Raw genomic sequence first — 46,431 nt, 5'->3', positions numbered from 1 at the left:
GGGCTCTGCCCCCTGCGGCGTCCCCGCGGGGACGCCTTCCCCCGGAGTTTTCCGGCAAGGATGAAGAGGGAAGGGGCGCGCCGTCCATGGGGCGGTCCGCCCGCTCAGGCGTGGCTGTTGAAATGGGCGAGGATCGTCTTCAGCGAAAGGTGGCGGCGTTCGGGGCTTTCCATAAGGACCTCGTGGCGCCCGCCCTCGATCTCGATCAGACGGCCATCGGGCCAGTCGGCCATGCGGGCGCGGATCGCGGGCACCTCCACGATGTCCTCGGCGCTGCCGAAGAGCGTGACGGCCGGCACTCGCGGCGCGGGCATCGCGAGGAGGCGGCGGCTTTCCTCGAGCGCGGCCTTCACCCAGAGGATCGAGGGGCCGCCGAGGGCAAGCTCGGGGTGGCGCGCGACCTGCCGCGACATGTAGTCGAACTGGTCGCGGTCGGTCGTGAGGGGGTTGTTCTCGAAGTCCATCGGCTGCCAGGGGCCGGTCGTGGGCGCGAAGGTCGTGCCGAACCCCAGGGGCCCCGCCAGGCCCATGACGATCCCGGCGATGGACTTCAGGACCGGCGTCATCCTGATGCCCCACATCGGGCCCGTGAAGGCCGCGGCGCGGACCGGCAGCCCGTCATGCAGCGCGCGCAGGCCGATCGCACCCCCCATGGAATGGCCGATAAGCCAGCACGGCCCCGTCCGGCCGAGCGCGGCCAGCGCGGCGCGGAAGGCCGCGACGTCCTCGCGGTATTCGTCGAAGCTGACGACGTGGCCCATGTCGCGGCGGTGCCGCGGGCGATCGGCCATGCCCTGGCCGCGCCAGTCGAAGGCCGCCATGCCGTAGCCGGCCGCGGCGAGGTCGGTGGCGAGGCGGCCGTATTTCTCGACGTATTCGGTGCGGCCGGGGAACAGAAGGACGGTGCCCTTCTCGCCTTCGGGCCATAGCGCGAGGCGCAGGCGGGTGCCGTCCGCGCTGTCGACCCACCACGCCCGCGCCTCGGGCGGGCCTTCCGCCACGTCGTGCAGGAAGGGTGCGGGCTGAGGCCCGGACGTTGCCCTTCCGTCGGCCATCAGGACAGCGCCGAGCCCAGTTTCATGGCCGTGCCCATGTCGCCGTCGAGCTGCAGCTTGCCCGACATGAAGGCGGCCGTGGGGTTCAGGTCGCCCGACAGGATCTCCTGGAAGGTGTCGGCATCGGCGGTCATGGTGACGTCGGCCTCGTCGTCATCGGTCGCCGCGCGGACGCCCGCGCCATCCACGATCACCGCGCCCTCGCCCTGGATGACGAACTTGGCGGAGCCGTCGAACCCGCCTCCGAGTTTCGCGGAGATCGCGTCGACGGCGGCATCGATGGTGCTGCTCATGGTTGTTCCCCCTTGCAAGGTTGGCTCACGGCGCTTTGATATGGATTGAGCGCGCATAAAGGCTACAGTCCCGTTATGGTGGTTCGATCCCTGCTCCTCAATCTTGTCGTCGCGGCAGCGCTCTGCGGGTTTCCCGCCGTTGCGGTCGCGCAACCCACCGCCGACGAGTTGCTCGATCGGCTGGCGCAGCCGGATCTGCGCAACTGGGAGGTCGTGGAGAACCAGGTTTACCAGGCCTGGTCGCGCTCGGGCTCGCCCTCGGCCGATTATCTCCTGCGCCGCGGACGCGACGCGATGGAGCGTGACGACCTGCAGGCGGCCTACGATCACCTGACCGCGCTGACGGACCATGCGCCGGACTTCGCCGAGGGCTGGAACGCGCGCGCGACGCTGCTCTACCAGATGGGCGACTACGGGCCGTCGATCGCGGACATCCAGCGCGTTCTCGCGCTGGAGCCGCGGCATTTCGCGGCGCTGACCGGCCTTGGCATCATGCTCGAGGAGATGGGCGAGCACGAGACCGCGCTGCAGGCCTTCCGTCAGGCGCATGCTATACATCCCCATCGCCCCGACATAGAACAGGCCATCGGCAGGATCGAGCAGGAGCTGGAGGGCCGCACGCTCTGACGAAGGGCGCGGCCCCCTGAAGGAGAAGCCATGAGGGACCTCAGTCCCGGCGCGCGCGGCCGCGTGGCCGCCATCCTCGGGCCGACGAACACCGGCAAGACGCATTACGCAATCGAACGGATGCTGGCGCATCGCACCGGCGTCATCGGCCTGCCCCTGCGGCTTCTGGCGCGCGAGGTCTACGACCGGATCGTCAGCCTGCGCGGCCCCTCGGTGGTGGCGCTCGTCACCGGCGAGGAGCGGATCGTGCCGGAGCGGACGCAGTACTGGGTCTGCACGGTCGAGGCGATGCCGGTGGGCAATGGCGCCGATTTCCTCGCGATCGACGAGATCCAGCTGTGCGCCGACCCCGAGCGGGGGCATGTCTTCACCGACCGGCTGCTTCATGCGCGGGGTCTGCACGAGACCCTGTTCCTGGGCTCGGACACGATGCGGGGGGCCATCGCGGCCCTCGTGCCGGGCTGCCAGTTCATGCGCCGCGACCGGCTGTCCGAGCTGACCTATACCGGCTCGAAGAAGGCGAGCCGGATGCCGCCGCGCAGCGCCATCGTCGGCTTCTCGGTCGAGAACCTCTATGCGATGGCCGAGCTTCTGCGGCGGCAGAAGGGGGGCGCGGCCGTCGTGATGGGCGCGCTGAGCCCGCGCACGCGCAACGCGCAGGTGGAGCTTTACCAGAACGGCGACGTGGACGTGCTGGTCGCGACCGACGCCATCGGGATGGGCCTGAACCTCGACATCCGGCACGTCGCCTTCTCGGGGCTGCGCAAGTTCGACGGGCGGCGGATGCGCGACCTCGCGCCGAACGAGCTGGCGCAGATCGCAGGGCGCGCGGGCCGGCACACCAATTCGGGCAGCTTCGGCGTCACCGGCGAGGCGCCGCCACTGGACGAGGGCGTGGCCGACGCGATCATGAACCATCGCTTCATGCCGGTGCGCAAGCTGCAGTGGCGCAACTCGGCGCTGGAGTTCGGCTCGGTCGCGCGCCTGATCGCCTCGCTCGAGGAGCGGACCGAGGACGAGTGGCTGTCGCGCGCGCGCGAGGCCGACGACCTCATGGCGCTAAAGGCGCTGGCCGACCGCGGCGAGATCGCGGCGCGCATGGCTTCGGCGCGGGATGTCCGGCTTCTGTGGGACGTCTGCCGCATCCCCGATTTCCGTGGGATCAGCCACGCGGAACACGCCGACCTCCTGGGCCGCATCTTCGAGTTCCTGCATGGAACCGGACGCGTTCCGGACGATTGGCTGGCCAGGCAGGTGAAGCGCATCGATCGAACCGAAGGAGACATCGATACGTTGTCGAAGCGTCTGGCCTACATCCGGACCTGGACCTACGTCGCGCAGCGCACGGGGTGGGTGGACGACGAAAGCCATTGGCGCGAAGCGACCCGTGCCGTAGAAGACCGCCTGTCGGACGCGCTTCACGGCGCGCTGACGCAAAGATTTGTCGACCGCCGCACAAGCGTGCTCTTGCGGCGGTTGAAGCAGAAGGAGAGCCTTGTGGCCGAGGTGAACGATAGCGGCGAAGTGACCGTCGAGGGCCAGGTCCTGGGCCGGATCGAGGGCTTCCGGTTCCGCCAGGACGAGACGGCGGGCCCGGACGAGGCCAAGACGTTGCGCCAAGCGGCGATGGCGGCATTGCGCCCCGAATTCCATCTGCGCGCCGACCGGATGTACAACGCCCCCGACACCGCCTTCGAGATGACCGAGCAGGGCGGCCTCATGTGGGGTGAGCAGGCGGTCGGGCGGCTGGTTCAGGGGCCTGAGGCGCTGAAGCCCACTGCCGAGGCCTTCGTCGAGGAAGAAGCCGGCGCCGAGGTGATCCAGAAGGTGCAACGGCGTCTGCAGCACTTCGTCGACCGCAAGATCGCGGCGCTGTTCGAGCCGCTTCTGAACATGGCGCGCGACGAGGCCATCACCGGTCTCGCCCGCGGCGTCGCGTTCCGCCTCGTGGAGGGCTACGGCATCGTGCCGCGGGCCGAGATCGCCGACGACATCAAGTCGCTCGACCAGGAGGCGCGCGGCCTTCTGCGCAAGCACGGGGTGCGATTCGGACAGTTCACGATCTTCATGCCGCTTCTGCTGAAGCCCGCGCCGACGCGCCTGCGCCTCGTGCTGTGGTCGCTGGAGAAGGGGCTTGGCGCCATTCCCGAAAGCCCGCCGCCGGGCCTCGTGACGATCCCGCACGAGGCGGACCGGCGCGAGGGCTACTACACGATGTCGGGCTACAGGCCCGCCGCCTCGCGCGCGATCCGCATCGACATGCTGGAGCGTCTTGCCGACATGCTGCGCGGGCAGGACACGCGCGGCGGCTTCGAGGCCAAGGCCGACATGCTTTCGATCACGGGGCTGACGCTGGAGCAGTTCGCGGACCTCATGGGCGGACTGGGCTATCGCGCGGACCGGGGCGAGCGGCCCAAGGTCAAGGCCACCGCCGACCCAGCGCCCGCCGCGCCGAAGACCGCGGCCGAGCCCGCCGCGGCGGACGGCGCGCCCGAAACCATCGACGAGACGCTCGTGGGTGTCTTGCCCGCCTCGGCGCCCACGGGGCTGGAGGGCGCCGATACGCCCGACCCGACGCCGCAGGAGATGCCCGACGAAAAGCCTTCCGAGACGCCGCCCGAACCGCCGGCCGAGACCCCGGCGGAGCGCCCGTACGAAGGGCCGTCCGAAGCACCGTCGGAGGTGCCCGTGGAGACGCCCGGCGAAGAGGTGCCCGGCCCCTCCGGCGAGCCCGAGATGGAGACGTTCTACACCTTCACTTGGGCACCGAAGCGCCGGGGCGGCGACCGCCCGCAGCGCCGCGACGCCGGGGGCGAGGCCGCCGAGGACGGGGGCCGGCCGCGCGGCCGCAAGCCGCAGGGGAACAGGCCGCAGGGAAATCGCCCGCAGGGCGGCAAGCCCCGTGGCAAGCCCAAGGGCGGCAAGCCCGGCGCGGACAAGGGCGAGCGGTCGGGCGACAAGCCGCGGACCTATTCCTCGAAGCCCGAGAAGGCCGCCAAGGTCGATCCCGACAATCCCTTCGCCGTTCTCGCGGCCCTCAAGGGCCGGACGTGAGCGCATCCTGACCGCCCCCGGCCTTCCGACCGACGGACGGCGGACGGACCGTCTCGACCGCTGGCTGTGGCAGGCGCGCTTCTTCAAGACGCGCAGCCTCTCCGCGCGGATCGTGAGCGATGGCGGGGTGCGCGTGAACGGCACCCGCGTCGTCAAGCCCGCGACGTCGGTCGGTCCCGGCGACGTGCTGACCTTCGCGCAGGGCAGCGCGATCCGCCTCGTGCGGATCGAGGGGCTCGCCACGCGCCGCGGTCCGGCCAGCGAGGCGCAAGCGCTTTACGAGGATCTCGAGCCGCCGGGATCGGGGAAGGGCGGCAGGGCCGACCGCGTCGGCCCCCGTCCCACGAAGAAGGCGCGCCGCGCGCTGGACGGATTTCTTGATCCTGACACCTGAGGCTGCGGCGATAGACCCCGGACTTTCGGCGCCGCCCCCCTTGCGCCATGTCAACTCGGGTTTACAGTCAGGCCGCTACCTGGCGCGATCCCACCGCGTCTTGCATCCGCTTGGGGCGTCGCGTAGCAGACGGCCAAGAACGACCAGCCGAGGGTTTCCATGACGTATGTCGTGACCGAGAACTGCATCGCCTGCAAATACACCGATTGTGTCGAGGTCTGCCCCGTGGATTGCTTCTACGAGGGCGAGAACATGCTCGTGATCCATCCCGACGAATGCATCGATTGCGGCGTATGCGAGCCCGAGTGCCCCGCCGACGCGATCCGCCCGGACACCGAGCCCGACATGGAAAAGTGGGTCGAGTTCAACCGGAAGTATTCCGAGATGTGGCCGGTCATCGTCACCCGCAAGGATCCGCTGCCCGACGCCGAGGAAAACGACGGCAAGCCCGGAAAGATGGACGTCTTCTCGGAGGCGGCGGGCGAGGGCGGCTGAGGCCGGAACCGAATCGCCGCTGCATTCGTTTGTAGTTGGTCACGCCGCGCGAACCCGGCGACATGCCTGCAGGCTTCGGTTTTGCAGCATGTCGGCGCCGTGACGCGGGAAGCTTTAAATATGCCCCCTCATGTGCTATATGAGTGTTGCATAGTTGACTGTCCGAAGCACCGTGCGGGTCTGCCAGCCCGCCCTCCGTTCAGAGCAGAAACCGGATGCTCGTGGAAACCGTCGGTTTCCGCTTGCATCCTTTTCGCCTGAGCCAAGCGGTCCGGACCGGAAAAGGGATCTACATATGTCGAAGTCGCGGAAGTCGCAGGAGTTCAGCCCCAACGAGTACGTCGTCTATCCGGCGCACGGCGTGGGGCAGATCGTCTCGATCGAGGAACAGGAGATCGCCGGCCTCAAGCTGGAGCTCTTCGTGATCTCGTTCGAGAAGGACAAGATGACCCTGCGTGTTCCGACCGCCAAGGCGGCCGAGGTGGGCATGCGCTCGTTGTCGTCGCCGGATATCGTGTCCAAGGCCATGGACACGCTGAAGGGCAAGGCCAAGGTGAAGCGGGCCATGTGGTCCCGCCGCGCGCAGGAATACGAGCAGAAGATCAACTCGGGCGACCTGATCTCGATCGCCGAGGTGGTGCGCGACCTGCACCGCGCGGACGACCAGCGCGAACAATCCTACTCCGAGCGGCAGCTTTACGAGGCGGCGCTGGAGCGGCTGACGCGCGAGCTGGCGGCGGTGAAGGGCATGGACGAGGCCGGCGCGCAGAAGCAGGTCGACGAGGTGCTGACGGCCCGCGCGGCCTGACAGCCCGCGCCCGGACGGGCGCATCGGCTCATCCCGCGCCCGGACGGGCGCATCGGCTCATCCTGCGCCCGGACGGGCGCACCGGATCATCCCGCGCCCGGACGGGCGGACCGGCACCATCATCATGAAAACCCCGCCTGCGTTCGCATGGCGGGGTTTTTCATGCCGCGCGGACCGCAACGGCGCCGGCGCGCAGGTTGCGGCCGCCGGGCCGTGCGGATTCAAGCGGTTATCCGCCGGCACGGCGGCCCGCCGGGCCCTTCCCTTTGAATCATGGAACATATCCCCACCTTGTCCGGTTGGATCATCGCAAGTGAATGAGAGGACCAATCGACATGAAATTCAGAGCCATCTCCATCGTTTTCGCTGGCGCCCTCGCGACGGCAGGCTGCCAGAACCTCACCGCGCAGGACCAGGCCAACCTCGGCCTCGCCGCAGGGGCTGCCGGTGGCCTGCTTCTCGCCGACGCGTTCGATGCGAACCCGGCATGGACTGTCGTGACCGCCCTCGGCGGCGCCGTGGTGGGTCAGCAGGTTGCGCGCAACCGCAACACGAACCAGTGCGCCTATTACGCCGGCACCAACTCGGCGGGTCAGCCCGTCTACCGCACCGGCCCCTGCTAAGGGAGCAGCGCCACGCAGGTGAGGAGAATCGCAAGCTCGCTTACCTGCTGCGTGGCGCCGAGGACGTCGCCCGTCTGCCCGCCGATCTTGGCGCGGGCGACGGCGGCGCACCCCAGGGCGGCCGCCAACGCCGCCAGCGCCGCGACGAGGGCCGAGACACCCCCCGACGCGGCCGCCACCCCCGCCAACGACAGGACGGCCCCAAGCGCGACCGTGCCAGCCGCCGGCCGGCCGGACAGCACGGCAAGGCCATCTGGCCGGGCGAAGGGCAGGGCGGCCATCACGCCCGCCATTGCGGCGCGTGAAAGGACCGCCGCCGCCAGCATCCCGGCCAGCGCCGCGCCGCCCTCGAACAGGGTCGCGATCGCGGTCCACCGCATTCCCAAAACCATGACGAGGGCGACGACCCCGTAGCTTCCGACGCGGCTGTCGCGGAGGATCTCCAGCCGCCGCTCGCGCCGCGACGCGCCCCAGAAGCCATCGGCGCAATCGGCCAGACCGTCCTCGTGAAGCGCGCCCGTCAGGATCAGCGCGACCGCGATCGCCGCGCCGGCCGCGATCGCGGGCGGCAGGCCGAGGGCGACCGACGCCGCCCCCGCGCCCCAGGACACGAGCGCCACGAGCGCGCCCACCAGCGGCCACGCCCAGGCCGAGCGCGCGCCGCGGTCCGCGGCCAGCCATGCGGGGCAGGGAATACGGGTCAGCAGCATCAACGCCGCCCCGAAATCGCCCTGATGCAGAAACGGGGCGTCCTGCCCGTGATCCTCTGACGTCTTGGGGTTCATCGGTGGGCCTTTCTGCCGCACGGGCATTCCGGGATCGCCCGGCTAGACAGCATGAAACGACCCGTCCCGCAATGGAGCCACGCCCGCCATGAGCCCCGCCATCAGCAAAGACACCCAAAGCGCCCCCGAAACGCCGGACGCGCTGCGCGCCGCGCTGAACGCCGCCCCGGGTCCCGAGATCGGTGCGGCAGACGCCGCGCGCGAGCGCAACGCGCAACTGACCAAGCCTCCGGGCGCGCTGGGGCGGCTCGAGGCGCTTTCGATCTGGTATTGTGGCTGGCGCGGCGACGGGCGCACTGCGATCCGCGCGCCGCAGGTCGTGGTCTTCGCGGGCAACCACGGCGTCACGGCGCAGGGCGTCAGCGCCTTTCCCGCCGACGTCACGGCGCAGATGGTCGCGAATTTCGCCGCCGGGGGCGCCGCGATCAACAGGCTGGCGGAACTGGCGGGCGCGCGGCTCGACGTGCATCCGATCGACCTCGACCGGCCCACGGCGGACTTCACGCAAGGACCCGCGATGGACGATGCGGACTTCTCGCGGGCGCTCGCGCTTGGCTGGGACGCGGTCGATCCAGGCGCCGACCTTCTGGTGACGGGCGAGATGGGCATCGGCAACACGACCGCCGCTGCGGCCATCGCGCACGCGCTTTACGGCGGCACGGCGGCCGACTGGACGGGGCGCGGCACGGGCGTGGACGACGCCGGGCTGGCCGCGAAGGCGCGCGCGGTCGCTGCGGGCGTCGCGGCCAACGGCGCGGCGATGGGCGATCCGCTCGCGGTGCTGCGTTGCCTTGGCGGGCGCGAGATCGTCGCGATGGCGGGGGCCATCGCCCGTGCGCGGTGTCTCCGCATCCCGGTGATCCTCGACGGTTTCATCTGCAGCGCGGCCGCCGCCTGCCTGCACGAGGCCGCGCCGGGCGCGCTCGATCACGCGCTCGCGGGCCATGTCTCGGCCGAACACGCCCACGCGCCGCTTCTCGCCCGTCTGGGCAAGGACCCGCTCCTGTCGCTGGAGATGCGCCTTGGGGAAGGGTCTGGCGCGGCGCTCGCGATCCAGATCCTGAAGGGCGCGCTTGCCTGTCATTCCGGCATGGCGACCTTCGCGGAGGCCGGCGTCTCGGGCGGCTAGTCGCGCCCCGCGTCGGGACCGGCGGCGGGACCTGGGTCGCGCTCGGGGTCGGGCCTGCGGGAGGCGGTCGTGCGCTGCATTCCCCTGAGCGCGCTGGCGTCGCCGCGCGGACGCCAGCCCTGTTCCTCGGGTTCTTCGGCGATGGCGTCGAGCTGCGTCATCAGCGCGGTCTCGAGGTTGTTGTTCAGGATCCGCGCGCGTTCCACGTAGGCCTCGTTCTCGGAGACGGGGACCCCCGGTTTCCACAGCTGCGCAAGATCGCGCAGGTTCTGCCGGTCGTGGCGGTAGAAGGCCGTCTCCATCTCGTGGGCCTCGTAGTCGGTCAGGCCCATGTCCTCCAGAACGTAGCGCGCGGCGCGCAGGCTGGAGTCGAACATCTCGCGCACGATGTGATCGGCGCCCGCGTCATAAAGCTCGTAGACGTGCAGCCGGTCATGGGCCCGCGCGGTGATCGAGATGTCGGGCCGCAGCCGCCGCGCGTAGCGCACGAGGTCCACGGCTGCCTTGGTGTCGTCCACCGCCACCACGAGCACCTTCGCGGTCTCCAGCCCCGCCGCCTTCAAGAGCTCGGGCCGCGTCGGGTCGCCGAAATAGCCCTTGAAGCCGAACCGCCGCATCAGCTGGATGGTCCCGAGGTCGTTGTCGAGCACCACGGTGCTGAAGCCTGAGGCCTGCACCATCCGGTTCACCACCTGCCCGAAGCGCCCGATCCCCGCGATGATGATCGAGCCCTCTTCGGCGATCTCGTCCGACGCCTCCTCGGTGCGGCCGCCGTCCTGCCCGAGGCTGCGGCCAATCCAGTCCGACGCGATGAAGGCCAGCGGCGTCAGCAGCATCGACAGCGCGATCACCAGAAGCAGGATTTCGCCCACGCGCACCGGAAAGACGGCCTGCTGCAACCCGAAGGCCACCAGCACGAAGCCGAACTCGCCCGCCTGCGCCAGCGACAGTGTGAACAGCCACTTGTCGCGGCCCCGTAGCCGGAAGACGAGGGCGATGGCAAAGAGGATGAGGCCCTTCAAAAGCATCATCCCCAGGGTCAGCGCGACGATCGTGACCGGGTTCGCAAACAGCGTGCCGAAGTTGATGCCCGCACCCACGGTGATGAAGAACAGGCCCAGAAGGAGGCCCTTGAAGGGCTCGATGTCGGCCTCCAGTTCGTGGCGGAACTCCGAGTTGGCGAGGACCACGCCCGCGACGAACGCGCCAAGCGCGGGCGACAGGCCGACGAGGATCATCAGGAAGGCGATTCCCACCACGATCACCAGCGCGACGGCGGTATACATCTCGCGCAGGCGGCTGGCGTGGATGTAGCGGAAGAGGACCGGCGACAGGTAGCGGCCCGCCAGGATCACCGCGATCACGGCGCCGAGCGTCACGGCGGTCACGCCCCATGCCGGCAGCCCCTCGACGAGGGACATGGTGTGGTGGGCGTCATCTTCGGCCCCGCGCGAGATCGAGCCGTCGCCCGTGATCGTCATGGCCGCACCCGCCGCCAGAAGCGGCAGGAGCGCGAGCGCCGGGATGACGGCGATGTCCTGCGTGAGCAGCACCGAGAACGAGGAGCGCCCGCCCTCCGTGCGCATCAGCCCCTTTTCGGTCAGCGTCGTCAGCACGATGGCCGTCGACGACAGCGCCAGCGTGATGCCCACGGCAAGCGCCGTCTGCCAGGGCAGGCCAAGCGCCTGCGTGGCGGCGGCAATGGCTGCGGTCGAGACGACGATCTGCGCCCCGCCCACGCCCAGAAGCTTCCGGCGCATGTCCCACAGCGTTCTGGGGTCGAGTTCCAGCCCGATCAGGAACAGCATCAGGACGACGCCGAATTCGGCGTAGTGCTGAAGGTCCTGCGTCTCGGCGCCCACGAGGCCCAGAACCGGGCCGATCGCGATGCCCGCGATCAGGTAGCCCAGCACCGAGCCAAGGCCGAGACGCACCGAGAGCGGCACGGTGACGACCATCGCCGTGAGATAGATCGTCGCCTGGAGAAGGACGCCTTCCATCGCATTATCCGTGAGTTGTCCAGGAGCGAGCCTATTCCCGCTGCACCTGCAAAGTCCACGGCCCATCGCATCGCGGCCTCACAGCGGAAGCGGCGCGTCGGGTTTGATGCGGTCCATGACGATCTGGCTCTGGACGCGGCTGACGGCGGGGTGGGGCAGAAGAACCGACTGCACGAGGCGGTTCAGCGCCTCGAGGTCCGCGCAGTAGACGCGCAGCAGGTAATCCGCCTCGCCCGTCAGGGTCCATGCGCCGACGATCTCGGGCTGGGCCCGGGCCAGCGCCGCGAAGTCGCGGGCGTTGGCCTCGGTATGGGTGGCCATGACGACGCGAATGAAGGCCTGGACCTGAAGTCCGATGCGCTGCGGGTCGAGGACGGCGCGGGCGCCGCGCACGAAGCCATGCGCCTCCAGCCGCTGACGCCGCCGCGCGGCCTGGCTGGGCGACAGGTTAAGCCGCTCGCCGAGCGCCTGCGCGGTCAGGGTCGCGTCGCGCTGGATCAGGGCGAGGAGGCGTCGGTCGACGTCATCGAGGCTGCGCGCGGAATTGTCGGAATCTCGGTCCATGATGCGTGATCATCGCGCATTTGGCCGCGAATGGCCATCACATCGCGCGCAAGACGCATGCACGATGCGCTAGACTGCGCCCAACGCGAAACACCAGGACGACAGGAGACGCACCATGGGTCCCTTCCCGCACGACGCCCCCCACGCCACCATCACCGAACAGAACCCCGCCGGAACGGACGGGTTCGAGTTCGTCGAGTTCGCCCATCCCGATCCGCAGATCCTTCGGGATCTCTTCGCGCGGATGGGCTACACGCACACGGCCACGCACCGGACGAAGGCTGTCGAGATCTGGCAGCAGGGCGACATCACCTATGTGCTCAACGCCGAGCCCGACAGCTTCGCCGCGCGCTTCGTTGAGGAGCACGGCCCCTGCGCGCCGTCGATGGCGTGGCGGGTCCGGGACGCCCGACACGCCTACGCGCACGCGATCGCGAAGGGCGCCGAGCCCTACGAGGGCCCCGACAGGACCGTCGACTGGCCTGCGATCAGGGGGATCGGCGGCTCGCTGATCTACTTCACCGACCGGCACCGGGACGCCTCGCCCTACAACGAGGAGTTCGACTGGATCGCCGAGGCGAACCCGGCGGGCGTGGGCTTCCATTACCTCGACCACCTGACGCACAACGTCTTCAAGGGCAACATGGACACGTGGTTCCGGTTCTACGAGACGCTGTTCAACTTCCGCGAGATCCGGTTCTTCGACATCGAGGGGAAATATACCGGCCTCTTTTCGCGCGCGCTCACCTCGCCCTGCGGCCGCATCCGCATCCCGATCAACGAGGACCGGGGCGAGACCGGGCAGATCGTGAACTACCTCAAGAAATACAAGGGCGAGGGCATCCAGCACATCGCGGTGGGCGCGCGGAACATCTATGACGCGGTCGACGCGATCGCCGAGCGCGGCGTGCGCTTCATGCCGGGGCCGCCCGACGCCTACTACGATCTCAGCTTCGAGCGGGTGCGGGGCCACGAGGAACCGGTGGAGCGGATGAAGGCCCACGGCATCCTCATCGACGGGGAGGGCGTGGTCGATGGCGGCGAGACGCGGATCCTTCTGCAGATCTTCTCGAAGACGGTGATCGGGCCGATCTTCTTCGAGTTCATCGAGCGCAAGGGCGACGACGGCTTCGGCGAGGGCAACTTCAAGGCACTGTTCGAATCGATCGAGGCCGAGGAGGCCGCCAACGGGGATTACGGGGACGTGGCGGCCGAATGAGGAGGCGCGCCGGCGCTGCCGTCGCCCGGTGAAGCGGCGCAGGGGGCATCGAGCCCCCTGCGCCACTGACCCTTGCGGGGATGCGTATTTCGGGAAAGATGAAGCCCACAGGGGGTTGTCTTCGTCCCGCGATCGGAGAGATTGGGCGGCGCAGTCAGGGAGGCCGCGCATGAAGAGATCCGACATCAACCAGATCATGTCCGAGGCTGACGCGTTCATGCGCTCGTTCGGCTTCGTCCTGCCGCCTTTCGCCTACTGGACGCCCGAGGAGATGAAGACGCGCAGGGGCGCGATCGACGCGATCGTGTCGGGGCGGCTGGGCTGGGACATCACGGATTACGGGCAGGGCAGGTTCGACGAGATGGGCCTGTTCCTGTTCACGCTGCGCAACGGGCGTCTGGCGGACCTGAAGCAAGGCGGTGGCATGTGCTATGCCGAGAAGCTGTTGATCTCCAAGCACGATCAGCTGAGCCCCATGCACCGGCACTATCTCAAGGCCGAGGACATCATCAATCGCGGTGGCGCGACGCTTGCGATCCGGCTTCATGGCTCGGCGCCTGACGGGAGTTTCGACGAGACTGCCGGCGGCACAGTCCTGTGCGATGGCGTCGCGCGGGCCTTCGGGCCGGGAGAGGTGCTGCGCTTCGCGCCCGGCGAAAGCGTCACGCTGATGCCCGGGGACTGGCACGCCTTCTGGGGCGAGGGCGGCGACGTGCTGATCGGCGAGGTCTCGACGGTCAACGACGACGAGACGGACAACTGGTTCAAGGACCCGATCGGGCGGTTCGCCGAGATCGAGGAGGACGTGGCGCCCACGCATCTCCTGGTGTCGGATTACGGCCGCTGGCTGGGCTGAGGCGGCCTCAGCCGAGCGCGCGCCAGCCGATGTCGCGGCGGAACACGCCCTCGGGCCAGTCCACGGCCTCGGCCATGGCGTACGCGCGGTCGCGCGCCTCCTGCAGGGCGCCGCCGCGGGCCGTGGCGTTCAGGACGCGCCCGCCATTGGCGAGGAGGCGCCCGTCGGCGCGCGCCGTCCCGGCGTGGAACATCATGCGATGCGCGTCCTCGGGGATGGCGTCGAGGCCGCGGATCTCGGTACCCTTCGCGTAGCTGCCGGGATAGCCCCGCGCCGCGAGCACCACGGTCATGGCGTGATCTGGCGCCCAGTTGACGGCCATGCCGCGCAGCCGGCCCTCGGCGCAGGCAAGCAGGAGGTCGAGCGCCTGCGCGCCGAGACGCATCATCAGGACCTGCGCTTCGGGGTCGCCGAAGCGGACGTTGTATTCCACGAGACGTGGCGCCCCGTCCTCGATCATCAGGCCCGCGTAGAGCACGCCGCGGTAGGGCGTGCCGCGGCGGGCCATCTCGGCGACGGTGGGTTTCACGATCCGCTCCATGGCGGCGTCCAGCACGGCGTCCGTCATCACCGGGGCGGGCGAATAGGCGCCCATGCCGCCGGTGTTCGGGCCGGTGTCGCCCTCGCCGATGCGCTTGTGGTCCTGCGCGGTGCCGATGGGCAGGACGTCCGCGCCGTCGCACAGGACGAAGAGGCTCGCCTCCTCGCCGTCCATGAACTCCTCGATCACGACGGCGGCGCCGGCCTCGCCGTAGGCGCCGCCGAAGATGTCGTCTATGGCCGCGTGGGCCTCCTGCGCGGTCGCCGCGACGACCACGCCCTTTCCTGCGGCGAGACCGTCGGCCTTCACCACGATGGGGGCGCCATGCGCGTCGACATGGGCGTGCGCAGGGGGGGCCTCGGTGAAGCGGGCCCACGCGGCGGTGGGGGCGCCGACGGCGTCGCAGATCTCCTTGGTGAAGGTCTTGGAGGTCTCCAGCCGGGCCGCGTCGGCCTTCGGTCCGAATGTCGGAAACCCTGCATCCATCAACATATCCACAACGCCAGCAGCCAAGGGAGCTTCGGGCCCTACGACTATGAAATCGATGCTATTCTCTTCACAGAAGCCGAGGACCGCGGCCGGATCGGTGATGTTCAGATCGGAACATTCCGCGATTTGATCAATGCCGGCGTTTCCCGGCGCGACGATCAGGCGGTCGCATTTCGGGTTTTGCAGGATCGCCCAGGCGAGCGCATGTTCCCGACCGCCGCCGCCGAGGATGAGAATGTTCATGGCCAGTCCCTTCTTCGTCCTTCCGCCCGCCTAACCGACCGCCCCGCGGCAGGCAAGTCGGAGGATGCCGCAGGCCCTTCCGGACGGCGCCGGCCGCCGTTAGGGTGCCGTCATGGACGATCTCATCGACGACATGCCCCAGGACGGCGGACGCGGCAACATGCCGGAGTTCACCGTGTCGGAAATCTCGGGTGCCGTGAAGCGCACGATCGAGGGCGGCTTCGCGCATGTCCGGGTCCGCGGCGAGATCGGGCGGCTGTCGCGTCCGCGCTCGGGGCATGTCTACCTCGACCTCAAGGACGACCGGAGCGTTCTGTCCTCCGTCATCTGGAAGGGGGCCGCGGCGCGGCTGGCCCATGAGCCCGAGGAAGGGATGGAAGTCGTCGCCACCGGGCGGATGACCACCTTCGCGGGGCAGTCGAAATACCAGCTGATCATCGAGGACCTGGTTCCGGCGGGCGCCGGAGCGCTCATGGCGATGCTGGAGAAGCGCCGCGTCGCACTGGCCGCCGAAGGGCTGTTCGACGAAGGCCGCAAACGGCCTATCCCGTTCCTGCCGGAGACGATCGGGGTGATCACCTCGCCGTCCGGCGCGGTGATCCGGGACATCCTGCATCGTCTGCGCGACCGTTTTCCGCGCCGCGTGCTGATCTGGCCCGCGGCCGTCCAGGGCGAGGCCTGCGTCCGGGACGTCGAGCGCGGCATTCGCGGCTTCAACGCCCTTCCGCCCGGCGGACCGATTCCGCGGCCGGACGTCCTGATCGTCGCGCGTGGCGGTGGAAGCCTCGAGGATCTCTGGGGTTTCAACGACGAGAAGATCGTGCGCGCGGTCGCCGACAGCACGATCCCGGTGATCTCGGCGGTCGGCCACGAGACCGACACGACCCTGATCGACCACGCCGCCGACAGGCGCGCGCCGACGCCTACGGCGGCCGCCGAAATGGCGGTGCCCGTGCGGCTGGACCTGTTGAACTGGCTGCGGCAGCAGGACGGCTACATGACCCGCGCCGTCGGGCAGGCGGTGACGTCGCGGCGGCAGCGGCTCGGCGATCTCGCGCGCGGGCTTCCGCGGCCCGAGACGCTGCTGGACGCGCCGCGCCAGAGGCTCGACCGCTGCATCCTGCAGCTCGGCCCCGCGCTGAGGCACGCGGCGCAGGTCAAGCGGCGCGACCTCGAGCGGCTTTCCGCACGGTTGGAGCCCTCGCTGGAGCGCGCCGTCGCGTCGCGGCGCCTGCAGCTCGGGCGCGTGGCGGCGGGATTGCGGCCATCGGGGCTGCGCAACGTGCAGGCCAAGGGCCGGGACCGCCTTGCGGAGGTGTCGCGCCGGTTCGCGCGCGCGGCCGCCGACGACATGCGCCGCAGGCACGAGCGGCTGGACGGGTTCGCGCGGCTCCACGCGACGCTCGGCTACGAGGCGACGCTGCGCCGGGGCTATGCCGTGGTCCACGGCGAGGACGGAGTCGTGAAGAGCAAGGCCGAGGCCGCGGGACAGGCGCGGCTCGCGATCGAGTTTGCGGATGGCCGCCTTGGCGTCGTTCCGGCCGAAGGGCCCGCGCGCCCCGCGCCGCGGCGCAAGGCCGGCGACGGCGATCCGCCGGACCAGGGCTCGCTGTTCTGAGGCTTCAGAAGACGAAACGCACGCGGCGCGACAGCGGCAGGTCGCGGATACGCTCTCCGGTCAGGTCGAAGACCGCGTTGGCGAGTGCGGGCATCGAGGGCGGGGTCGCGGGCTCACCCACTCCGCCGAGGTGATCCTGCGTCTCGAGGATGCGCACCTCGATCTCGGGGCAGGTGTGCAGCCTCAGCGCGTCGTGGTCGGGGAAGTTCCATTGCTGGACCTCGCCGCCGTCGAAGGTGATCTCCTCGAGCGCGGCGGCGGACAGGCCGTAGATCAGGCCGCTCTCCATCTGCTGGCGGATGATGCCGGGGTCGAGCGCGGTGCCCACGTCACAGGCGATCCACGCGCGGTCGATCAAGACGTCGCCATCCCGGTCTCCGACCTCGACGACGACGGCGACGGCGGTGTGGAACGAATATGTCATCGCCACGCCCCGGCCCTTGCCGGCGTCCGTCCGGCCCGTCCAGTTCGACATCTCGGCCACCGCCTCGAGGACGCGGGCCGAGGGCGCGTGCTCGCGCGCGGCGAGGTCGAGGCGGAAGGCCAGCGGATCGCGGTTTGCCGCCTGCGCCATCTCGTCGATGAAGCTTTCCATGAAGAAGCCGTTGAACGAGTTGCCGACCGACCGCCAGAAGCCGACGGGAACGTCCAGCGCGGTCAGGTGCCCGGTCACGCGGTAGTTGGGGATCGCGTAGGGCTGGTTGAACATGCCCTCGACATGGCCCTTGTCCGGCCCGGGGGGTGCTGCGCCGCCGAGCCTCCGCAGCCACTGCCGGGTGACGGAGGGCGCGGCCACCCGCCCGTCGAGGCCCTGAGCGAAGCCGCCGCGGATCACGCCGCGCATCCGGGCTGCGGCGGCGGGACGGTAGAAGTCGTGGCGCATGTCCTCTTCGCGGGACCATGTGACCTGCACGGGCGTGCCTTCCATCTCTGCGGCCACGCGGGCGGCGAGGACCGCGAAATCGACCTCGCCGCGGCGTCCGAACCCTCCCCCGAGATAGGTGACGTGGCAGGTGACGCGATCGGCGTCTAGGCCCACGGCCTCGGCCGCGGCCATCTCGGCAATGCCGGGCGACTGGGTTCCCGTCCAGATCTCCAGCTTGTCGCCGGTGAAATGGGCCGTCGCGTTCATCGGCTCCATCGTCGCATGAGCGAGGAAGGGGACGGTGTATTCGGCCTCTACCACCCTGTCGTCGCCGCCGATCTCCAGCCCGTCTACGTCGCCGTCGTCGCGCAGCGTCGAGTTCGGCGCGTCGTCGAGGCTGCCGCGGATCGCCTGCAGCATCTCGCCCGAGGTGCCGGGGTAGGGCGCGGGGCCCCAGTCGATATCCACGGCCTCGGCGGCGCGGAAGGCGAGCCATGTGTTCGTGGCGACGACCGCGACACCGGTGCCGAGGTCGATCACCCGCTCCACGCCGGGCATGGCGAGGGCCGCCGTCGCGTCGTGGCGCTCCATCGTGCCGCCGAGGCGTGGCGACATGCGCACGGTCGCGAACTTCATGCCCGGACGCCGGACGTCGATGCCGAATTCCGCCGTGCCGGTCGCCTTGGCCGCCATGTCGAGGCGCGGCATTGACTTGCCCAGATAGCGCCAGCCCGAGGACGGCCGCAGCGGCACGCCGCGCGGCGGCTCCATGCGGGCGGCATCCTCGGCGAGGTCGGTATAGGGGATCTCGATCCCGCCCGGTGCGATGACCATGCCGTCGCGCGTATCGAGCGCGCCCGGCACCATGTCCAGCCGCTCGGCCGCCGCGCGCTTCAGCGTCTCGCGCGCCGTGGCGCCGGCCATGCGAAGCTTCTCGTAGGCGTCGAGGGTCGAGGTGGAGCCCCCTGTGATCTGGAGGCCGATCATCTTGGGCAGGACCGTCATCGCCTCGATGATCGCCTCGTGGAAGCCCGTGCGCTCGTAGTCGTTGATCGGCAGCGCGTGCGAGGTGACGGCGCCGTTGTAATAGGCGCGGGCCGCCGGGCCGTGCATCACGCGAACGTTCTCCCAAGGGACGTCGAGCTCCTCGGCCACCAGCGCGGGAAGGGTGGTGTAGACGCCCTGTCCCATCTCGGCGCGGGCGGCGATAACGGTGACGCCTTGGCGGTCGATGATGATCCACGGGTTCAGCGTGGCCTGTCCCTCGCCCGGCTCCAGCGGGTTGGGGAGCTCGCGGCGATACTGCCAGACGCCGAAGGCCACGCCGCCCGCGACGGCGGCCGACCCGATCAGGAGGGTGCGGCGCGTGATCTTGCCCCAGTTCGCCATCGCTCAGGCCTCGCTCAGGGTGCGGGCGGCGGTGCGGATCGCGGCGCGGATACGGGGATAGGTGCCGCAACGGCACAGGTTGCCGGCCATCGCGAGGTCGATGTCCTCGTCCGTGGGGTCGGGCGTCCCGGCCAGAAGGGCCGCGGCCTGCATGATCTGGCCTGACTGGCAGTAGCCGCATTGTGCGACCTGATGCTCGATCCATGCGGCCTGCACGGCGTGAAGCGCATCGGGTGTTCCCAGCGCCTCGATCGTCGTCACCTCGCCCCAGACGTCGGCCAGCGCGACTTGGCAGGACCGCACAGCCTCGCCGTCGATGTGGACGGTGCACGACCCGCAGGCGGCGACGCCGCAGCCATACTTGGTGCCGGTCAGACCGATCTCGTCGCGCAGCACCCACAGCAGGGGCACGTCGTCGGGCAGGTCCACATGATGCTCGGTTCCGTTCACTCTCAGACGCGTGGCCATGCTGCCGTGTCTCCCGCTTGGTTCCTGACAAAGTGACGGCTGAGTGTCACTATGTCAATTGACAGATTGGACAGACGGTGTCAGGTCATTGCGCATGACAGAGGCCCCGCCATCGCCAAGCCTGACCGGGCGCATCCGCGCGCGGGTGGGTGACCCGCGCGCCTGGGCGGTGCTCGAGGCCGCCTACGCCTCATTCCTGCAGTTCGGCCTGAAACGCACGTCGATGCAGGACATCGCCGATCGCGCCGGAATGAGCCGCGCGGCGCTCTACCTGCATTACCGCAACAAGGAAGACATCTTCCACGCGCTGATGGAGGCCTACTTCGCCGCCGCCGCCGATGCGGTGGGCGAGGCGCTTGCGGCGCACGGCGACCCCGCCCGCGCCATCGCCGCGGCCTTCGAGGCGCAGATGGGCGATGCCGCCGAGATGCTGCTGCAATCGCCCCATTCCGACGAGCTTCTGTCGGCCAAGACCGGCGCGGCGCGGGATGTCGTGCGCGCCGGGTATGCGCGCCTCGCCGATGTCTACGGCGACTGGCTGGCGGGGGCGGTGGTCTCCGGGCAGGTGTCGGCCGATGCGGTAGGCAGCGACCCGCGCGCGACGGCTTCGGCGATGCTGGCGGCGCTCGACGGGCTGAAGCAGGCCGGGCTGGACTGGCCGTCCTACCTTGCGGCGCGAGGGCGGCTGGCGCGGCTGTTCGGCCGCGCCTTCCGCGCCTGACTCAGCGTCCCCGGATCCGCGGATCCAGCGCGTCGCGCATCCCGTCGCCCATGTAGTTCACGCTGAGCACCGTCAGCGAGATCAGGACACCCGGCGCGATCACCATCCACGGCGCCCGCTCGGTATACTGGACCGCGTCGATCAGGATCTTGCCCCATGTCGGGAAGTCCGACGGGAAGCCGAGACCGAGGTAGCTCAGCGCCGATTCCGTGATGATCGCGTTGGCGATGGACAGCGTCCCCGAGACGAGGATCGGCGACAGCACGTTGGGCAGGATGTGCCGCGTGATCAGGCGCCGCGACGGCGTGCCGATGGACCGCGCGGCGAGGACGAACTCGCGCTCCTTGATGGCGAGGATGTCGCCGCGCACGATCCGCGCGACCGGCATCCACGAGGTCAGGCCGATCACCGTCACCATGAGGATGAAGATGCCCGCCTCGGTCCCGAAGCGCTGGCTCAGCGGCTCGCGGAACAGCATGATGATGACCAGCAGAAGCGGCAGCACGGGCAGGGCGAGGAACAGGTCGGTCAGCCGCATCAGGACGCCGTCGAGCGCCCGGAAGAACCCCGCGAGCACCCCGATCAGCGTTCCGAGCGACAGGGTGATGACCATCGCCACGAGGCCCACGGCCAGCGAGATGCGGCCGCCGAACATCACCTGCGCCATCACGTCCTGCCCAAGCTGCATGGTGCCCAGCGGATGCGCGAGGTTCGGCGCGGCGAAGCGGTTGCGCGTGTCGAGGTCGCCCGGATCGATCGGCCAGAGCCACGGGCCCACGGTCACGAACAGGATGATGGCGAAGAAGCAGAACATGCCCGCCATCGCCCCGCGATGTGCGCGGAACTGCACCCATGCGTCGGCCCATTGGCTTTTCGGCGCGTGGGACAGGATTTCCGACACGGCCCCGGCGGGCGTCGCGCCCGAGGTGATGGTCACGTCCGGACGGTCAGTCATAGCGGATCCTCGGGTCCAGAATGCCATAGAGCACGTCGGCGATCAGGTTGAACGACACGACGAGCACGGCGAAGATGAAGCTGATCGTCTGAACCATGGGCACGTCGGCGCCCCGGATCGCCTGGATCAGCTGGTAGCCGATGCCGTTCACGCGGAACACCTGCTCGGTGATGAGCGCGCCGCCGAAGACAGCGGGCACGTTCAGGGCGATCACCGTGACGACGGGGATGAGCGAGTTGCGCAGAACGTGGCGGAGCACGACGACGCCTTCGCCCATGCCCTTGGCGCGGGCCGTGCGCACGTAGTCCTGCTGCAGGTTGTCCAGCATCGATGCGCGCATGTAGCGGCTGATCTGAGCAGCGTTGTAGAGGCCCAGCACCATCATCGGCAGGACCATCTGCCGGAGCTGGAAGACGAAGCTGTCCCAGTCGTTGACGACATGCGTGGTGGTGTAGCTCGATGGCAGCCACAGCCACGAGTCGGTCGGCGTCCAGACCGAGAAGATGATGATGGCCATCGTGCCCGTGAAGAAGGTCGGGATCGAGAAGCCCACCATCGAGAAGAACGTCGCGGCCTGGTCCGTCACGGAATATTGCCGGTAGGCCGAAATGATGCCGAGCGGCATCCCCACGAGGATGCCGATGATGTAGGACGTGCCCACGACCCAAAGCGTCTGCGGCAGCGAGATCGCGATGAGGTCGAAGACCGGGCTGCGCGTCTGGTAGCTGATGATCCGCGAGGTGTCCGGCGGCACGAGCTGCAGGCAGCCCTCGGGCATCGAGCGGTCGGGCAGGCGCGGCGCGCTGCACAGCGCGTCCTCCAGCATGATGCCCGGTTCGGTGATGAACATCATCCGCGCCCACCGCAGGTATTGCGCCACCAGCGGTTCGTTCACGCCGAGGCTTTCGCGGATCTGCTCGCGGACTTCGGGCGGGATGGTGAGCGGAAGGTTGGCGGTCGGGTCGGCCGGCGAGAGCTTCACGATCATGAAGATGATGAAGCTGATGAAGACCAGGGCCGGGACGGCGAGGATCAGTCGCCGGATGATGTAGGTTGCCATGAGGGGCGCCTCGTTCGGGTGTTCCGCTGCGGAGAGTGTTGTTGTCGGGCCCGCTTCGGAAAGGCCCCCGCCGCCAGGCGACGGGGGCCAGTTCGGGATCGCTGATCTAGCGCGTCGGGATCAACGCTCCATGCCGGGCGTGCGGCGCCACTCGGCGATGTTCCACAGCTCGGAGTCCCAGTCGGACATGCTGATGCCTTCGATGCTGTTTGCATGTGCCGAGACGCCGCCGCGGTGCGTGATCGGGATGATCGAGTAGCTCTGCACGAGCATGTCGTTCATCGTCCGCGCAAGCCGGCCACGCTCTTCGAGGTCGGCGGTGGCCGCCATCTCCATGACCAGTGCGTCATACTCTTCCGAGCAGAAGCGCTGGACGTTGGAGCCCTGCCACTGGGTCTCGGGACGCGGCCAGTCATCGCAGACCCAGCTGCCCATGTAGGCCTGCGGGTCAACACCGGCGAAGTTGTTGGTGTACATCTCGATGTCGGCATAGAACTTCTGGAACGTGTCCGGGGATGCCGGATCGCCGCCGAAGAAGACCGACGCGTCGATGTTTCGCAGCTCGGTGTCGACACCCAGCTCCGACCACCAATCCTGGATCAGCGCCTGGTAGTCCTGACGGACGGCGTTGGTCGAGGTCTGGAACACGACGCTCAGCGGCGTGCCTTCGTATTCGCGGATGCCGTCGCCGTCGGTGTCCACGATCCCGGCCTCGTCCAGAAGCGCGATCGCCCCTTCGAGGTCCTGCACGAGGCAGGCGTCATTGGCGGTCGAGGCATAGAGCTCGGGCGCGGGAAGGACGTTGCAGGTCGGCTGGCCGCCGGCGCCGTAGCCAAGCTCGGTCAGAAGCGCGCGGTCGATGGCCATGGACAGCGCCTGGCCGACGATCGGGTCGGTCAGGAACGGATGCGGGCCTGCCTGAGCGGTCGAACGGACGTCGCCGAGCGCCGGGTCGGGGTTGGTCTGGTTGAGGTGCAGACGCTCGACCGAGGTGCCGAAGGCGGTGACGACGGTGCAGTTGCCCTCGCCTTCCATGTCCGAGAGGATCTCGGGGTCGATCTGCAGGTTCCACGCATAGTCGAACTCGCCGGTCTGGCAGACCGAGCGTGCCGCCGAGACCGCGTCGCCACCGCCACGGAAGGTCACCGTGGCGAAGTAGGGCTGCTCGGGGTTGCGGAAGTTCTCGTTGGCCGAAAGCTCGATCACGTCGTTGGGGCGGAATTCGTCCACGACGAAAGGACCGGTGCCGATCGGGCCGAAGTTCGCTTCGGTGCATTCCGGCGCGCGTGCGCCGAGGCAGTCGGCGAACTGCGCCGCCTGGATGATCGGCGATTCCGAACCGACGAACGCGGTGTAGGGGAAGGGCGTCGGGCTGGCGAAGTTCACCCGCACCGTGCGGTCGTCCACGGCCTCGACCGAGGTGACGCCATCGAAGAAGCTCGACTGCGCGCAGCCGCCTTCGGGATGGGTGCAGTATTCCCAGGTGAAGATCAGGTCGGCCGGGGTCAGCGGCGATCCGTCCGACCACATCACGTCCTCGCGGATCGTCCAGGTGATCGAGGTGAGGTCCTCGGAGACGCCGCCGTTCTCGACCGTGGGGATCTCTTCCGCGAGCCACGGCACCATGGTGCCCGTGTCGTCGAAGCGGGCAAGCGATTCCAGAATGAGCGAGGCCGATTCGATCTCTTTCGTGCCGCCGGACAGATACGGGTTCAGCGTGGAGGGGGCCTGCCAGTAGATGATGTTCAAATGCCCTGACGAACCGCGTTCCGCCAGCGCGGCCGCCGGGGCCAGCGCCAGCGCCGCGGCGCCGAGCAGGAGTGTCTTGCGAGTCATGTGGTATTCTCTCCTTGTTGAACTCACTTTGTCAGTGATGTGACCCGGCCGGCACGGCCGAACCCTTCTCGTTGGACGGGACGAAACGATGTCAGGCGCATACGCCAGGACAAGTCCACCCCGCCACTCATCGAACGCGCATCAATGTCAAAAAGCAAGCCTGATGCCGTCACGGTATGCCCGGAAATTGGGCAGTCGCGGCATTTGACAGCAGACGGATTTCGGACATAGCGTCGGCGGGTCGTCCAGATAGGGGTAGGTGGCCAATGCTAGACCGGCCGATTGCGCAGGTCCGCAATCTTCGCGTGGAATTCCACACCAAGGCGGGCACCGTCGTCGGGGTCGAGGACGTGTCCTTCGACATCGCCGAGGGCGAGACGGTCTGCATCGTCGGCGAGAGCGGGTCGGGCAAGTCCGTCTCGTCGCTGTCTCTGATGCGGCTGGTGGAATTCGGCGGCGGCGACATCGCCGGCGGCGAGCTGATGTTCGACCGCAAGGAGGGCGAGGAGCCGATCGACCTCGCGCGTGCCGACAGTGGCCTCATGCGCGACATTCGCGGCAACGAGATCGGCATGATCTTCCAGGAGCCGATGACGGCGCTGAACCCGGTCTTCACGGTCGAGCGCCAGCTCACGGAAGGGCTGATGAAACACAAGGGCATGTCGAAACGGCAGGCCCGCGAGCGCGCGCTCGAACTGATGCGGCAGGTCCGCATTCCCGAGCCCGAGCGGCGCCTGCAGCAATACCCCCACGAGCTGTCGGGCGGGATGCGCCAGCGCGTCGTGATCGCCATCGCGCTTGCCTGCGAGCCACGAATCCTGATCGCGGACGAGCCCACGACCGCCCTCGACGTGACGATCCAGGCCGAGATCCTCGCCCTCATCGACCGGCTGAAGCGCGAGACCGGCACCAGCGTCATGTTCATCACCCACGACATGGCCGTGGTCGCGCAGATCGCGGACAGGGTCGTCGTCATGTATCGCGGCAACAAGGTCGAGGAGGGCCCCGTCGAGGAGATCTTCGCGCGGCCGCAGCATCCCTACACGCAGGCGCTCCTGTCGGCCGTGCCCAAGCTGGGCGAGATGCGCGGCAAGGCGCTGCCCGAGCCGATGAAGCTGATGAATGCGCCCGCCGATGCGCCCGCGCCCAAGCCCATCGCGGGCACGGACAAGGTGCTGCTGCGGGTCGAGAACCTCGTGACGCGCTTCCCAGTGAAGGGCGGCCTGCTGCGGCGCACCATCGCCAACGTGCACGCCGTCGAGGACGTGTCGCTGACGATCAACGCGGGCCGCACGCTCAGCCTCGTGGGGGAATCGGGGTGCGGCAAGTCCACGGCGGGCCGCTCCATCCTGCGGCTGGTCGAACCGCTTTCGGGCAAGATCGACCTCGACGGCACGGACATCATGGCGCTGAGCCCGCATGACCTGCGCCGCGCCCGCCGCCACATGCAGATGATCTTCCAGGATCCGTTCGCCTCGCTCAATCCGCAGATGAAGCTGTCCCACCAGGTCGCCGAGCCGATGCTCAATTTCGAGCACATCCCCCTCGACGAGCGCAACGACCGCGTGGCCAACCTGTTCGACCGGGTGCAGCTCCCGCGCGCCTTCATGTCGCGCTACCCCCACGAGCTGTCCGGCGGCCAACGCCAGCGCGTCGCCATCGCGCGCGCCCTCGCGCTCAATCCCAAACTGATCATCGCCGACGAGGCGGTTTCGGCACTCGACGTCTCGGTGCAGGCGGAGGTGCTGAACCTGATGATGGAGCTTCAGGCCGAGATGGGCCTGAGCTATCTGTTCATCAGCCACGACATGGCTGTCGTGGAGCGCGTCAGCCACACGGTGGGCGTCATGTATCTTGGCCGGATCGTCGAGGTCGGGCCGCGCGCGCGCATCTTCGAGAACCCCCAGCACCCCTACACGCAGGCGCTGCTGAAGGCCGTTCCCATCGCGGATCCCACCCGGCGCAAGGCCGAGAAGGATCTCAACTTCAAGCCGATCCCGTCGCCCGTCCACCCGGTCGGCTACGAGCCGGCGCCGTCGGAATACGCCGAGATCGAGCCGGGCCATTTCATCCTGACCACGGATAGCGGATACTGAGAAACGACATGCCAGACCCCCTCAGTCCGCGACACCTTCTCGAAAAGCTCGTCTCCTATCCGACCGTCAGCCGCGACTCAAATCTCGACCTCGTCGATTGGGTCGAGGACTACCTCGCGGGGCACGGCATCGCCTGCCACCGCGATTATGACGACACGGGCCGGAAGGCGAGCCTTTACGCCCATGTCGGCCCCGAGATCGAAGGCGGCGTGATCCTGTCGGGCCATACCGACGTCGTGCCCGTGGACGGGCAGGCGTGGGACAGCGATCCGTTCACGGTCACGGAAAAGGACGGCAAGCTTCACGGCCGAGGCTGCTGCGACATGAAGGGGTTCGACGCGCTCGCGATCTGGGCCGCCGTCGAGGCGCAGCGGCGCGGCGTGAGCCGCCCGCTCCAGCTGTGCCTGTCGCGCGACGAGGAGATCGGATGCGTGGGCGCGCCGCCGATGATCGAGAGGATGGCCGCGCACCTGCCGAAGGCCGCGCTCGCCATCATCGGCGAGCCGACCGAGTGGGGCATCGTCAACGGCCACAAGGGCGGCGTCGGCTTCGACCTGCATTTCCACGGCTACGAGGTGCATTCCTCGATCGCCTACAAGGGCGTGTCGGCGATCATGGAGGCCGCGAAGCTCATCGACTGGGCGAACCGCACGAACGACGCGAACGCCGCTTCCGCCGATCCCGACAACGGCTTCGACCCGCCCTACACGACCCTGCATGTCGGCCAGATCAAGGGCGGCACGGCGCACAACATCACGGCCAAGGACTGCACCTTCGTGCTGTCCGCGCGCTGCGTCCCGAGCGAGCCGAACGACGAGTGGGCCGCCCGCATCCGCGCCGAGATCGAGCGTATCGAGGTCGGAATGAAGGCGGTGCGCCCCGAGGCGTGGATCGAGGTCGACCCGAAGTGGGACGTGCCCGGCCTCGTCGCGGAGGCGGACGGGGCCGCGGAGGCCATCGTGCGCCGCCTGACCGGCGAGAACGGGTCGAGCGTCGTGAGCTACGGCACCGAGGCCGGCCAGTTCCAGGCGGCGGGCATCTCGGCCGTGGTCTGCGGGCCGGGCAACATCGCGCAGGCCCACCAGCCGAACGAATGGCTCTCTGTCGATGAACTGAGGAAGGGCGAGGCCTTCATGACCCGCCTTCTGGACACGCTGCAGGAGCGATGATGCCGATCAAGAACCGTCTTTCCGAACTGATGCCCGAGATCGCCGGATGGCGGCGCGAGATCCACATGAATCCCGAGATCCTGTTCGACCTGCCCAAGACGACGGCGCTCGTCGAGGCGAAGCTCAGGGAGTTCGGCGTGGACGAGATCCACACCGGGATCGGGCGTTCGGGGATCGTGGCGCTGATCAGGGGCAAGTCCGACACGCGCGGCTACTGCGTGGGTCTGCGCGCCGACATGGACGCGCTGCCGATGACCGAGATGACGGGCCTGCCCCATGCCAGCAAGACGCCCGGCGCGATGCATGGCTGCGGGCATGACGGGCATACCGCGATGCTGCTCGGCGCGGCGAAATACCTTGCCGAGACGCGCAACTTCGACGGCACCGTGGCGCTGATCTTCCAGCCCGCCGAGGAGGGTGGCGGCGGCGGCGAGCTGATGGTGAAGGACGGCATGATGGAGCGGTTCGGCATCGACGAGGTCTACGGGATGCACAACGAGCCGGGCCTGCCCGTCGGCGAGTTCGGCGTGGCGCCCGGCCCGATCATGGCCGCGGCCGACGAATTCGAGGTGCGCATCGTGGGCAAGGGCGGCCATGCCGCGCGGCCGCACATGTGTGTCGATCCCATGCCCGCCGCCTGCAACGTCGTGATGGCGCTGCAGACGGTGGCGAGCCGCAATACCGACCCGATCAAGAACATCGTGGTTTCGGTCTGCACGCTGCGCACCGCGTCCGAGGCGTTCAACGTGATCCCGCCCGACGTCCTGATCCGCGGCACTGTGCGCACCCTCGACGACGAGGTGCGCGACATGGCCGAGCGGCGCGTGACGCAGCTGATCCACTCCACCGCCGAGGCCTATGGCTGCGAGGCGCGGCTGGACTACAGGCGCGGCTACCCCATCGTCGTGAACCACGACGCCAACGCCGAGATGGCCGCCGAGATCGCGCGCGCCGTGGCCGGCGGCGACAAGGTGCGCTGGGGCCGTCCGCCTCGCATGGGCGGCGAGGATTTCTCCTACATGCTGAACGCCCGGCCGGGCGCCTTCGTGCATATCGGCAACGGCGACACCGCCGGCGTCCACCACCCGGAATACGACTTCAACGACGAGGCGATTCCCTACGGCTGCTCGTTCTTCGCCGAGCTGGTCGAGCGTCGTATGCCCGCCGCCTGAGGAGCTCACCGATGCCCATCCGCAACCGCTTCGCCGAGATGCTGCCCGAGATCGCGGAATGGCGGCAGCACCTGCACCGCAATCCCGAGATCCTCTACGAGGTGCACAACACCGCGGCCTTCGTCGCGGACAAGCTGCGCGAATTCGGCGTGGACGAGATCGTTGAGGGGATCGGACAGACCGGCGTCGTGGGCCTGATCCGCGGCAGGGCCACGGGGTCGGGGCGCACCATCGGCCTGCGTGCCGACATGGACGCGTTGCCGATCCACGAGGAGACGGGGCTCGATTACGCATCGGAGGTGCCAGGGGCGATGCACGCCTGCGGCCACGATGGGCACACCTCGATGCTTCTCGGGGCCGCGAAATACCTCGCCGAGACGCGCAACTTCGACGGGACCGTGGCGCTCATCTTCCAGCCCGCCGAAGAAGGCGGCGCGGGGGCCGCGGCGATGATCGAGGACGGCCTGATCGAGCGGTTCGGCATCGACGAGGTCTACGGGATGCACAACGCCCCGGGCGTGCCCATCGGCACCATCGTCACGCGCCCCGGCCCGCTTCAGGCTTCGTCGGACGAGTTCGAGATCGTGGTGACGGGCCTCGGAGGCCACGCCGCCGAACCGCACAAGGCCGTCGACACGACGCTGGTGGCGAGCCAGATCGTCGTGACGCTTCACTCCATCGTCTCGCGCAGCGTCGATCCCCTGCGCTCGGTCGTCCTGACGGTGGGCACCTTCCGCACCGATTCGCGCGCGTCCAACATCATCGCCCACACCGCCCGCATGGAGGGCACGGTGCGCTGCCTCCACCCCGAGGACCGCGCGTTGATGGAGGGCCGCATCCGCCGCGTCGTCGAGGATACCGCCAGCGCCTTCGGGGCGACGGCCGAGCTGGTCTGGATGCCGGGCTACCCGGTCACGGTCAACGACGCCGACGCGGTGGTCCACGCGGTCGGCGCGGCGCGGGCCGTGGCGAACGCGGTCACGGACGACGCGGACCCGATCATGCCGTCCGAGGATTTTTCCTACATGTTGGAAAAGCGTCCGGGTGCCTATCTGTTCCTGGGGAACGGCGACAGCGCGATGTGCCACCACCCGAAATACAACTTCAACGACGAGGCCATCCCCTACGGATGCAGCTTCTTCGCCGAGATCGTCGAGCGCCGGATGCCGGCAAGCCAGTAAGACACACACAGGAGACGACCAATGCCCGTCAAGAACCGCTTCGCGGAGCTTCTTCCCGAGATCACCGAGTGGCGACGCGACTTCCACGAGAACCCCGAGATCCTTTTCGAGACGCACCGCACCTCGGGGATCGTGGCCGACAAGCTGCGGGACTTCGGCTGTGACGAGGTGGTGACGGGGATCGGCAAGACCGGCGTCGTCGGCATCATCAAGGGCAAATCGGACAACTCGGGACGCACCATCGGCCTGCGCGCGGACATGGACGCGCTGCCGATCCACGAGGAAACCGGGCTCGACTACGCCTCGAAGACGCCGGGCGCGATGCACGCCTGCGGCCATGACGGCCATACCGCGATGCTGCTCGGGGCCGCGAAATACCTTGCCGAGACGCGCAATTTCGACGGCACCGTGGCCGTGATCTTCCAGCCGGCCGAGGAGGGCGGCGGCGGCGGCCGCGAGATGGTCGAGGACGGCCTGATGGAGCGCTGGAACATCGAGGAGGTCTACGGGATGCACAACTGGCCGGGCGTTCCGGCAGGCCAGTTCGCGATCCGTCCCGGCCCGTTCTTCGCTGCGGCCGACCTGTTCACGATCCACGTCACCGGCCGGGGCGGTCACGCCGCCAAGCCGCACGACACGATCGACACGACGGTCATGGCAAGCCACATGGTGCTTGCCCTCCAGACGATCGCCAGCCGCAACGCCGACCCGGTGAAGGAGGTCGTGGTCTCCGTCACCAGCTTCGAGACCGGCTCCAAGGCGCATAACGTCATCCCCGAGACTGTGACGCTGAAGGGCACGGTGCGCACGCTCGACCCCGATATCCGTGACCTTGCCGAGCGACGCATGAAGGAGATCGTCGAGGGCACCGCGGCGACCTTCGGCGGCAAGGCCGTGCTGGACTACAAGCGCAACTACCCGGTGATGATCAATTCCGACGAGCAGACGGAATTCGCCGCCGAGGTGGCCAAGGCGGTCGCCGGCGACTGCGACGAGGCTCCGCAGGTCATGGGCGGCGAGGACTTCGCCTTCATGCTCAACGCGCGTCCCGGCGCCTACATCCTCGTGGGCAACGGGGACACGGCGATGGTCCATCACCCGCTCTACAACTTCAACGACGAGGTCATTCCCGCGGGTTGCTCGTGGTGGGCCGAGATCGTCGAGCGGCGTCTTCCGGCCGCGTGACGCCATTCAGTGGCGGGGCGGGACGGCGACGTCCCGGCCCGCCTGGCCTTGCCCATCGGCCGGCGACCTGAGATATCGGCGCCTCGCGCCATTCCAGCCGGTCCCGACCATGCCGCTTCTCCGCCGCCTCAACGATCTCGAACGCCGCTGGCGGGAGCACTACAACGTGGTGCCCGTCGACGACGAGACGTGGCGCCGCGCGCGCATCTACAACACCTGGTTCGATCACGCCCTGTTGCGGGGCTTCTGGACCAACCACGCCGAGATCGCGCCCGGCGTGTTCCGCTCGAACCATCCCACCGAGGCGCGGCTCAGGCGGTTGCGCGCCGAGGGACTGAAGACCGTGCTCAGCCTTCGCGACAGCCCCGAGGCGGCGCACAACGCGACCGAACGGCTGTGGTGCGAGGAGATGGGCCTGACGCTCCGCACCGTGGGATTGAGCGACAAGGCGGCCCCAAGCCCCGCCTCCCTGTCCGCGCTGATCGCGGCCTTCCGCGAGATCGAGCGTCCCTTCCTGATCCACTGCAAGTCCGGTTCGGACCGCGCGGGCCTCGCTTCGGCCATCTATCTCATGACGATGGAGGGCGCACCGGTGGCCGAGGCGCGCAAGATGCTGTCCTTGCGTTTCCTGCATGTGCGCGGATCGCGTGCCGGGATCCTCGGGCGGGTCCTCGACGCCTACGAGGCCGACACCGCCGGTGCGCCCATGCCGTTCGAGGACTGGGCCGCCACGCGCTACGATCCGGCCGCGGTGACGCGCAGCTTCGAGGCCGGGCGGGCGCAGGCCTGACCGCGGGCGCCCCCCGCACCCCATTCACCGTGATCGGCGGAGGCATTTCGGCTAGACTGGCGCGCAGTGTTTGACGAGCGAGGATTTTCCCAATGCTTTTCCGCCTTCCGCCGACCCTCGGCGCCATCGTCCTTTGCACTGTCGCAGCGCTTCCGCTCGGCGCGCAGGAAGCGCGCCGCATCACGGGCGAGGCCACCTACCTTCCGCGCATCGCGCTTGCGCCCGATGCCGTTCTCATCGTCGAGGCGCGCGGCTTCGGCGACAGCGGGCTTGCGCTTGCCCGCACCTCCACGGGGGGCGCGCAGGTGCCGCTTGCCTTCTCGCTCGAGATCCCCGAGGGCGTCGAGGCGACCCTGCGCGTCGGCATCGCGAGCGGGGGACAGGTGGCGTGGATCGGCGCGCCGCTGACGGTCGAGCCCGGAAGCGGGGACGTCGATCTTGGCGACGTGATCCTCAGGCCCTTCACGCCAATGGGTTTCACCTCGGCCTTCCGCTGCGGCGACAGGCTGATCCGGGTGGGCCTTTCGGGCGAGGACGCGGTGATGGACACGGGCGAGGCGCGGATCCGGCTCGCGCCGTCCGCCGCCGCGTCGGGTGCGCGGTTCGAGGCGCCGGACGATCCGGGCACATGGGTCTGGAACCGGGGCGCGGAGGCGACGGTGTCGATCGCTGGCACGCGGCTGCCCGACTGCGCCATGACGCTGCCCACGGATGGCGAGGGCTACACCGCGCGCGGGAACGAGCCGTTCTGGCGCGCCGACATCCAGCATGGCCGCATGGAGATCCTTCGGCCCGACGCCGAGGACCTCGACCTGCCGGTGATGTCGGCAGGCCTCACGCCCGGGGGCGACATCGTGATCGAGGCGCGCGACCGCGACCGGGCGATCCGCGCGGTCCTTTTGCGCAAGGACATGCTGTGCCGCGACACGATGAGCGGGATGCCCTATCCCGAGACGACGGAACTTGCGATGGGCGACAGCGTGATGACCGGCTGCGGCGGCGATGCGCGAAACCTTCTGACGGGCCGCGAGTGGCTGGTGGAGGACATCGGCGGCGTCCCGGCCATCGAGGGCGCGCGCCCGACGCTCCTGTTCGACGCGGGCGGGCGCGTGGCGGGTTCGGGCGGCTGCAACCGCTGGTTCTCGGGCTACGAGCTGACGGGCGAGGGCCTGAGCTTCGGTCCGGCAGGCACCACGATGATGGCATGTCCCGATCCGCTGATGGAGCAGGAACGCCGCTTTCTCGACGCGCTGGGCCGGACCTTCCGGCACGACTTCGACGAGGCCGGGGCCCTTGTGCTTCACGGGCCGGAGGGGCCGGTCCTGCGGGCGCGGATGGACTGACGGGAGCGGACTGGCGGGCGCGCGGGCGCGTTGCCTGCGCCGCCCGGTTGGGTCTCAGCCGCCGGTATGGCTCATGTGGCGGCTGACCTGCCCGGCGACTTCCTGACGGGAATAGTCGAAATCGTGGCCCTTGGGCTTGCGCCCGATCGCGTCGCGGATCGCCTCGCGGAGCAGGTCGTTCTCGCGCGATGCCCTGAGCGGCGCGCGCAGGTCCGCCATGTCCTCCTGCCCGAGGCACATGTAGAGCTGGCCGGTGCAGGTCAGCCGCACGCGGTTGCAGCTTTCGCAGAAATTGTGCGTGAGCGGCGTGATGAAGCCGATCTTCTGCCCGGTCTCCTGCAGCTGGACGTAACGCGCGGGACCACCCGTCCGCTCGGCCAGATCGACAAGCGTGAACCGCTCGGCCAGCCGCGCACGGAGGTCCTTCAGCGACCAGTACTGGTCCAGCCGGTCCTCGTTGCCCAGGTCGCCCATCGGCATGACCTCGATGAAGGTCAGGTCCATGTCGCGGCTGGCGCACCAGTCCTGCAGGTCGAACAGCTCGTCCTCGTTGAAGCCCTTGAGGGCGACGGCGTTGATCTTCACGCGAAGCCCCGCCGCCTGCGCCGCGTCGATGCCCTTCATCACCTGGGGCAGGCGGCCCCAGCGCGTGATGTCGGCGAATTTCCCTTCGTCGAGCGTGTCGAGCGACACGTTCACCCGCCGCACCCCGGCGTCGAACAGCTCGCCCGCAAAGCGCGAAAGCTGGCTGCCGTTCGTCGTCAGCGTCAGCTCCTTCAGGGCGCCCGATTCCAGGTGCCGGGTCATCGATCGGAAGAACGTCATGATGTCGCGACGCACCAGCGGTTCGCCGCCGGTGATGCGCAGCTTCTCGACGCCGAGCCCCACGAAGGTCGAGCACATGCGGTCGAGTTCTTCCAGCGTCAGAAGCTCCTTCTTGGGAAGGAACTGCATGTTCTCGGCCATGCAGTAGACGCATCGGAAGTCGCACCGGTCCGTGACCGATACGCGCAAGTAGGTGATCGCGCGCGCGAACGGATCTATGAGCGGGGCGTGTCTCTCCATCCCTGGAAAGGTATTCATGGCATGAACGGCCCGCAAGGTTCGGCGGGCGCATTTCAGAATAGTTGATTGATGAAAGGAAATGGGCCTAGGGTCGCTCCATGATGAAACGCGTGATTTCAACGGCTCTCGTTCTGGCTCTGGCGGGCTGTGGCGGCGGCATCGGTTTCGGGTCGGGCGGCGGCCTGTTCGGCGGCAACGGCGGCGGCGGCGCACCGTCCACGGCCATGTCGCCTGGCGACGACACGCCGCGTCCCGAGGCGCGTCCGGCGGGCGAGGCGACGGCGGAACCCACGGGCGACGGCCGCGTCCTCGGCTTCTCGGTGGCAAGCCTCGGCGACGCCACGATCCAGGGGATGTGGCTGGAAACGCCGCTGGTCTCGGCCGAGGGGCCGGGGCGCGTCGTGGGGCCGGACGGCCGGACGGTCGTGGTGACGCTCAGGCCGTCGGGCGGCGCGCCGGGCAGCGGGTCGCGCCTGTCGCTGCAGGCCATGCAGGGGCTGGGCCTCGACCTGACGTCACTGCCGACGGTGACCGTCATCTCCGATGGCTGACCTGCGCGAGGCGCGGCGGATGTTGCACCGCCCCGCCTCGGGCCGGGGCAATTGGGGCCGGCTGCACCGGGAATTCTCCTGGAAGATCCCGGACGCCGTGAACATCGCGCACCTGTGCTGCGACAGCTGGGCCGCGCTGGAGCCGGACCGCGTCGCGGTGGTCCACCTCGGCGCAGACGGCGCGCGCTCGGAATGGAGCTACGGCGACCTGAAACGCGCCTCCGACCGGCTGGCTGCGGCCCTCGCGGCCAACGGCGTCATGCGCGGCGACCGGGTCGCGGTCCTGATGGCGCAGCACCCCGCCGTCCTCGTCGCGCACCTGGCCGCGATGAAGCTCGGCGCGGTCTCGGTGCCCTTGTTCACCCTCTTCGGAGAGGATGCCTTGCGCTACAGGCTGCGCGATTCGGGCGCGCGGGCCGTCATCGTCGCGGCCGACACGCTCGACCGCGTCATGGCGCTGGGCCCCGACCTGCCGGAGCTTCGGTTGGTCGTGACGACCGGCATCGCCACGCCGCCGGTCCTCGCCTTCGACGACATCCTCGCCACGCCCGCGTCGGGCTTCCGCCCGGTGCAGACCGATGCCGAGGATCCGGCGGTGATGATCTACACCTCGGGCACCACTGGCGATCCCAAGGGCGTGCTCCATGCGCACCGGTTCCTCTACGGCCACCTTCCGTGTCTCGAGCTGTCGCTTGGCTGGTTCCCGCAGGAGGGCGACGTTGGCTGGACGCCGGCCGACTGGGCATGGATCGGCGGGTTGATGGACATGGCCTTGCCCTGCCTCTTCTACGGCGTGCCGCTCGTCAGCCACCGCTTTGCGAAGTTCGACCCCGACGCAGCCCTGCGCCTGATCGCGGACGAAGGCGTCTCGGCGGCCTTCATTCCGCCCACCGCCCTGCGGCTGATGCGTCAGGCCGAGGTTCCGAAGGGCCTGCGCCTCCGCGCCGTGGGTTCGGGCGGAGAGGCGCTCGGCGGGGATCTCCTCGACTGGGGACGCGCCGTGCTGGGCTGCCCGATCAACGAGTTCTACGGCCAGACGGAATGCAACCTGGTCGTGGCCTCGGTTGACCGCGTGATGGAGCGCGTTCCCGGCGCGATGGGCCTTGCCGTGCCGGGCCACGAGGTTGCGGTCCTCGGGCCGGGGGACAGGCCCGTCTCGGCCGGCGAGGTGGGCGAGGTCTGCGTGCGCGCCCCCGATCCGGTGATGTTCCTCGAATACTGGGGCAAGCCCGACGCGACGGCCGAAAAGGTGCGCGACGGATGGCTGCGCACCGGCGACCTGGCGCAGCTTCGCCAGGACGGGCAGATGGTGTTCCACGCGCGCGACGACGACGTGATCACCAGCGCCGGCTACCGCATCGGCCCGGTCGAGATCGAGCACGCGCTGAGCCTGCATCCCGACGTGGTGATGGCCGCCGTGGTCGGCGCGCCGGACCCGATCAGGACGGAAATCGTCGTCGCCCATGTCGTCCTGCGCGACGGGGCATCCTGGAGCGGCCTTCCCGAGGCGCTGCGCGAGCTCGTCCGCGACAGGGTCTCGGCCCATTGCGTGCCGCGCCGGGTGATCCGGGCCGAAAGCCTGCCGATGACGGCGACGGGCAAGATCCTGCGCCGCGCGCTGCGCGACGCGTCATAGGCCCTACTTCTCGACCGAGCGCCGGATCGAGCGCACGACCAGCCAGACCAGCGCCACCGTCGGGATCACCGTCAACGCCTTCAGCACGGCCTCCGACAGGTCGAGCGGCGCGGCCAGCGGCCCGATCAGGTAGACCAGCAGGCTGACCGCGTAATAGCTGATCGCCACGACCGACAGACCCTCGACCGTCTTCTGAAGTCTCAGCTGCATGTCAGACCGCCGGTCCATCGAGGCGAGAAGCTCCTGGTTCTGCGCCGAGCGGTCGACGTCCACGCGCGTCCGCAACAGGTCGCCCGCCCGGATCGCCCGCGTCGTCATCGTCTCGAGCCGCGCCTCGGTCGCCTTGATTGTCCGCATCGCCGGATCGAATCGGCGCATCATGAACTCCGCGAAGGTCTGCCGCCCGCGAAAGCGCTCTTCGCGCAGCACGCCCACGCGCTGGTCGACGATCGCCTCGTAGGCGCCCGTCGCACCGAAACGGAACGTGGTCTCGGTCTGCAGCTTCTCCAGCTCCGAGGCGATGGTCAGAAGCTCCGTCAGCGTCTCGTCGGGGCGGGCAAGCTCGCCGGTCATGTCGGTCACGAGATGCGACAGCCGCTCGTCGATGCCGCCAAGCTTGCCCGACAGTTCGCGTGCCTTGGGCAGGCCCAGCATCGACATCGTCTTGTAGGTCTCGATCTCGCAGATGCGCTGCACGATGCGGCCCAGCCGCCGTCGCCCGGTTCCGGGCCGCGCGAAGACCGCGAAGCGCAGGTGCCCCGCGACGTCGATGCGGAAGTCGCCTCCGATCACCGCGCAATCGTCGAGCACGCGGCTTACCGCGAGGCTCTCGGGCACGAACCAGTCATGCATCCTGCCCTCGACCTCGGCCTCGTCCTGAGGGATTTCCTGGTAGATGATATGCGCCGAGGTGATGCGCTTGCCGGGCGCCTCGGCCAGCCAGTCCTCGGGAAAGACCTCCCAGGCCGTCGGGTCGTAGGGCCGCGAGAGGCCGTTGTCGATGAACGCCGTGTAGGTGACGAATTCGGTGTGCTGTTCCCACTTCAGGCGGAACTTGCCGAGATCGCCGAAATAATGCGTCGCGTCCGGCTTGGGATGCGGCGCTCCGAACCGGTCCAGAAGCGCGATCAGGTGGTCGCGGTCGCGGCCGCGGTCCCGCTTGGCCGCCTGCGACGGCTCCTTTATCGCGAGATAGACAGCCTGGCCCGGCGCCACGAGCGACGGAAAGGGGCGGGCATGGAGCTCGTTGGTGAGCGCATAGCGCAGCGGGTGGTCTTCGAGCGGCATGGCGTCTTGCTCCTGGGGCTGCGTCGGACATTAGCCTCCGCCACGGCAAGGTAAACCGGAAAATTCAAGGAATTCCGGGGGTTGTCGGGGTGCCGTCGTATACCGGGCGCCCAAGTCACTGGCGCAGCGCGCAAATCGTGCCGGGCCCGGCGCCGCGCCGCGGCTGAATTGCCACAGGGCTCCCGGCATCCTCGGGTCTCAGGTGACGCGGCCGCGCGCCTGGAAGCGCGGGTCGAGGTGCTCGCGCTCGGCCAGCACCTGCTCCAGATGCGCCACCGCCGCGTCGATCTCGGCCTCCCCGAGATAGAGCGGCGCGATCCCGAAGCGCATGATGTCCGGTGCGCGGAAGTCCCCCACGACGCCGCGCGCGATCAGCGCCTGCATCGCCGGATAGGCATGTTCGAAGCGGAACGATACCTGGCTGCCGCGCGCCTCGGGATCGCGCGGCGAGGCCAGCGCCAGCCCCGGGCAGCGCGCCTCGACGCCCGCGATGAAGCGCTCGCAAAGCGCGACCGACCGCGCCCTCAGATCCGCCAGGGACACGCCCTCCCAGGCGTCGAGCGCGGCCTCCAGCACCCGCATCTGAAGGACCGCAGGCGTCCCGATCCGCATCCGCGCCACGCCCGGAGCGGGCCTGTAGCCGGGCTCGAAGTCGAAGGGCGCGGCATGGCCCAGCCAGCCGTTCAGCACGGTGCGCGCGCCCTCCGCATGGCGCGGCGCCATGTAGAGGAAGGCCGGCGCACCGGGCCCGCCGTTGAGGTACTTGTAGGTGCAGCCCACGGCGAAATCCGCGCCGTCGCCCGCTACGTCCACCTCGAAGGCCCCGGCCGAGTGCGCGAGGTCCCAGACCGTCACGATGCCCTTCGACCGCGCCGCCGCGCTCAGCGCGCGCATGTCGTGCCGCCGCCCCGTGCGGTAGTCCACCTGCGTCAGCATCAGGACGCCCACGTCCTCCCCGAGGTTCGCAGCCACCTCCTCTGGCGCGACGACCCTCACGGTGAAGCCGCCGCGCAGGTTCGCCGCGAAGCCCTGCGCCATGTAAAGGTCGGAGGGAAAATTCCCGCTGTCGGTCAGGATCACGCGCCGCTCCGTCATGCCCGTGGCCGCCGCGAGCGCCTGGAACAGCCGGATCGACAGGGTGTCGCCCACCGTCACATGGCCGGTCTCCGCGCCGATCAGCGCCCCGATCCGGTCGCCCAGCCGTTCGGGCAGGCCCATCCAGTCGGCCCGGTTCCAGCCGCCGATCGCCATCTCGCCCCATTCGGTGACGAGGGCCCGCCGCATCGCGGCCTCCGCGCCCCGCGGCAGCGGCCCGAGGGAATTGCCGTCGAGGTAGATCTGCCCCGGCGGCAGGTGGAAGCGCCGGCGCGTCGCCTCGAAATCGGTCGTCCCGTCCTGCGCGGCATCCTTCATGACCGGCGGCCCTTTCCTTCATCTTTCCCCAAATACGCCCTTCGGGGCGACCGTGGCGCCGGGGCGCGCCCGCCCGCCGTCGTCATGCCACCTGTCCCCCGGCCACCTGGATCGCCTGGCCGTTCACGCTCCGCGCGGCGTCCGAGCACAGCCACATCGCCACGCCTGTCACCTCGTCGGTCTCCAGAAGCCGCTTGTGCCTGTTCCCCTTCGCGAGATAGCCCCGCGCCTCCTCGTTCGGCACGCCCTTCAGGACCGCGATCTCGGCGGCGTTGCGCTCCACGATGGGCGTGTCGACATAGCCCGGACAGATCGCGTTGAACGTGACGGGCCCGCCCATGTATTCCTCGCTCAACCCCCGGACCATGCCGATCACGCCGTGCTTCGAGGCGGTATAGGCGATCGCGTTCTTCAGGCCGCGCAGCCCCGCGATCGAGGAGATCGCGATCATCCGCGCGGGCCTGTCGGGCGGAAGCGTGGCGAGGGCTGCCTGCATCGTGACGAAGGCGCCGTCGAGGTTCACCGCCATGATCCTGCGCCAGTGCTCCAGTGTCTCGCGGCGGAACGGCGCGCCTTCCGCGATCCCGGCATTGGCCACGCAGATCTCTATCGGCCCGCGCGCCTTCGCTGCCGCCGCGATGCCGTCGCGCACCGAGGCCTCTTCGGCCACGTCCATCCGCAGCGCGTGAAGGCGCGGATGCTCCCGCGCCACGCCGTCGAGCCGGGCGAGATCGCGCCCAGTGATCGTCACCTCGGCCCCGGCCTCCGCCAGTGCGAGGGCGATCGACAGCCCGATGCCCGTGCCCCCGCCCGTCACAAGCGCATGTCTGCCTTCGTGCTCCATCCGGCGTCCTCCGCTGCCTTCGCGCAGCCTAGCGCGCCACGCGCCGCGTGCAATCCGCGCATTCCCGGATGCCTCGCGCCCGGGCCGCGGAAAATTGCGCTGCATGCCACGGTATGCGAAATAATCTGTCGCCCGGCGGCCCCGTTGGCGTTGTGGTGCGGCAACCCTCTTGCTATTGGGGCTTTCGGACCTGCTCGGACATGAGGGGAAGTGCTTTGAAGATTGGGGCTCCGAAGGAGATCGAAGCGGGCGAATCGCGGGTCGCGATGACGCCCGACAGCGCGCAGGCGCTGCAGAAGCTCGGCTATGACTGCGCGATCGAGACCGGCGCGGGCGAGGCCGCGGGCTTCACCGACGCCGCCTACGAGGCCGCGGGCGTCGAGATCGTCAAGACGCCGGCGGCGCTGTGGAAGGCAGTGGACATCGTCGCCAAGGTGCGTCCGCCCACCGAGACGGAGGCCAAGCGCCTGCGCGAGGGGCAGCTTCTGATCTCGTTCTTCTGGCCCGGCCAGAACGAGGCGCTGCTCGAGCTCGCGCGCTCGAAGAAGGCCAGCGTGATCGCGATGGACATGGTGCCGCGCATCTCGCGCGCGCAGAAGATGGACGCGCTGTCCTCGATGGCCAATATCGCGGGCTACCGCGCGGTGATCGAGGCGGGCAACAACTTCGGCCGCTTCTTCACCGGGCAGGTGACCGCGGCGGGCAAGGTGCCCCCGGCGAAGGTGCTCGTCGTGGGCGCGGGCGTCGCGGGCCTTGCGGCCATCGGCACGGCGACCTCGCTCGGCGCCATGGTCTATGCCTTCGACGTGCGCCCCGAGGTCTCCGAACAGATCGAGTCGATGGGCGCCGAGTTCGTCTTCCTCGACTTCGAGGAATCCTCTCAGGACAGCTCGGCCACCGGCGGCTACGCCGCGCCCTCCAGCCCCGAGTTCCGCGAAAAGCAGCTCGAGAAGTTCCGCGAGCTCGCCCCCGAGATGGACATCGTGATCACCACGGCGCTCATCCCCGGCCGTCCGGCGCCGAAGCTCTGGACGAAGGACATGGTCGAGGCGATGAAGCCGGGTTCGGTCGTGGTCGACCTTGCCGCAGAGCGCGGTGGCAACTGCGATCTCACCGTGCCCGACGAGAAGGTCGTGTCCGACAACGGCGTGACCGTCATCGGCTACACCGACTTCCCCAGCCGCATGGCGACGCAGGCCTCGACGCTCTATTCCACGAACATCCGCCACATGATGACGGACCTTACGCCCGAGAAGGACGGGCAGGTGGTCCACAACATGGAGGACGACGTGATCCGCGGCGCGACCGTGACGCACGAGGGCGAGATCACCTATCCGCCCCCGCCGCCCAAGGTCGCCGCCATCGCCGCGGCGCCGAAGAAGGAAAAGCCGAAGGAACTGACCCCCGAGGAAAAACGGGCGCAGGAGATCGCGGCCTTCAAGGCGCAGACGAAGAACCAGATCACGCTGATCGGCGTCGGCGCGGTGCTTCTGCTGCTCGTGGGCCTCGTGGCCCCGGCAAGCTTCATGCAGCACTTCATCGTCTTCATCCTGTCGGTCTTCATCGGCTTCCAGGTGATCTGGAACGTCGCCCATTCGCTGCACACGCCGCTGATGGCCGTGACCAACGCGATCTCGTCGATCATCATCCTTGGCGCCCTGATCCAGATCGGATCGTCCTCGGTGCTGATCACGATCCTCGCGGCGCTTGGCATCCTTATGGCGTCGGTGAACATCTTCGGCGGCTTCCTCGTGACACGGCGGATGCTCGCCATGTTCCAGAAATCCTGAGCGGGCAGGGGTAACAGACAATGGAATTCGGATTCACCATTGCGGCCTATGCCGTGGCCGCGGTCCTCTTCATCCTGTCGCTCGGCGGGCTGTCGGGACAGGAAAGCGCGAAACGCGCGGTCTGGTACGGCATCGCGGGCATGGCAATCGCGGTCGTCGCCACAATGATCGGACCCGGGCAGGGTCTCTGGCCTGCCTCGATCATCCTGATCGTCATCGGCGCGGCAGTGGGCTACCAGCTCGCCACTCGGGTGCAGATGACGCAGATGCCCGAGCTTGTGGCGATCATGCACAGCCTCGTCGGCCTTGCCGCGGTCTTCGTCGGCTTCAACGCCGACATCATGATCAACACCGTGCAGAACCTGCTGATCGCGGACGGCGTCGAACGCTGCGCCGAGGGCATCAGCTTCTACGACTGCGCGCAGGCCGCCGGCAGCACGGCGCTTGCGGACCTGTCCTCCTTCGGGCAGCTCGTGGCGAAGAAGACCGGCGTCGAGATCACGATCCTCATGGTCGAGCTGTCGCTCGGCATCTGGATCGGCGCCGTGACCTTCACCGGGTCGGTCGTTGCCTACGGCAAGCTCTCCGGCAACTCGAGCCTGCTGCCGTTCAAGATCGATACCTCGGCAAAGCAGCTTCCCGGCGGCCACCTCCTGAACGCGGCGGCGGCCGGGCTGTCGCTTGTCCTGCTCGTGATGTATCTTGGCGGGGCCGGATCTTGGACGCTGGTCCTGTTGGCGGCGCTCGCGCTGTTCATCGGCTATCACCTCATCATGGGGATCGGCGGCGCGGACATGCCCGTGGTCGTCTCGATGCTGAACAGCTACTCGGGCTGGGCCGCGGCGGCGATCGGCTTCTCGCTGTCCAACGACCTCCTGATCGTGGTCGGCGCGCTCGTCGGCTCGTCGGGTGCGATCCTCAGCTACATCATGTGCAAGGCCATGAACCGGTCCTTCGTCAGCGTGATCCTCGGAGGCTTCGGCGGTTCGAGCGGGCCGGCGGCGGCGATCGAGGGTGAACAGGTGGCCATCGACGCCGACGGCGTGGCCAACGCGCTGAACGAGGCGGACAGCGTGATCATCGTGCCGGGCTACGGCATGGCGGTCGCGCAGGCGCAGCAATCGGTCAGCGAGCTGACGCGCAAGCTGCGCGCGGCGGGCAAGACCGTCCGCTTCGCCATCCACCCGGTCGCCGGGCGCCTGCCGGGCCACATGAACGTGCTTCTGGCCGAGGCGAAGGTGCCCTACGACATCGTGCTGGAGATGGAGGAGATCAACGAGGATTTCCCCGACACCGACGTGGTGATCGTCATCGGCTCGAACGACATCGTGAACCCCGCGGCGCAGGACGATCCGAACTCTCCCATCGCGGGGATGCCGGTCCTCGAAGTCTGGAAGGCCAAGCAGGTGTTCGTCTCCAAGCGCGGCCAGGGTACGGGCTATTCCGGCATCGAGAACCCGCTGTTCTTCAAGGAGAACACGCGCATGTTCTACGGCGACGCGAAGGCCTCGATGGACGGTCTCCTGCCCAAGATCGGCTGATCGCGACAGGACCTGAGGAAGTCAAAGGCCCCGGCGAAACGCCGGGGCCTTTGCGTTCAGGCCATGCGCGGGGCGAGGTCGTCCGGATCGGCGCCTTCGACGGTCCAGAACGCCGCGGCACCTGTCGGAAGCGTCGCGAGGACGCGGTCCAGATCGGCATGGCGGACGGACCGCCAGAGCGCGCGGGCAACCGCGTCGATGGCGTTGTCGGGCGTGAGGTTGTGGTGCGGGCGCAGGCCTTGCGCCTCTCGCGCCATGTCTGCGCGCTCCCCGAAGGTCCGCGGCGCGTCCTCGGGCACCCAACCCGCCACGAAGATCGCGCGCGGCACGGACGGCAGCACGGAGGCGAAGCGCAGCCCCTCGCGCGCCGTCAGGCGGGCCCGGAAGACATGGAACACGCCGTCCACGGCCGTGTAGGCCATGTTGTCGGAGGTCAGGTTCGCGGCCTCCTTCACGTCGTCGAGGAAAGCGCGCCATTCCCGGCTGGCGTGGCGGTATGTCCATGGCATCGGCATGGCGGCAGCGTCGCCGAGCGGGCCCGGAGCCGTCAAGCCCGCGTTCACTTCGTGAGGATAAGCTTTCCGGCGCGCGTGATGCGCAGCGTGTACGTCTTGTCGTCGAGCACGATGAAGGCTGTTCCTTCGCCGCCCGTCAGGCCGCGCGCGTCATGCACGGGCAGGGCCTGATGCGGGACGGGCCGAGCGTCGGAGGGCGAGGGGGCGGACTGGTAGGACATGAGGATCTCCCGGCTGATGTGTCGCCATCAATTCCTGAGTGATTCAGTCGGGTTTGTCAATTCCGCGTCGAATGACCGGGGATCGTGCCGCGCGCGGCCGGACGACCGGCCAGGACGCCGATGCGCTCGGCGACCTCGGCGCGCAGCGGTCCGGGGCGCGGGGCGTCGCGCAGCGTCGTGAACCAGTGGCCGGGCGGATTGCGCCCGGCGCGCGCGTTCGTCCATTGCAGGCCGCGCAGCACCTCCTCGGCTTCGGGCGGCAGCCGGTCGGGGATCTCCAGACCGTTGAGCACGGCCCAGTTGCCGGTCCAGAGCCGTCCTACGGACCATGGGTTGTAGCCGCCCCCGCCCATCACCAGAAGGCGCGGCGGTCCCAGCGACATCAGCGATGCCAGCACCGCCCAATGCGCGTTGTTCGACAGCGACAGCCGCGACAGGGGATCCTCCTCGACCGCGTCGGCGCCGCATTGCAGGACGACTGCGTCCGGCGCGAAACCGGCGACGGCAGGCAGGATCAGCGCCTCGCGGATCTCGGCCATCTCGGTGTCGTTGAAGCCGCGCGGAACCGGCAGGTTGAGGACGTTTCCGCCCCCATCGTCCTCGAGGGCGCCGGTAAAGGGCCAGCGCCGTTCCTCGTGAACCGAGATCAGCAACGTCTCGGGGTCGCCCGCGAAGGCGTGTTCCACGCCGTCGGCGTGATGCGCGTCGATGTCTACATAGGCGACCTTGCGCGCCCCTGCGCGGCGCAGCGACAGGATCGCGAGGACCGCGTCGTTGAGATAGCAGAACCCGCCCGCGCGGTCGGGAAAGCCGTGATGCGTGCCCCCGCCCGGATGGTGGATCGCGCCGCCACCGGCCAGAAGCTCCCCGGCCAGAAGCGAGGCGCCTGCGGCCGTGGCGGGGCGGCGGAACATCTCGGGGTAGACCGGGTTCGACACGGTGCCGAGCGCGTGGCGCGTGCGGACCGCCTCGGTCACGTCCTGCCGGCGTTCGGCTGTCTGAAGCGCCTCGACGTAGTCGGCCGTGTGCCAGATCGTCAGCGCCGCGGGCTTCGCGCGCGGGCTCGGGCGATACTGCTCGGGCGTGAGCCATCCCATCGCCCGGCCAAGGTCCATGACCGTGGAGACGCGCGGCACGCGCAGCGGGTGGCGCGGTCCGTAGGACGATCCGCGGTAGATCTCGGAGCCGAGGAAAAGCGGGCGAAGCATGCTCTTGTGCCGGGAAATAGGGCGCGGGCGCGCGGTAAGTGACGCAATCGGGCAGCTATGCCGGCGGCGCGCCCGGTCAAGCGGCGCGCTCCGATCCCTCGCCTCGGCGATTGATCGGCGGGCGGGGCCGTGCGATAGAAGGCGGCCATGGCCAAGAGACCCGCAATCCAGGCGCCCCTTCGGATCGGCGCCGCCGCCAAGCGCGAGACCCGGACGCAGTTCGGGGCGTTGTGCTATCGCAAGGCGAAGAACAGGAAATCCGGGATCGAGGTGCTGCTGGTGTCGTCGCGCGACACCGGGCGGTGGATCATCCCCAAGGGCTGGCCCGTGGACGGCGAGACGCCCGCCGCGGGTGCCGCGATGGAGGCCTGGGAAGAGGCGGGCGTGCGCGGGCGCGTCCACGAGACCTGCCTCGGCCATTATTCCTACCACAAGTGGATCGACGAGGAGATGTCGCTTCCCTGCATCGTGGCCGTGTTCCCCATCGAGGTGCTGCGGCTCGACGACGACTATCCCGAGGCCAAGGAGCGCAAGCGCAAATGGCTGACCCCCAAGAAGGCGGCCCAGCGGCTGGAGGAACCCGAGCTGCGAGACATCGTCCAAAGCTTCGATCCCGCGAAGCTCGACTAGCGGCCGTCGCTTGAAGCCATGCCGCTTGCGCATATCTTCTCTCGCGGAGGTTTGAGGCAATGATCCGCTACACCCTGAGATGCGCAGACGATCACCGCTTCGAAAGCTGGTTCCAGTCGGCGTCGGCCTATGACGGCCTTGCCGAGAAGGGCCTCGTGTCCTGTCCGGTGTGCGGCGGAAGCGACGTGACGAAGGCCGTGATGGCGCCGCGCGTGTCGAGTGCCGCGCCCTCGTCCTCGCCCGAACCGTCAGAACCCGCGCGGCCACTCGGCAGGACCGAGCACCCGGCCGAGCAGATGCTCAGGGCGCTGCGCGAACATGTCGACAAGAATTCGACCTATGTCGGACGGCGCTTCGCCGCGCAGGCTCGCGAAATGCACCTGGGCGAGCGCGATCCCGGCGCGATACACGGAGAGACGACGCCGGAGGAAGCCCGAGCCCTCGTCGAGGATGGCGTTCCGGTCCTGCCGATCCCCTTCCCGGCGCGCGGCAAGCCCAACTGAACCGGCCCCGGCCCCATCGCCGCTGCTGTCCGATCGTTGCGGCCGGATCCGCGAGTGGCGGGACGTGTGGTTGAAGCAGCGCGGCGGAACGCCTTTTGTCCACAGCCTGTGCAATTCCTCCCGTAGCCCGCAACCCATTGAAAAGGGATCAATAAGGCGTGGCAGGGCCTCGCGCTGGCGATCCGCGCGCCGGGGAGGGGCCGG

The 46,431-nt window shown here is 69.0% G+C and carries 42 protein-coding genes; 24 read left to right on the top strand and 18 right to left on the bottom strand.

Annotated elements, in window-relative coordinates; all coding sequences use genetic code 11:
* Nucleotides 1-104: 104 nt before the first annotated feature.
* Both P6F26_RS16095 and P6F26_RS16090 read right to left on the bottom strand, forming a co-directional pair.
* Entirely contained in the window at nt 105-1,055 is a 951-nt protein-coding gene (locus P6F26_RS16095) for an alpha/beta fold hydrolase (RefSeq protein ID WP_278029721.1), read from the bottom strand.
* Nucleotides 1,055-1,348: an SCP2 sterol-binding domain-containing protein gene (locus tag P6F26_RS16090; protein WP_278029720.1), complete on the bottom strand. Its 294-nt coding sequence runs from the start codon at nt 1,346-1,348 to the stop codon at nt 1,055-1,057. The genes P6F26_RS16095 and P6F26_RS16090 overlap by 1 nt, the downstream gene beginning before the upstream one ends.
* Nucleotides 1,349-1,423: 75 nt before the next feature.
* Between P6F26_RS16090 and P6F26_RS16085 the strand changes: the two genes are divergently transcribed.
* The 6 genes from P6F26_RS16085 (at nt 1,424) to P6F26_RS16060 (ending at nt 7,349) form a co-directional block, all read left to right on the top strand.
* Nucleotides 1,424-1,975 (top strand): tetratricopeptide repeat protein, encoded by a 552-nt coding sequence (locus P6F26_RS16085; RefSeq protein ID WP_278029719.1) that lies wholly within the window; start codon nt 1,424-1,426, stop codon nt 1,973-1,975.
* Nucleotides 1,976-2,005: 30 nt separating this feature from the next.
* On the top strand, nt 2,006-5,029 hold the full coding sequence (locus tag P6F26_RS16080) for a helicase-related protein (RefSeq protein WP_278029718.1): 3,024 nt from the start codon (nt 2,006-2,008) through the stop codon (nt 5,027-5,029).
* 7 nt (nt 5,030-5,036) lie between these two features.
* Nucleotides 5,037-5,423 carry an RNA-binding S4 domain-containing protein gene (locus tag P6F26_RS16075; RefSeq protein ID WP_278029722.1) on the top strand — a complete coding sequence of 129 codons (387 nt, stop codon included), beginning with the start codon at nt 5,037-5,039 and terminating at the stop codon, nt 5,421-5,423.
* Nucleotides 5,424-5,582: 159 nt separating this feature from the next.
* On the top strand, nt 5,583-5,918 hold the full coding sequence (gene fdxA / locus P6F26_RS16070) for a ferredoxin FdxA (RefSeq protein WP_278029717.1): 336 nt from the start codon (nt 5,583-5,585) through the stop codon (nt 5,916-5,918).
* A gap of 295 nt (nt 5,919-6,213) precedes the next feature.
* Nucleotides 6,214-6,726 (top strand): CarD family transcriptional regulator, encoded by a 513-nt coding sequence (locus P6F26_RS16065; protein ID WP_278029716.1) that lies wholly within the window; start codon nt 6,214-6,216, stop codon nt 6,724-6,726.
* A 335-nt stretch (nt 6,727-7,061) separates the two neighbouring features.
* On the top strand, nt 7,062-7,349 hold the full coding sequence (locus tag P6F26_RS16060; protein ID WP_278029715.1) for a glucose-6-phosphate isomerase: 288 nt from the start codon (nt 7,062-7,064) through the stop codon (nt 7,347-7,349).
* Here the strand turns inward: P6F26_RS16060 and cobS are convergent.
* The gene (cobS, locus tag P6F26_RS16055) at nt 7,346-8,134 is read right to left on the bottom strand and encodes an adenosylcobinamide-GDP ribazoletransferase (RefSeq protein WP_278029714.1); all 789 of its coding nucleotides are present in this window, start codon (nt 8,132-8,134) and stop codon (nt 7,346-7,348) included. The genes P6F26_RS16060 and cobS overlap by 4 nt on opposite strands.
* Nucleotides 8,135-8,222: 88 nt before the next feature.
* Here cobS and cobT point away from each other — a divergent pair, with 88 nt between their 5' ends.
* Entirely contained in the window at nt 8,223-9,263 is a 1,041-nt protein-coding gene (gene cobT / locus P6F26_RS16050) for a nicotinate-nucleotide--dimethylbenzimidazole phosphoribosyltransferase (RefSeq protein WP_278029713.1), read from the top strand.
* On the opposite strand, the gene P6F26_RS16045 is transcribed toward cobT, so the two are convergent.
* On the bottom strand, nt 9,260-11,263 hold the full coding sequence (locus P6F26_RS16045; RefSeq protein ID WP_278029712.1) for a monovalent cation:proton antiporter-2 (CPA2) family protein: 2,004 nt from the start codon (nt 11,261-11,263) through the stop codon (nt 9,260-9,262). The genes cobT and P6F26_RS16045 overlap by 4 nt on opposite strands.
* A gap of 78 nt (nt 11,264-11,341) precedes the next feature.
* A complete protein-coding gene (locus P6F26_RS16040; protein WP_278029711.1) occupies nt 11,342-11,827 on the bottom strand; it encodes an Lrp/AsnC family transcriptional regulator in 486 nt (161 codons plus the stop codon).
* 115 nt (nt 11,828-11,942) lie between these two features.
* Between P6F26_RS16040 and hppD the strand changes: the two genes are divergently transcribed.
* Nucleotides 11,943-13,046, top strand: a complete 1,104-nt coding sequence (hppD, locus tag P6F26_RS16035; RefSeq protein ID WP_278029710.1) for a 4-hydroxyphenylpyruvate dioxygenase — start codon at nt 11,943-11,945, stop codon at nt 13,044-13,046.
* A gap of 169 nt (nt 13,047-13,215) precedes the next feature.
* Nucleotides 13,216-13,902, top strand: a complete 687-nt coding sequence (locus P6F26_RS16030; protein WP_278029709.1) for a D-lyxose/D-mannose family sugar isomerase — start codon at nt 13,216-13,218, stop codon at nt 13,900-13,902.
* A 7-nt stretch (nt 13,903-13,909) separates the two neighbouring features.
* Here the strand turns inward: P6F26_RS16030 and purD are convergent, their stop codons facing one another.
* The gene (gene purD, locus P6F26_RS16025) at nt 13,910-15,175 is read right to left on the bottom strand and encodes a phosphoribosylamine--glycine ligase (RefSeq protein WP_278029708.1); all 1,266 of its coding nucleotides are present in this window, start codon (nt 15,173-15,175) and stop codon (nt 13,910-13,912) included.
* A gap of 112 nt (nt 15,176-15,287) precedes the next feature.
* On the opposite strand from purD, the gene xseA reads away from it, so the two are divergent.
* A complete protein-coding gene (gene xseA, locus P6F26_RS16020) occupies nt 15,288-16,793 on the top strand; it encodes an exodeoxyribonuclease VII large subunit (protein ID WP_278029707.1) in 1,506 nt (501 codons plus the stop codon).
* 4 nt (nt 16,794-16,797) lie between these two features.
* Here the strand turns inward: xseA and P6F26_RS16015 are convergent, their stop codons facing one another.
* Nucleotides 16,798-19,047: a xanthine dehydrogenase family protein molybdopterin-binding subunit gene (locus P6F26_RS16015; protein WP_278029706.1), complete on the bottom strand. Its 2,250-nt coding sequence runs from the start codon at nt 19,045-19,047 to the stop codon at nt 16,798-16,800.
* A gap of 3 nt (nt 19,048-19,050) precedes the next feature.
* The gene (locus P6F26_RS16010) at nt 19,051-19,515 is read right to left on the bottom strand and encodes a (2Fe-2S)-binding protein (protein WP_278029705.1); all 465 of its coding nucleotides are present in this window, start codon (nt 19,513-19,515) and stop codon (nt 19,051-19,053) included.
* A 94-nt stretch (nt 19,516-19,609) separates the two neighbouring features.
* On the opposite strand from P6F26_RS16010, the gene P6F26_RS16005 reads away from it, so the two are divergent.
* Nucleotides 19,610-20,236 (top strand): TetR/AcrR family transcriptional regulator, encoded by a 627-nt coding sequence (locus tag P6F26_RS16005; RefSeq protein WP_278029704.1) that lies wholly within the window; start codon nt 19,610-19,612, stop codon nt 20,234-20,236.
* A 1-nt stretch (nt 20,237) separates the two neighbouring features.
* Here the strand turns inward: P6F26_RS16005 and P6F26_RS16000 are convergent, their stop codons facing one another.
* The 3 genes from P6F26_RS16000 to P6F26_RS15990 form a co-directional block, all read right to left on the bottom strand.
* A complete protein-coding gene (locus P6F26_RS16000; protein WP_278029703.1) occupies nt 20,238-21,191 on the bottom strand; it encodes an ABC transporter permease in 954 nt (317 codons plus the stop codon).
* Nucleotides 21,184-22,251: an ABC transporter permease gene (locus tag P6F26_RS15995; protein WP_278029702.1), complete on the bottom strand. Its 1,068-nt coding sequence runs from the start codon at nt 22,249-22,251 to the stop codon at nt 21,184-21,186. Before P6F26_RS15995 ends, P6F26_RS16000 begins: the two co-directional genes overlap by 8 nt.
* Nucleotides 22,252-22,371: 120 nt before the next feature.
* Nucleotides 22,372-24,087, bottom strand: coding sequence for a peptide ABC transporter substrate-binding protein (locus P6F26_RS15990; RefSeq protein WP_278029701.1), 1,716 nt, complete (start codon nt 24,085-24,087; stop codon nt 22,372-22,374).
* A 266-nt stretch (nt 24,088-24,353) separates the two neighbouring features.
* Between P6F26_RS15990 and P6F26_RS15985 the strand changes: the two genes are divergently transcribed.
* From P6F26_RS15985 to P6F26_RS15955, 7 genes are all read left to right on the top strand, one after another.
* A complete protein-coding gene (locus tag P6F26_RS15985) occupies nt 24,354-26,183 on the top strand; it encodes an ABC transporter ATP-binding protein (RefSeq protein ID WP_278029700.1) in 1,830 nt (609 codons plus the stop codon).
* 8 nt (nt 26,184-26,191) lie between these two features.
* Nucleotides 26,192-27,352, top strand: a complete 1,161-nt coding sequence (argE, locus tag P6F26_RS15980; protein WP_278029699.1) for an acetylornithine deacetylase — start codon at nt 26,192-26,194, stop codon at nt 27,350-27,352.
* On the top strand, nt 27,352-28,524 hold the full coding sequence (locus P6F26_RS15975; protein ID WP_278029698.1) for a M20 aminoacylase family protein: 1,173 nt from the start codon (nt 27,352-27,354) through the stop codon (nt 28,522-28,524). The genes argE and P6F26_RS15975 overlap by 1 nt, the downstream gene beginning before the upstream one ends.
* An 11-nt stretch (nt 28,525-28,535) precedes the next feature.
* Nucleotides 28,536-29,705 (top strand): M20 aminoacylase family protein, encoded by a 1,170-nt coding sequence (locus P6F26_RS15970; RefSeq protein ID WP_278029697.1) that lies wholly within the window; start codon nt 28,536-28,538, stop codon nt 29,703-29,705.
* Nucleotides 29,706-29,726: 21 nt separating this feature from the next.
* The gene (locus P6F26_RS15965) at nt 29,727-30,890 is read left to right on the top strand and encodes a M20 aminoacylase family protein (protein WP_278029696.1); all 1,164 of its coding nucleotides are present in this window, start codon (nt 29,727-29,729) and stop codon (nt 30,888-30,890) included.
* 109 nt (nt 30,891-30,999) lie between these two features.
* Nucleotides 31,000-31,680, top strand: coding sequence for a tyrosine-protein phosphatase (locus P6F26_RS15960; protein WP_278029695.1), 681 nt, complete (start codon nt 31,000-31,002; stop codon nt 31,678-31,680).
* A 92-nt stretch (nt 31,681-31,772) separates the two neighbouring features.
* Nucleotides 31,773-33,023 carry an META domain-containing protein gene (locus P6F26_RS15955; RefSeq protein ID WP_278029694.1) on the top strand — a complete coding sequence of 417 codons (1,251 nt, stop codon included), beginning with the start codon at nt 31,773-31,775 and terminating at the stop codon, nt 33,021-33,023.
* 54 nt (nt 33,024-33,077) lie between these two features.
* On the opposite strand, the gene moaA is transcribed toward P6F26_RS15955, so the two are convergent.
* Nucleotides 33,078-34,088 carry a GTP 3',8-cyclase MoaA gene (gene moaA, locus P6F26_RS15950; protein WP_278029693.1) on the bottom strand — a complete coding sequence of 337 codons (1,011 nt, stop codon included), beginning with the start codon at nt 34,086-34,088 and terminating at the stop codon, nt 33,078-33,080.
* A 98-nt stretch (nt 34,089-34,186) separates the two neighbouring features.
* Here moaA and P6F26_RS15945 point away from each other — a divergent pair, with 98 nt between their 5' ends.
* The gene (locus P6F26_RS15945; RefSeq protein WP_278029692.1) at nt 34,187-34,639 is read left to right on the top strand and encodes a hypothetical protein; all 453 of its coding nucleotides are present in this window, start codon (nt 34,187-34,189) and stop codon (nt 34,637-34,639) included.
* The gene (locus P6F26_RS15940) at nt 34,632-36,275 is read left to right on the top strand and encodes an AMP-binding protein (RefSeq protein ID WP_278029691.1); all 1,644 of its coding nucleotides are present in this window, start codon (nt 34,632-34,634) and stop codon (nt 36,273-36,275) included. Before P6F26_RS15945 ends, P6F26_RS15940 begins: the two co-directional genes overlap by 8 nt.
* A 3-nt stretch (nt 36,276-36,278) precedes the next feature.
* On the opposite strand, the gene P6F26_RS15935 is transcribed toward P6F26_RS15940, so the two are convergent.
* The 3 genes from P6F26_RS15935 to P6F26_RS15925 form a co-directional block, all read right to left on the bottom strand.
* A complete protein-coding gene (locus tag P6F26_RS15935; protein WP_278029690.1) occupies nt 36,279-37,562 on the bottom strand; it encodes a DUF3422 family protein in 1,284 nt (427 codons plus the stop codon).
* Nucleotides 37,563-37,760: 198 nt separating this feature from the next.
* Nucleotides 37,761-38,975 (bottom strand): kynureninase, encoded by a 1,215-nt coding sequence (gene kynU / locus P6F26_RS15930; RefSeq protein ID WP_278029689.1) that lies wholly within the window; start codon nt 38,973-38,975, stop codon nt 37,761-37,763.
* An 82-nt stretch (nt 38,976-39,057) separates the two neighbouring features.
* Complete coding sequence (locus P6F26_RS15925; RefSeq protein ID WP_278029688.1) at nt 39,058-39,819, bottom strand: SDR family NAD(P)-dependent oxidoreductase; 762 nt, start codon at nt 39,817-39,819, stop codon at nt 39,058-39,060.
* Between the two features lie 215 nt (nt 39,820-40,034).
* Here P6F26_RS15925 and P6F26_RS15920 point away from each other — a divergent pair, with 215 nt between their 5' ends.
* Both P6F26_RS15920 and P6F26_RS15915 read left to right on the top strand, forming a co-directional pair.
* Nucleotides 40,035-41,609 carry a Re/Si-specific NAD(P)(+) transhydrogenase subunit alpha gene (locus P6F26_RS15920; RefSeq protein WP_278029687.1) on the top strand — a complete coding sequence of 525 codons (1,575 nt, stop codon included), beginning with the start codon at nt 40,035-40,037 and terminating at the stop codon, nt 41,607-41,609.
* A gap of 20 nt (nt 41,610-41,629) precedes the next feature.
* Entirely contained in the window at nt 41,630-43,150 is a 1,521-nt protein-coding gene (locus P6F26_RS15915; RefSeq protein WP_278029686.1) for an NAD(P)(+) transhydrogenase (Re/Si-specific) subunit beta, read from the top strand.
* Nucleotides 43,151-43,206: 56 nt separating this feature from the next.
* Here P6F26_RS15915 and P6F26_RS15910 read toward each other — a convergent pair whose 3' ends face one another.
* The 3 genes from P6F26_RS15910 to P6F26_RS15900 are packed head-to-tail and all read right to left on the bottom strand — an operon-like array spanning nt 43,207 to nt 45,094.
* On the bottom strand, nt 43,207-43,665 hold the full coding sequence (locus P6F26_RS15910; protein ID WP_278029685.1) for a DUF2267 domain-containing protein: 459 nt from the start codon (nt 43,663-43,665) through the stop codon (nt 43,207-43,209).
* A 44-nt stretch (nt 43,666-43,709) separates the two neighbouring features.
* A complete protein-coding gene (hemP, locus tag P6F26_RS15905; protein WP_278029684.1) occupies nt 43,710-43,886 on the bottom strand; it encodes a hemin uptake protein HemP in 177 nt (58 codons plus the stop codon).
* A 56-nt stretch (nt 43,887-43,942) separates the two neighbouring features.
* A complete protein-coding gene (locus tag P6F26_RS15900; RefSeq protein ID WP_278029683.1) occupies nt 43,943-45,094 on the bottom strand; it encodes an arginase family protein in 1,152 nt (383 codons plus the stop codon).
* 147 nt (nt 45,095-45,241) lie between these two features.
* On the opposite strand from P6F26_RS15900, the gene P6F26_RS15895 reads away from it, so the two are divergent.
* Both P6F26_RS15895 and P6F26_RS15890 read left to right on the top strand, forming a co-directional pair.
* Nucleotides 45,242-45,724, top strand: coding sequence for an NUDIX hydrolase (locus P6F26_RS15895; protein WP_278029682.1), 483 nt, complete (start codon nt 45,242-45,244; stop codon nt 45,722-45,724).
* 59 nt (nt 45,725-45,783) lie between these two features.
* On the top strand, nt 45,784-46,227 hold the full coding sequence (locus tag P6F26_RS15890) for a DUF1178 family protein (RefSeq protein ID WP_278029681.1): 444 nt from the start codon (nt 45,784-45,786) through the stop codon (nt 46,225-46,227).
* Nucleotides 46,228-46,431 lie beyond the last annotated feature (204 nt).

This window comes from Roseicyclus salinarum (assembly GCF_029624655.1).
In the GTDB taxonomy this organism is placed as follows: domain Bacteria; phylum Pseudomonadota; class Alphaproteobacteria; order Rhodobacterales; family Rhodobacteraceae; genus Roseibacterium; species Roseibacterium salinarum.
The sequence above is the reverse complement of the archived record's forward strand: the minus strand, read 5'-3'. Positions and strand labels throughout refer to the sequence as shown.

Bases quoted from the DNA above. Each gene is read 5' to 3' on its own strand.
- P6F26_RS16095 (WP_278029721.1), bottom strand. From the start codon at position 1,055: ATGGCCGACGGAAGGGCAACGTCCGGGCCTCAGCCCGCACCCTTCCTG.
- P6F26_RS16090 (WP_278029720.1), bottom strand. From the start codon at position 1,348: ATGAGCAGCACCATCGATGCCGCCGTCGACGCGATCTCCGCGAAACTC.
- P6F26_RS16085 (WP_278029719.1), top strand. From the start codon at position 1,424: ATGGTGGTTCGATCCCTGCTCCTCAATCTTGTCGTCGCGGCAGCGCTC.
- P6F26_RS16080 (WP_278029718.1), top strand. From the start codon at position 2,006: ATGAGGGACCTCAGTCCCGGCGCGCGCGGCCGCGTGGCCGCCATCCTC.
- fdxA (WP_278029717.1), top strand. From the start codon at position 5,583: ATGACGTATGTCGTGACCGAGAACTGCATCGCCTGCAAATACACCGAT.
- P6F26_RS16065 (WP_278029716.1), top strand. From the start codon at position 6,214: ATGTCGAAGTCGCGGAAGTCGCAGGAGTTCAGCCCCAACGAGTACGTC.
- P6F26_RS16060 (WP_278029715.1), top strand. From the start codon at position 7,062: ATGAAATTCAGAGCCATCTCCATCGTTTTCGCTGGCGCCCTCGCGACG.
- cobS (WP_278029714.1), bottom strand. From the start codon at position 8,134: ATGAACCCCAAGACGTCAGAGGATCACGGGCAGGACGCCCCGTTTCTG.
- cobT (WP_278029713.1), top strand. From the start codon at position 8,223: ATGAGCCCCGCCATCAGCAAAGACACCCAAAGCGCCCCCGAAACGCCG.
- P6F26_RS16045 (WP_278029712.1), bottom strand. From the start codon at position 11,263: ATGGAAGGCGTCCTTCTCCAGGCGACGATCTATCTCACGGCGATGGTC.
- P6F26_RS16040 (WP_278029711.1), bottom strand. From the start codon at position 11,827: ATGGACCGAGATTCCGACAATTCCGCGCGCAGCCTCGATGACGTCGAC.
- hppD (WP_278029710.1), top strand. From the start codon at position 11,943: ATGGGTCCCTTCCCGCACGACGCCCCCCACGCCACCATCACCGAACAG.
- P6F26_RS16030 (WP_278029709.1), top strand. From the start codon at position 13,216: ATGAAGAGATCCGACATCAACCAGATCATGTCCGAGGCTGACGCGTTC.
- purD (WP_278029708.1), bottom strand. From the start codon at position 15,175: ATGAACATTCTCATCCTCGGCGGCGGCGGTCGGGAACATGCGCTCGCC.
- xseA (WP_278029707.1), top strand. From the start codon at position 15,288: ATGGACGATCTCATCGACGACATGCCCCAGGACGGCGGACGCGGCAAC.
- P6F26_RS16015 (WP_278029706.1), bottom strand. From the start codon at position 19,047: ATGGCGAACTGGGGCAAGATCACGCGCCGCACCCTCCTGATCGGGTCG.
- P6F26_RS16010 (WP_278029705.1), bottom strand. From the start codon at position 19,515: ATGGCCACGCGTCTGAGAGTGAACGGAACCGAGCATCATGTGGACCTG.
- P6F26_RS16005 (WP_278029704.1), top strand. From the start codon at position 19,610: ATGACAGAGGCCCCGCCATCGCCAAGCCTGACCGGGCGCATCCGCGCG.
- P6F26_RS16000 (WP_278029703.1), bottom strand. From the start codon at position 21,191: ATGACTGACCGTCCGGACGTGACCATCACCTCGGGCGCGACGCCCGCC.
- P6F26_RS15995 (WP_278029702.1), bottom strand. From the start codon at position 22,251: ATGGCAACCTACATCATCCGGCGACTGATCCTCGCCGTCCCGGCCCTG.
- P6F26_RS15990 (WP_278029701.1), bottom strand. From the start codon at position 24,087: ATGACTCGCAAGACACTCCTGCTCGGCGCCGCGGCGCTGGCGCTGGCC.
- P6F26_RS15985 (WP_278029700.1), top strand. From the start codon at position 24,354: ATGCTAGACCGGCCGATTGCGCAGGTCCGCAATCTTCGCGTGGAATTC.
- argE (WP_278029699.1), top strand. From the start codon at position 26,192: ATGCCAGACCCCCTCAGTCCGCGACACCTTCTCGAAAAGCTCGTCTCC.
- P6F26_RS15975 (WP_278029698.1), top strand. From the start codon at position 27,352: ATGCCGATCAAGAACCGTCTTTCCGAACTGATGCCCGAGATCGCCGGA.
- P6F26_RS15970 (WP_278029697.1), top strand. From the start codon at position 28,536: ATGCCCATCCGCAACCGCTTCGCCGAGATGCTGCCCGAGATCGCGGAA.
- P6F26_RS15965 (WP_278029696.1), top strand. From the start codon at position 29,727: ATGCCCGTCAAGAACCGCTTCGCGGAGCTTCTTCCCGAGATCACCGAG.
- P6F26_RS15960 (WP_278029695.1), top strand. From the start codon at position 31,000: ATGCCGCTTCTCCGCCGCCTCAACGATCTCGAACGCCGCTGGCGGGAG.
- P6F26_RS15955 (WP_278029694.1), top strand. From the start codon at position 31,773: ATGCTTTTCCGCCTTCCGCCGACCCTCGGCGCCATCGTCCTTTGCACT.
- moaA (WP_278029693.1), bottom strand. From the start codon at position 34,088: ATGGAGAGACACGCCCCGCTCATAGATCCGTTCGCGCGCGCGATCACC.
- P6F26_RS15945 (WP_278029692.1), top strand. From the start codon at position 34,187: ATGATGAAACGCGTGATTTCAACGGCTCTCGTTCTGGCTCTGGCGGGC.
- P6F26_RS15940 (WP_278029691.1), top strand. From the start codon at position 34,632: ATGGCTGACCTGCGCGAGGCGCGGCGGATGTTGCACCGCCCCGCCTCG.
- P6F26_RS15935 (WP_278029690.1), bottom strand. From the start codon at position 37,562: ATGCCGCTCGAAGACCACCCGCTGCGCTATGCGCTCACCAACGAGCTC.
- kynU (WP_278029689.1), bottom strand. From the start codon at position 38,975: ATGAAGGATGCCGCGCAGGACGGGACGACCGATTTCGAGGCGACGCGC.
- P6F26_RS15925 (WP_278029688.1), bottom strand. From the start codon at position 39,819: ATGGAGCACGAAGGCAGACATGCGCTTGTGACGGGCGGGGGCACGGGC.
- P6F26_RS15915 (WP_278029686.1), top strand. From the start codon at position 41,630: ATGGAATTCGGATTCACCATTGCGGCCTATGCCGTGGCCGCGGTCCTC.
- P6F26_RS15910 (WP_278029685.1), bottom strand. From the start codon at position 43,665: ATGCCGATGCCATGGACATACCGCCACGCCAGCCGGGAATGGCGCGCT.
- hemP (WP_278029684.1), bottom strand. From the start codon at position 43,886: ATGTCCTACCAGTCCGCCCCCTCGCCCTCCGACGCTCGGCCCGTCCCG.
- P6F26_RS15900 (WP_278029683.1), bottom strand. From the start codon at position 45,094: ATGCTTCGCCCGCTTTTCCTCGGCTCCGAGATCTACCGCGGATCGTCC.
- P6F26_RS15895 (WP_278029682.1), top strand. From the start codon at position 45,242: ATGGCCAAGAGACCCGCAATCCAGGCGCCCCTTCGGATCGGCGCCGCC.
- P6F26_RS15890 (WP_278029681.1), top strand. From the start codon at position 45,784: ATGATCCGCTACACCCTGAGATGCGCAGACGATCACCGCTTCGAAAGC.